The sequence below is a fragment of the Streptomyces sp. NPDC060194 genome (assembly GCF_042728285.1).
Lineage (GTDB): Bacteria > Actinomycetota > Actinomycetes > Streptomycetales > Streptomycetaceae > Streptomyces.
Map to the genome: position 1 here is coordinate 1 of NZ_JBHWZH010000035.1, position 49,397 is coordinate 49,397.

The 49,397-nt window shown below is 72.8% G+C and carries 34 protein-coding genes and 1 tRNA gene; 27 read left to right on the forward strand and 8 right to left on the reverse strand.

What is annotated here, in order from left to right; all coding sequences use genetic code 11:
* Positions 1 to 63 precede the first annotated feature (63 nt).
* Positions 64 to 966 (reverse strand): ribokinase, encoded by a 903-nt coding sequence (gene rbsK, locus ACFWEG_RS10485; RefSeq protein ID WP_387211836.1) that lies wholly within the window; start codon positions 964 to 966, stop codon positions 64 to 66.
* A gap of 275 nt (positions 967 to 1,241) precedes the next feature.
* On the opposite strand from rbsK, the gene ACFWEG_RS10490 reads away from it, so the two are divergent.
* The 6 genes from ACFWEG_RS10490 to ACFWEG_RS10515 all read left to right on the forward strand — a co-directional run bounded on the left by ACFWEG_RS10490 (position 1,242) and on the right by ACFWEG_RS10515 (position 11,947).
* Positions 1,242 to 1,970 carry a VIT1/CCC1 transporter family protein gene (locus tag ACFWEG_RS10490; RefSeq protein WP_387211839.1) on the forward strand — a complete coding sequence of 243 codons (729 nt, stop codon included), beginning with the start codon at positions 1,242 to 1,244 and terminating at the stop codon, positions 1,968 to 1,970.
* Between the two features lie 313 nt (positions 1,971 to 2,283).
* Positions 2,284 to 6,849 (forward strand): glutamate synthase large subunit, encoded by a 4,566-nt coding sequence (gene gltB, locus ACFWEG_RS10495; RefSeq protein WP_387211842.1) that lies wholly within the window; start codon positions 2,284 to 2,286, stop codon positions 6,847 to 6,849.
* A complete protein-coding gene (locus tag ACFWEG_RS10500) occupies positions 6,842 to 8,302 on the forward strand; it encodes a glutamate synthase subunit beta (RefSeq protein WP_387211845.1) in 1,461 nt (486 codons plus the stop codon). Before gltB ends, ACFWEG_RS10500 begins: the two co-directional genes overlap by 8 nt.
* Before the next feature lie 396 nt (positions 8,303 to 8,698).
* Positions 8,699 to 10,000 (forward strand): extracellular solute-binding protein, encoded by a 1,302-nt coding sequence (locus tag ACFWEG_RS10505; protein WP_387211848.1) that lies wholly within the window; start codon positions 8,699 to 8,701, stop codon positions 9,998 to 10,000.
* 118 nt (positions 10,001 to 10,118) lie between these two features.
* On the forward strand, positions 10,119 to 11,123 hold the full coding sequence (locus ACFWEG_RS10510) for a carbohydrate ABC transporter permease (protein WP_387211851.1): 1,005 nt from the start codon (positions 10,119 to 10,121) through the stop codon (positions 11,121 to 11,123).
* A complete protein-coding gene (locus ACFWEG_RS10515; protein WP_387211854.1) occupies positions 11,120 to 11,947 on the forward strand; it encodes a carbohydrate ABC transporter permease in 828 nt (275 codons plus the stop codon). The genes ACFWEG_RS10510 and ACFWEG_RS10515 overlap by 4 nt, the downstream gene beginning before the upstream one ends.
* Positions 11,948 to 11,982: 35 nt before the next feature.
* Here ACFWEG_RS10515 and ACFWEG_RS10520 read toward each other — a convergent pair whose 3' ends face one another.
* Positions 11,983 to 12,816 (reverse strand): chitosanase, encoded by an 834-nt coding sequence (locus ACFWEG_RS10520; protein ID WP_387211857.1) that lies wholly within the window; start codon positions 12,814 to 12,816, stop codon positions 11,983 to 11,985.
* A 229-nt stretch (positions 12,817 to 13,045) separates the two neighbouring features.
* Between ACFWEG_RS10520 and ACFWEG_RS10525 the strand changes: the two genes are divergently transcribed.
* From ACFWEG_RS10525 to ACFWEG_RS10540, 4 genes are all read left to right on the forward strand, one after another.
* Positions 13,046 to 14,701 carry a cytochrome bc complex cytochrome b subunit gene (locus tag ACFWEG_RS10525; RefSeq protein ID WP_387211860.1) on the forward strand — a complete coding sequence of 552 codons (1,656 nt, stop codon included), beginning with the start codon at positions 13,046 to 13,048 and terminating at the stop codon, positions 14,699 to 14,701.
* Positions 14,702 to 14,867: 166 nt separating this feature from the next.
* Positions 14,868 to 15,071 carry a cold-shock protein gene (locus tag ACFWEG_RS10530; protein ID WP_210986900.1) on the forward strand — a complete coding sequence of 68 codons (204 nt, stop codon included), beginning with the start codon at positions 14,868 to 14,870 and terminating at the stop codon, positions 15,069 to 15,071.
* A 124-nt stretch (positions 15,072 to 15,195) separates the two neighbouring features.
* Positions 15,196 to 16,896, forward strand: coding sequence for a DEAD/DEAH box helicase (locus ACFWEG_RS10535; RefSeq protein WP_387211863.1), 1,701 nt, complete (start codon positions 15,196 to 15,198; stop codon positions 16,894 to 16,896).
* A 138-nt stretch (positions 16,897 to 17,034) separates the two neighbouring features.
* On the forward strand, positions 17,035 to 18,075 hold the full coding sequence (locus ACFWEG_RS10540; RefSeq protein WP_387211866.1) for an aminoglycoside phosphotransferase family protein: 1,041 nt from the start codon (positions 17,035 to 17,037) through the stop codon (positions 18,073 to 18,075).
* Between the two features lie 12 nt (positions 18,076 to 18,087).
* Here the strand turns inward: ACFWEG_RS10540 and ACFWEG_RS10545 are convergent, their stop codons facing one another.
* Positions 18,088 to 19,911, reverse strand: a complete 1,824-nt coding sequence (locus ACFWEG_RS10545) for an ankyrin repeat domain-containing protein (protein ID WP_387211869.1) — start codon at positions 19,909 to 19,911, stop codon at positions 18,088 to 18,090.
* 38 nt (positions 19,912 to 19,949) lie between these two features.
* Positions 19,950 to 20,819, reverse strand: coding sequence for a hypothetical protein (locus ACFWEG_RS10550; RefSeq protein ID WP_387211872.1), 870 nt, complete (start codon positions 20,817 to 20,819; stop codon positions 19,950 to 19,952).
* Between the two features lie 175 nt (positions 20,820 to 20,994).
* Here ACFWEG_RS10550 and ACFWEG_RS10555 point away from each other — a divergent pair, with 175 nt between their 5' ends.
* From ACFWEG_RS10555 to ACFWEG_RS10570, 4 genes are all read left to right on the forward strand, one after another.
* Positions 20,995 to 21,324 carry a chorismate mutase gene (locus ACFWEG_RS10555; protein ID WP_387211875.1) on the forward strand — a complete coding sequence of 110 codons (330 nt, stop codon included), beginning with the start codon at positions 20,995 to 20,997 and terminating at the stop codon, positions 21,322 to 21,324.
* Between the two features lie 94 nt (positions 21,325 to 21,418).
* Positions 21,419 to 23,917, forward strand: coding sequence for an aminopeptidase N (gene pepN / locus ACFWEG_RS10560; RefSeq protein WP_387211878.1), 2,499 nt, complete (start codon positions 21,419 to 21,421; stop codon positions 23,915 to 23,917).
* A gap of 345 nt (positions 23,918 to 24,262) precedes the next feature.
* The gene (locus ACFWEG_RS10565) at positions 24,263 to 25,663 is read left to right on the forward strand and encodes a pyridoxal phosphate-dependent decarboxylase family protein (RefSeq protein ID WP_387211881.1); all 1,401 of its coding nucleotides are present in this window, start codon (positions 24,263 to 24,265) and stop codon (positions 25,661 to 25,663) included.
* Entirely contained in the window at positions 25,660 to 27,078 is a 1,419-nt protein-coding gene (locus ACFWEG_RS10570; protein ID WP_387211884.1) for a lysine N(6)-hydroxylase/L-ornithine N(5)-oxygenase family protein, read from the forward strand. Before ACFWEG_RS10565 ends, ACFWEG_RS10570 begins: the two co-directional genes overlap by 4 nt.
* Positions 27,079 to 27,820: 742 nt before the next feature.
* Here ACFWEG_RS10570 and ACFWEG_RS10575 read toward each other — a convergent pair.
* Positions 27,821 to 29,620, reverse strand: a complete 1,800-nt coding sequence (locus tag ACFWEG_RS10575; protein WP_387211887.1) for a bifunctional metallophosphatase/5'-nucleotidase — start codon at positions 29,618 to 29,620, stop codon at positions 27,821 to 27,823.
* Positions 29,621 to 29,754: 134 nt separating this feature from the next.
* Between ACFWEG_RS10575 and ACFWEG_RS10580 the strand changes: the two genes are divergently transcribed.
* The 3 genes from ACFWEG_RS10580 to ACFWEG_RS10590 all read left to right on the forward strand — a co-directional run bounded on the left by ACFWEG_RS10580 (position 29,755) and on the right by ACFWEG_RS10590 (position 32,587).
* The gene (locus ACFWEG_RS10580; RefSeq protein WP_387211890.1) at positions 29,755 to 30,486 is read left to right on the forward strand and encodes an SIMPL domain-containing protein; all 732 of its coding nucleotides are present in this window, start codon (positions 29,755 to 29,757) and stop codon (positions 30,484 to 30,486) included.
* A 140-nt stretch (positions 30,487 to 30,626) separates the two neighbouring features.
* Positions 30,627 to 32,057: a pyruvate kinase gene (pyk, locus tag ACFWEG_RS10585; RefSeq protein WP_387211893.1), complete on the forward strand. Its 1,431-nt coding sequence runs from the start codon at positions 30,627 to 30,629 to the stop codon at positions 32,055 to 32,057.
* Positions 32,054 to 32,587 (forward strand): AAA family ATPase, encoded by a 534-nt coding sequence (locus ACFWEG_RS10590; protein ID WP_387211896.1) that lies wholly within the window; start codon positions 32,054 to 32,056, stop codon positions 32,585 to 32,587. Before pyk ends, ACFWEG_RS10590 begins: the two co-directional genes overlap by 4 nt.
* Here ACFWEG_RS10590 and ACFWEG_RS10595 read toward each other — a convergent pair.
* Positions 32,564 to 33,349, reverse strand: coding sequence for a helix-turn-helix domain-containing protein (locus tag ACFWEG_RS10595; RefSeq protein WP_387211899.1), 786 nt, complete (start codon positions 33,347 to 33,349; stop codon positions 32,564 to 32,566). The genes ACFWEG_RS10590 and ACFWEG_RS10595 overlap by 24 nt on opposite strands.
* 78 nt (positions 33,350 to 33,427) lie before the next feature.
* A tRNA-Leu gene (locus ACFWEG_RS10600) sits at positions 33,428 to 33,510 on the reverse strand.
* 102 nt (positions 33,511 to 33,612) lie between these two features.
* Here ACFWEG_RS10600 and ACFWEG_RS10605 point away from each other — a divergent pair.
* From ACFWEG_RS10605 to ACFWEG_RS10650, 10 genes are all read left to right on the forward strand, one after another.
* A complete protein-coding gene (locus ACFWEG_RS10605; RefSeq protein WP_387211901.1) occupies positions 33,613 to 34,269 on the forward strand; it encodes an ANTAR domain-containing response regulator in 657 nt (218 codons plus the stop codon).
* Between the two features lie 608 nt (positions 34,270 to 34,877).
* Positions 34,878 to 36,884: an AMP-binding protein gene (locus ACFWEG_RS10610; RefSeq protein WP_387211904.1), complete on the forward strand. Its 2,007-nt coding sequence runs from the start codon at positions 34,878 to 34,880 to the stop codon at positions 36,882 to 36,884.
* A 144-nt stretch (positions 36,885 to 37,028) separates the two neighbouring features.
* Positions 37,029 to 37,910: a diiron oxygenase gene (locus tag ACFWEG_RS10615; protein ID WP_387211907.1), complete on the forward strand. Its 882-nt coding sequence runs from the start codon at positions 37,029 to 37,031 to the stop codon at positions 37,908 to 37,910.
* Positions 37,910 to 38,170, forward strand: a complete 261-nt coding sequence (locus tag ACFWEG_RS10620) for an acyl carrier protein (protein ID WP_387211910.1) — start codon at positions 37,910 to 37,912, stop codon at positions 38,168 to 38,170. Before ACFWEG_RS10615 ends, ACFWEG_RS10620 begins: the two co-directional genes overlap by 1 nt.
* Entirely contained in the window at positions 38,163 to 39,002 is an 840-nt protein-coding gene (locus ACFWEG_RS10625) for a hypothetical protein (protein WP_387211913.1), read from the forward strand. The genes ACFWEG_RS10620 and ACFWEG_RS10625 overlap by 8 nt, the downstream gene beginning before the upstream one ends.
* Complete coding sequence (locus tag ACFWEG_RS10630; protein ID WP_387211916.1) at positions 38,999 to 44,470, forward strand: amino acid adenylation domain-containing protein; 5,472 nt, start codon at positions 38,999 to 39,001, stop codon at positions 44,468 to 44,470. Before ACFWEG_RS10625 ends, ACFWEG_RS10630 begins: the two co-directional genes overlap by 4 nt.
* A complete protein-coding gene (locus tag ACFWEG_RS10635; protein WP_387211919.1) occupies positions 44,467 to 45,390 on the forward strand; it encodes a DMT family transporter in 924 nt (307 codons plus the stop codon). Before ACFWEG_RS10630 ends, ACFWEG_RS10635 begins: the two co-directional genes overlap by 4 nt.
* A gap of 17 nt (positions 45,391 to 45,407) precedes the next feature.
* Positions 45,408 to 46,280 carry a 4'-phosphopantetheinyl transferase family protein gene (locus ACFWEG_RS10640; protein WP_387211922.1) on the forward strand — a complete coding sequence of 291 codons (873 nt, stop codon included), beginning with the start codon at positions 45,408 to 45,410 and terminating at the stop codon, positions 46,278 to 46,280.
* Entirely contained in the window at positions 46,277 to 47,341 is a 1,065-nt protein-coding gene (locus tag ACFWEG_RS10645) for a methyltransferase (protein ID WP_387211925.1), read from the forward strand. Before ACFWEG_RS10640 ends, ACFWEG_RS10645 begins: the two co-directional genes overlap by 4 nt.
* The gene (locus ACFWEG_RS10650; protein WP_387211928.1) at positions 47,338 to 48,561 is read left to right on the forward strand and encodes a M20 family metallopeptidase; all 1,224 of its coding nucleotides are present in this window, start codon (positions 47,338 to 47,340) and stop codon (positions 48,559 to 48,561) included. The genes ACFWEG_RS10645 and ACFWEG_RS10650 overlap by 4 nt, the downstream gene beginning before the upstream one ends.
* Before the next feature lie 91 nt (positions 48,562 to 48,652).
* On the opposite strand, the gene ACFWEG_RS10655 is transcribed toward ACFWEG_RS10650, so the two are convergent.
* A complete protein-coding gene (locus ACFWEG_RS10655; protein WP_387211931.1) occupies positions 48,653 to 49,291 on the reverse strand; it encodes a pyridoxamine 5'-phosphate oxidase family protein in 639 nt (212 codons plus the stop codon).
* Positions 49,292 to 49,397: the final 106 nt, after the last annotated feature.

The window sequence follows — 49,397 nt, forward strand, 5'->3', positions numbered from 1 at the left end:
GGGCCGGACATCCGGCCCCGCCCCCCTTCGCCGTGCGGTCGCCCCGCCGCGCCTACCGCGCGGTCAGCCCGCCACGCCCGCCGCCACCGCGTCGATCTCCTGGCGGAACGGCATCGAGGACGACGCGCCCTCCTTCTGCACCGAGAGCGAGGCCGCGCCCGCCGCCCAGGTCAGCGCCTCCGACATCGGCCGCCCCTCGCCGAGGGCCACGGCGAGCGACCCGACGAAGGTGTCCCCGGCCCCGGTCGAGTCCACCGCCCGCACCTGCGGCGCCGGCACCAGGAACGGCTCCGCCTCCCGGTTCGCGTAGAGGCTGCCCTGCCGGCCGAGCGTGATGATCACCTCGGGGACGCGCTCCAGGAGCACACGGGCCGCCGCGTACGGGTCGGAGCGGCCCGTCAGCGCGGTCGCCTCGTGGTGGTTGGGGACGAGGATGTCGACGGCCGCGTACAGCTCGGGCGGCAGCTCCTGGGCGGGGGACGGGGTCAGGATCGTCCGCACCCCGTGGCGGCGGGCGGCCTCCGCACCCGCGACGACCCCGGAGAGCGGGATCTCCAGCTGGAGCAGCAGGGTGTCGTGGGCGGCGATGAAGTTCTCGTCCCCCGCGGCCAGCCCGCCGACCAGGCCGTTCGCGCCGGGGAAGACGACGATCGCGCTGGCTCCCTCCTCGTCGACCACGATGTGCGCGGTCCCGCTGGGGCCCTGGACCGTGCGCAGCAGCGTGGTGTCGACGCCGGACTGCTCGAACGTGGTCCGCATCAGCCTGCCGTGCTCGTCCGAACCGACCGCGCCGATCATCGCCGTGTCGCCGCCCGCGCGGGCCGCGGCGATGGCCTGGTTGGCGCCCTTGCCGCCGGGGACGGTCCGGAACTCCCGCCCGGTGATCGTCTCGCCCTTCTCCGGGGCACGGTCGACGTATGCGACGAGGTCCATGTTGGCGCTGCCGAGGACGGCGATGGTGGTCATATGGCGTGCGTCTCCCAGGGTCGGTCGTGCGGGGCGGGCGGGTCCTGTCGGTGGGGGCGGTGGGCGGTGCGTCGGGAACGGATGATCGATAAGCATGCCCCGCAGATCGGGCCCGATGCCGTCGGGTGGTTCCGGGATCTCTTCCACGGGCCGCGGAGGGCAATCGCGAGCCGCCCGCACGTCATGCGAGCGGCCGCCCGGAGGGCTCGGCGGCGCCGGGGTAAGTAAGGCCTAACTGTCTGGAACGGCACTTACATCGAACGTAGGATCGAGCCATGTCCGTCATCGAGAACGAAGCGCCCCTGCACGTGGCGCACCGCGACAACCACACGCACCGCGACGTGAACGGCGGCTGGCTGCGGCCCGCCGTGTTCGGCGCGATGGACGGCCTGGTGTCCAACCTGGCGCTGATGACCGGAGTCGCCGGCGGCGCGGTCGGCCCCCGCGGCATCGTGGTCACCGGCCTCGCCGGGCTGGCCGCCGGAGCCTTCTCCATGGCGGCCGGCGAGTACACCTCCGTCGCCTCGCAGCGCGAGCTGGTCCAGGCGGAGCTGGACGTCGAGCGCGGGGAGCTGCGCCGGCACCCGGTCGACGAGATGGAGGAGCTCGCCGCGCTCTACGTCGCCCGCGGGGTGGAGCCGGCGCTCGCCCGCGAGGTGGCCGTGCAGCTGTCGAAGGACCCGGAGCAGGCGCTGGAGATCCACGCCCGCGAGGAGCTGGGCGTCGACCCCGACGACCTGCCCTCGCCCACCGTCGCGGCCGTCTCCTCCTTCGGCGCCTTCGCGCTCGGCGCGCTGCTCCCCGTGCTGCCCTACCTGCTCGGCGCCACGGCGCTCTGGCCGGCCGTGCTGCTCGCACTCGTCGGCCTCTTCGCCGCCGGAGCGGTGGTCTCCGCGGTGACGGCGCGCTCCTGGTGGTACAGCGGGCTGCGCCAACTGGGTCTTGGCGGCGCGGCGGCCGGTGTGACGTACGCCCTGGGCAGCCTGTTCGGTGCCGCCCTATAGTGCATTCCTATACAGGAGCCCGCACAACCACTCGTTACCCGGCGGTTTCGATCCGTCGACCGATGGGCATGAGCTGTGAGCACCGCGGGCAACGACGCCTGCTCCGGCCCGACACCCCGTCGGGATGGAGTGCCGGCGGCCATCGCGCCACCCGTGCAGGCTCCTCCCGGCACCGCCCCGAGCGGTGTCCGCATGATGGAATGCGTCATCCACTTTTCGGGAAGCTTGCCATCATGTAACCTGCACGAAATTTCGCCAGGGCCAACGTCGTCCCTCGGTATCTGCATATGCCACGACGACGACGGGAGAGCCGATGCGTACCCACGCCTGGTCGCCCATGGACGGTCGCCCTGCCCCGCAGGGACTGTACGACCCCCGTAACGAACACGACGCCTGCGGTGTCGGGTTCGTGGCCACCCTGACCGGTGAGGCCAGCCATGAACTGGTCGAGCAGGCGCTGACCGTACTGCGCAATCTCGAGCACCGCGGTGCCACCGGCGCCGAGGCCGACTCGGGTGACGGTGCCGGCATCCTGCTCCAGGTCCCGCACGCCTTCCTCGACGACGCCACCGACTTCGCGCTGCCGGCCGCCGGCGAGTACGCCGTGGGCATGGCCTTCCTGCCGGTCGGGGACGCCGAGACCGAGGCCGCCACCGCCGCCGTCGAGTCGATCGCCGCCGCCGAGGGCCTGACCGTCCTCGGCTGGCGCGAGGTGCCGGTCGCCCCCGCGCTGCTCGGCAACGGCGCCCGCGCCACCATGCCGGTCTTCCGCCAGCTGTTCGTCGCCGACGGCACCAGCAGCGGCCTCGCGCTCGACCGCAAGGCGTTCGTGCTGCGCAAGCGCGCCGAGCGCGAGGCCGGGGTCTACTTCCCCTCGCTCTCCGCCCGCACCCTGGTCTACAAGGGCATGCTCACCACCGGCCAGCTGGAGCCGTTCTTCCCGGACCTCTCCGACCGCCGCTTCGCCACCGCGCTCGCGCTGGTGCACTCCCGCTTCTCGACCAACACCTTCCCGTCGTGGCCGCTGGCGCACCCCTACCGGTTCGTCGCGCACAACGGCGAGATCAACACGGTCAAGGGCAACCGCAACTGGATGCGGGCCCGCGAGTCGCAGCTGGCATCGTCCCTCTTCGGGGAGGACCAGCTCGACCGGATCTTCCCCGTCTGCACCCCCGACGCCTCCGACTCCGCGTCCTTCGACGAGGTCCTGGAGCTGCTCCACCTCGGCGGCCGCAGCCTCCCGCACAGCGTCCTGATGATGATCCCGGAGGCCTGGGAGAACCACGCCTCCATGGACGCCGACCGGCGCGCCTTCTACCAGTACCACTCCACGATGATGGAGCCCTGGGACGGCCCCGCCTGCGTCACCTTCACCGACGGCTCCCAGGTCGGCGCGGTCCTCGACCGCAACGGGCTGCGCCCCGGCCGCTACTGGGTCACCGACGACGGCCTCGTCGTGCTCTCCTCCGAGGTCGGCGTCCTCGACATCGACCCCTCCAAGGTCGTCCGCAAGGGCCGCCTCCAGCCGGGCCGGATGTTCCTCGTCGACACCGTCCAGCACCGGATCATCGAGGACGACGAGATCAAGGCCCAGCTCGCCGCCGAGCACCCCTACGCGGAGTGGCTCGAAGCCGGCGAGATCGGTCTCGGAGACCTGCCCGAGCGCGAGCACATCGTGCACACCCACGCCTCGGTCACCCGCCGCCAGCAGACCTTCGGGTACACCGAGGAGGAGCTGCGCGTCATCCTCACCCCGATGGCGAGGACCGGCGGCGAGCCGCTCGGCTCGATGGGCACCGACTCGCCGATCGCCGCGCTCTCCGAGCGCCCCCGGCTGATCTTCGACTACTTCACCCAACTGTTCGCGCAGGTCACCAACCCGCCGCTGGACGCCATCCGCGAGGAGCTCGTCACCTCGCTGCGCTCCAGCCTCGGCCCGCAGGGCAACATCCTGGAGCCGACGGCCGCGTCCTGCCGCAGCGTCACCCTGCCCTTCCCGGTGATCGACAACGACGAGCTGGCCAAGCTCATCCACGTCAACGCCGACGGCGACATGCCCGGCCTGACCGCCGCCACCCTCTCCGGCCTCTACCGGGTCTCCGGCGGCGGCGACGCGCTGGCCGCGCGGCTTGAGGAGATCACCGCCGAGGTCGACGCCGCCATAGCGGACGGCGCCCGGATCATCGTGCTCTCCGACCGGCACTCCGACGCCGAGCACGCCCCGATCCCCTCGCTGCTGCTCACCTCGGCCGTCCACCACCACCTCATCCGCACCAAGCAGCGCACCCAGGTCGGCCTGCTCATCGAGGCCGGCGACGTCCGCGAGGTGCACCACGTCGCGCTGCTGATCGGCTACGGCGCGGCCGCCGTCAACCCGTACCTGGCGATGGAGTCCGTCGAGGACCTCGTCCGTGCCGGAACGTTCCTGCCGGGTGTCGAGGCCGAGCAGGCCATCCGCAACCTCATCCACGCCCTCGGCAAGGGCGTCCTGAAGGTCATGTCGAAGATGGGCATCTCGACCGTCGCCTCCTACCGCGGCGCGCAGGTCTTCGAGGCCGTCGGCCTGGACGAGGCCTTCGTCGAGAAGTACTTCAACGGCACCGCCACCAAGATCGGCGGCGCGGGCCTGGACGTCATCGCCAAGGAGGTCGCGGCCCGCCACGCCAAGGCCTACCCGGCCTCCGGCGTCCCCTCCGCGCACCGCGCCCTTGAGATCGGCGGCGAGTACCAGTGGCGCCGCGAGGGCGAGCCGCACCTGTTCGACCCGGAGACGGTCTTCCGCCTCCAGCACGCCACCCGCAGCGGCCGCTACGACGTCTTCAAGAAGTACACCGAGCGGGTCAACGAGCAGTCCGAGCGGCTGATGACGCTGCGCGGCCTCTTCGGCTTCGCGTCCGGCCGCACCCCCGTCCCGCTGGACGAGGTCGAGCCCGCCTCCGAGATCGTCAAGCGGTTCTCCACCGGCGCGATGTCCTACGGCTCCATCTCCCAGGAGTCGCACGAGACGCTCGCGATCGCCATGAACCAGCTCGGTGCGAAGTCCAACACCGGTGAGGGCGGCGAGGACCCCGAGCGGCTCTACGACCCGGCCCGCCGCTCGTCGATCAAGCAGGTCGCCTCCGGCCGCTTCGGCGTGACCAGCGAGTACCTGGTCAACGCGGACGACATCCAGATCAAGATGGCGCAGGGCGCGAAGCCCGGCGAGGGCGGCCAGCTGCCCGGCCACAAGGTCTACCCGTGGGTCGCGAGGACCCGGCACTCGACGCCGGGCGTGGGGCTCATCTCCCCGCCGCCGCACCACGACATCTACTCCATCGAGGACCTCGCCCAGCTGATCCACGACCTCAAGAACGCCAACCCGGCGGCCCGCATCCACGTGAAGCTGGTCTCCGAGGTCGGCGTCGGCACGGTCGCGGCGGGTGTCTCCAAGGCGCACGCGGACGTCGTCCTGATCTCCGGCCACGACGGCGGGACGGGCGCCTCCCCGCTCACCTCGCTCAAGCACGCGGGCGGCCCCTGGGAGCTCGGTCTCGCCGAGACCCAGCAGACGCTGCTGCTCAACGGTCTGCGCGACAGGATCGTGGTGCAGACCGACGGCCAGCTCAAGACCGGCCGGGACGTCGTCATCGCCGCCCTGCTCGGCGCCGAGGAGTTCGGTTTCGCGACCGCGCCGCTCGTCGTCTCCGGCTGCGTCATGATGCGCGTCTGCCACCTCGACACCTGCCCGGTCGGCATCGCCACCCAGAACCCGGTGCTGCGCGAGCGGTTCTCCGGCAAGGCCGAGTACATCGTCAACTTCTTTAACTACATCGCCGAGGAGGTCCGCGAGCTCCTCGCCGAGCTGGGCTTCCGCTCGATCGAGGAGGCCGTCGGCCACGCCGAGCTCCTCGACACCCAGCGCGCGGTCAGCCACTGGAAGGCGCAGGGCCTGGACCTCGCCCCGCTCTTCCACGTGCCCGAGCTGCCCGAGAACGCCGTCCGCCACCAGATCGCCGCCCAGGACCACGGCCTGGAGAAGGCGCTCGACAACGAGCTGATCAAGCTCGCCGCCGACGCGCTCGGCGCGGACTCCGCCGAGGCCGCGCTGCCGGTCCGCGCGCAGGTCGCCGTCCGCAACATCAACCGGACGGTCGGCACCATGCTCGGCCACGAGGTGACGCGGAAGTTCGGCGGCGCCGGCCTGCCCGAGAACACCATCGACCTCACCTTCACCGGCTCGGCCGGCCAGTCCTTCGGCGCGTTCGTGCCGCGCGGCGTCACCCTGCGCCTGGAGGGCGACGCCAACGACTACGTCGGCAAGGGCCTGTCCGGCGGCCGCGTGATCGTCCGCCCGGACCGCGGCGCCGACCACCTCGCGGAGTACTCCACCATCGCGGGCAACACCATCGCCTACGGCGCCACCGGCGGCGAGATCTTCCTGCGCGGCCGGACCGGCGAGCGGTTCTGCGTCCGCAACTCCGGTGCCCTGGTGGTCTCCGAGGGCGTGGGCGACCACGGCTGCGAGTACATGACCGGCGGCCACGCGGTGGTCCTCGGCGAGACCGGGCGCAACTTCGCGGCCGGCATGTCCGGCGGCACCGCCTACGTGATCGACCTCGACCCGGCGAACGTCAACGCCGGCAACCAGGAGGCGGTCAGCCCGCTCGAGGACTCCGACAAGGAGTGGCTGCACGAGGTCGTGCGCCGCCACGCCGAGGAGACCGGCTCCACCGTCGCCGAGAAGCTGCTCGCCGACTGGGACGCGGCGCTCGCGCGCTTCAGCAGGATCATCCCCACCACGTACAAGGCAGTGCTCGACGCCAAGGACGCCGCTGAGCTCGCCGGTCTCTCCGAGCGGGAGACCACCGAGAAGATGATGGAGGCGGCGACCCATGGCTGACCCCAAGGGCTTTCTGACCACCGGCCGCGAGGTCGCGCAGACCCGCCCCGTCGGCGAGCGCGTCAAGGACTGGAACGAGGTGTACGTCCCCGGCTCGCTGCTGCCGATCATCAGCAAGCAGGCCGGCCGCTGCATGGACTGCGGCATCCCGTTCTGCCACAACGGCTGCCCGCTCGGGAACCTGATCCCCGAGTGGAACGACTACGCCTACCGGGAGGACTGGACGGCCGCCTCCGAGCGGCTGCACGCCACCAACAACTTCCCGGAGTTCACCGGGCGGCTGTGCCCGGCCCCCTGCGAGTCGGCGTGCGTGCTCGGCATCAACCAGCCGGCGGTCACCATCAAGAACGTCGAGGTCTCGATCATCGACAACGCGTGGGACCGCAACGACGTCAGGCCGCAGCCGCCGGAGCGGCTGTCCGGCAAGACGGTCGCCGTCGTCGGCTCGGGCCCGGCGGGTCTCGCCGCCGCCCAGCAGCTGACCCGGGCCGGCCACACGGTCGCCGTCTACGAGCGGGCCGACCGGATCGGCGGGCTGCTCCGCTACGGCATCCCCGAGTTCAAGATGGAGAAGCGGCACATCAACCGCCGCATCGAGCAGATGCGCGCGGAGGGCACCAAGTTCCGCACCGGCGTGGAGATCGGCCGCGACATCGACGCGATGAAGCTGCGCCGGCGCTACGACGCGGTCGTCATCGCCGCGGGCGCCACCGTCTCGCGCGACCTGCCCGTTCCGGGGCGCGAGCTGAACGGCATCCACTACGCGATGGAGTACCTGCCGCTCGCGAACAAGGTGCAGGAGGGCGACTTCGTCGCCCCGCCGATCACCGCCGAGGGCAAGCACGTCGTCGTGATCGGCGGCGGCGACACCGGCGCGGACTGCGTCGGCACGGCGCACCGGCAGGGCGCGGCCTCGGTCACCCAGCTGGAGATCATGCCGAGGCCGTCCGAGGAACGCCCGGGGAACATGCCCTGGCCGACCTTCCCGATGCTCTACAAGGTCACCAGCGCGCACGAGGAGGGCGGCGAGCGGGTCTACTCCGTCTCCACCACCCACTTCGAGGGTGACGAGGACGGCAACGTGGCCGCGCTGCACCTCGTCGAGGTGGAGTTCGTGGACGGCAGGCTGACCCAGAAGGCCGGCACCGAGCGCCGCATCCCGGCCCAGCTCGTGACCCTGGCCATGGGCTTCACCGGTACGGACCAGTCGAACGGTCTCGTGAAGCAGTTCGACCTCGGGCTCGACGAGCGCGGCAACATCGCCCGCGACGCCGAGTACCAGACGAACGTGCCCGGCGTGTTCGTCGCCGGCGACGCCGGCCGCGGCCAGTCGCTCATCGTCTGGGCGATCGCCGAGGGCCGCTCGGCCGCCCGCGGCGTGGACCGCTTCCTGACCGGCGCGAGCGAGCTGCCCGCGCCCGTCAGGCCGACCGACCGCTCGCTCATGGTCTGACCCCCGCCCGTCCCCGCCCCGGGGACGACCACAGACGTCCCGTACAACGGCGTACGGAACTGAACGCGGCGCCCGCCTACCGTCCCCGACCGGACACCAGGCGGGCGCCGCGGTATGTCCGGGGGCGGTTCCGGCGCGTCCGAGGGCCGGGGGAGCGGGCGCCGGGCGGACAATGGGCGGGGTGTCCGGCAGGGGTCGAGAGGTCTATACCTGTGACGCCAACCAGGCCTTCCATCAGGCGTGTTGCGTCCCGCGTAGCGATCATTGCGCAGGGCGCAACGCGCATTACGGTTCGGTCCCGCTCCTTTCAAAGGGTCTGGACCACACCCTCGTTCCTGCAACAGACTCACCCCCGCGACACCACAGGTATTCGGCACGGCACATGGGGAGCACCACATGAAGCGACGAGTCCTCGCGGCGGGGATCGCCCTGACCCTCGGGATGACGGCCACCGCGTGCGGCGGCGACAGCGGGGACAAGGCGGAGGGCGGCTCGACCGACGGCAAGGGCAAGACCCTCACCGTCTGGATCATGGAGGGCACCAACCCCGACGCCAAGCCGTTCTTCGCGGAGGCCGCCGCCGCCTTCAAGAAGAAGACCGGCGCGACCGTCAAGGTCGAGTACCAGCAGTGGGCCACCGCCCAGAAGAAGTTCACCACCGCCATCGAGGGCGGCCCCAAGCAGGTCCCCGACGTCGCAGAGGTCGGTACCACCTGGGTCCCGCAGTTCGCCGCCACCGGCGGTCTCGTCGACGTCAGCGCCGAGGTGGAGAAGTCCGGCCTCAGCGACGACCTCGTCGAGGGCCTGAAGGACGCCGGCACCCTGGACGGCAAGCAGTACGGCATGCCCTGGTACGCGGGCGTCCGCTCCGTCCTCTACCGCAAGGACGTCTTCGAGAAGCACAACCTCAAGGCCCCGACCTCCTGGACGGAGCTGCAGGCCGCGGCGAAGACCCTGAAGGAGAAGGAGCCCAAGATGGTCTCCTTCCCCGTCGCCGGCGGCGCGGAGATGTACGCCACCACCTTCATCTGGGGCGCGGGCGGCGAGCTCGCCACCGAGCAGGACGGCAAGTGGAAGTCGGCGATCAACTCGCCCGAGGCCGTGAAAGGCATCCAGTTCTACACGGACCTCGCGAAGAAGGACAAGGTCTCCCCGGCCAAGGTCAACACCTGGACCGAGAAGGAGGTCGGCGACGCCTGGAAGGCGGGCGAGGTCGCCATGTCCATCTCCGGCAACTGGACCCCGAAGGCGTTCACCGACGCCAACCCCGACCTCAAGGACAAGCTCGGCGCCGTCCCCATGCCCGGCCCCGACGGCGGCATGTCCCGCTCCTTCCTGGGCGGTTCGTACCTCTCCACCTTCAAGGGCGAGAACCAGAAGCTGGCCTTCGAGTTCGTCAAGCTGCTCACCACCGGTGAGTTCGCGTCGAAGTGGGCGAAGGAGACCAACTACTTCCCCGGCCAGAACTCCGAGCTGGAGAAGATCGCCGCCGCGAAGGACCCGCTGGTCGAGCCGTTCGCCACGCAGATGCTGGAGGCCGGCGCCACCGTCCCGAAGACCAAGGCGTACGGCGAGATCCAGGCCTCGCAGGTCGTCACCGGCATGATCCAGTCGATCCTCAACGGCAAGATGGGCGTCCAGGCCGCGGCCGACAAGGCGGCGAAGGACATGGACGCGATCTTCGCGAAGAGCGAGTAGGAACGCGCCCGCCCGGGGCCGGAGGGGTGGTCGCCCGCCCCTCCGGCCCTCGGCCACGTTCCCCGTTCGTCCCGGCCGCACCCGACCCGTGCGACCGGCCCCCACCCGAGGTACACCCATGAAGACAACGCTCCCCGGCGGCCAGGCCCCCGAGGCCGGCCCCCCGGTGCGGACCGCGGCCGTACGCCCGCCCGACCCGCGCTCCGAGGCCGCCCGGCGGCGCCGCAGGGCCACCGCGCTGACCCGCCCCTGGCTGCTGCTCGCCCCCGCCCTGATCGTGCTGGCCGGACTGCTGCTCTGGCCGCTGATCCAGGTCGGCAAGCTCTCCCTGCAGGACTACGAGGTCAAGTTCGGCGGCGGCGTCGGCACCTGGACCGGCCTCGACCACTACACGACGCTGCTCAGCAGCGAACTGCTGTGGAAGACGGTCCTGCCCAACACCGTCTTCTTCGCCGTCGCCTGCGTCGGCCTGACCGTCGCCCTCGGGACCGTCGTCGCCCTGCTGCTCAACCGGCTCGGCACCACCTGGCGGGTCATCTGCTCCACCGCGATCATGGCGGCCTGGGCGATGCCCGCCGTCACCGGCACCTACGTCTGGATCTGGCTCTTCCAGCCCGACGACGGCCTCGCCAGCCAGATCGCAGGATCCCTCGGCCTGATCGACCCCGAGACCACCAACTGGTTCACCGAACGGCTGCCGTTCTACGCCATCGCCACCCTCAACGTGGTCCACCACGGCTTCCCGTTCGTCGCCATCACCGTCTTCGCCGGGCTCCTCACCATCCCCAAGGAGCTCTACGAGGCCGGCATGCTCGACGGCGCCAACGCCTGGCAGCGGTTCTGGCAGATCACCGTCCCGACCATCAAGCCCGTCTTCCTGGTCGTGACGATCCTGTCCACCATCTGGGACTTCAAGGTCTTCACCCAGATCTTCGTCATGCCCGGCGGCAGCGGCTCCAACGAGGACGTCTACAACCTCGGCGTCTACTCCTACATCCAGGCGTTCGCCAAGAACGACTACGGCATGGGCGCGGCCGCCGCCGTCCTGCTCACCCTGCTGCTCCTGGCCATCACCGTCGTGTACATCCGCACGCTCTTCAAGCAAGGGGACGAGGACCTGTGAGCCGCCCCTCCACGACCGCACGGATCGGCCTCGGCGCCGGCGTCACCGCCCTGCTGGTCTTCACCCTGTTCCCCGTCTACTGGATGGTGTCCACCGCGCTCGACCCGAGCGCCGGCAACCGCGGCGCCGACCTGCTGCCCGGCGGCCTGTCCTTCGAGCACTTCACGTTCGTGTTCGAGAAGGGCAACTTCGGCACCTACCTGCTGAACTCGGCGGTCGTCGGCCTCGGCACCGTGCTGGCCGCCGCCGTGCTCGCGCTGTTCGCGGCCGTCGCCGTCGCCCGGTTCAAGTTCCGCTTCCGCACCTCGGTCCTCGTCATGGTGCTGATCGTGCAGATGGTGCCGCTGGAGGCCCTGGTCATCCCGCTCTTCATCCAGATGCGGGACTACGAGATGCTCGACAGCCTGCTCGGGCTGACCATCGTCTACATCGCCCTCTCGCTGCCCTTCGCGATCTGGACCCTGCGCGGCTTCGTGCAGACCGTGCCGAAGGAGGTCGAGGAGGCGGCGTACATCGACGGCTGCTCCTGGTGGCGGATGTTCCGCTCGGTGCTGCTGCCGCTGGTCGCCCCCGGGCTCGTCGCCACCAGCGTCTTCGCGTTCATCACCGCGTGGAACGAGTTCGTCTTCGCGTACACGTTCATGAAGGGCAACGACAAGTACACCGCCGCGGTGGGGATCTTCCAGTTCTTCGGTGAGAACTCGACCTCCTGGGGACCGGTCATGGCCAGCTCCACGCTGGTCACCCTGCCGGTGCTGATCTTCTTCGTGGTCGTGCAGCGCCGGCTCGCCTCCGGCCTCGCGGCGGGCGCGGTCAAGGGCTGACCCCTCCCGCAGCCGCCCCGGCCGGCCCCGGGCGGCTACGGGATCCGGTACTCGTCCCCGTACATCGACCAGGTCAGCGGGGTGTCCAGGGAGAGGTTGCCGGCCTTCAGGAAGGCCCGCTGGGCGGTGTCGATGCGACTCGTGTCCCGGTGGGCCTTCTCGCCGCGCATCACCTTGCGCCGCTCGTCGAGGAAGGCGTTCAGGTACGCGGTCTCGTCACCGCCCTCGGCCTTCGTCGCCGCCTTCCTCATCGCCGCCCTGCGGATGCCGTGGAACGCCTCGGGCTGCTCGCCCGGGCCGTGCACCACGATCGCGTCGTAGTAGACGAACTGACCGAGCGTCCCGAGTCCGTCCCGCTTCGCGAGCGCGACCGCCGGGTCGAAGTAGCCGCGGTCGCGGGCCGCGATCTGCGCGTCCTGGAACGCCGGCTCCTTCGCCTCCGCCTTCCAGGCCGCGGTGAACGCCCCGCCCAGACCCTCGTGCGAGGGCGTGCCGTCGACGGCACGCAGCGCGGGCAGGAAGCGGGCGAGACCGTTGTCCGGGTGGTCCTGCGTGTACCGCTCCACCAGGGCGAGCAGGTCGTGGGTGCCCGTGGTGAAGCCGATGATCCCGGCCGTGTAGCCGCGCCCGTCGCCGATGTCCTCGACGTACCCGAACTGCGCGCGCCAGTCCAGCGAGGAGTTCTCCGCGCTGGAGACGAGCCGCTGGGCGAGGTCCTTCTTGTCCGGGGCGGAGAGCCCGGCGGACGCGGCGGACGTCCGCGCGGAGCCCGCCTTCGCGTCATCGCCCCGGTCGTCCGAGGGCTGCGTGCAGCCGACCAGGAGCAGGGCCGGGACCAGGGTCAGGGACCACCACGAGACGCGCTTCACCCGGCCCAGCGTACGGGGGCGTCGAACACCCGCCCGCCCCCGTGTCCCGTGAGTCCCCGTCAGTCCGCCCGCGAGGCCGTCCGCGTGACGCGGGGGACGCCCGTGAAATTCGTCAACTTCCCTTTTCTGCATACCTGTTGGCACACCCCCGCCTTCTGTCTACGCTGGACGGGTGCTCCGCCCGGCGGGTCGGGACCCGCCCGCGCCGGGGCGGCGAGGGGGGAGACGCATGAGCGACCGCACCCGCAGGGCGCGCGACGGCGCGGCGAAGGCGGACGGCAGGCCCGCCGAGCCGCCCGCCGGCGAACGGATCGCCGACTGGGCCGACAGCAGGCTCGGGATCTACGGCCTCGCCAAGGCCAACATGCGCAAGATCTTCCCCGACCACTGGTCGTTCATGCTCGGCGAGATCTGCCTCTACAGCTTCCTGATCCTCATCCTCACCGGCGTCTACCTCACCCTGTTCTTCGAGCCCAGCGCCGCCGAGGTCGTCTACCACGGGTCGTACGAGCCGCTGAAGGGCGTGCTCATGACCCGCGCCTTCGAGTCCACCGTGGAGATCAGCACCGAGGTGCGCGGCGGACTGCTCATCCGGCAGATCCACCACTGGGCCGCGCTCGTGTTCGTCGCCGCCATGCTCGTCCACATGATGCGGGTCTTCTTCACCGGCGCCTACCGCAAACCCCGCGAGATCAACTGGTTGTTCGGCTGGACCCTGCTGATGCTCGGCCTGATCACCGGGCTCACCGGCTACTCGCTCCCCGACGACCTGCTCTCCGGCACCGGCATCCGCTTCGCCCAGGGCGCGATCCTCTCCGTCCCGGTGGTGGGCTCCTACCTGTCGTTCTTCCTGTTCGGCGGCGAGTTCCCCGGCACCGACATCATCCCCAGGCTCTACTCCGTGCACATCCTGCTGCTGCCCGGGATCATGCTCGGCCTGGTCGTCGCCCACCTGATCCTGGTCTTCGTCCACAAGCACACCCAGTTCGCCGGACCCGGCCGCACCGAACGCAACGTCGTCGGCGCACCGTTCCTGCCCGTCTACATCGCCAAGGCCGGCGGGTTCTTCTTCCTCGTCTTCGGCGTCCTCGCGATCATGGGCGCGGTCGCGACGATCAACCCGGTGTGGGTGATCGGCCCCTACCGGCCCGACCTCGTCGGCACCGGTGCGCAACCCGACTGGTACCTCGGCTTCTCCGAGGGGCTGATCCGGGTGATGCCCGCCTGGGAGATCGACGCCTTCGGCCACACGCTCCAGCTCGGCGTCTTCATCCCCTTCTCGCTCTTCCCGCTGGTCATGGCGGCCATCGCCGTCTACCCGTTCGTCGAGGCCTGGATCACCGGCGACAAGCGCGAGCACCACATCGCCGAGCGCCCGCGCAACAACCCCACCCGCACCGGCCTCGGCGTCGCCTGGCTCAGCCTCTACGGCGTCTGCCTGATCGGCGGCGGCAACGACATCGTCGCCACCCACTTCCACCTCTCCATCAACGCGATCACCTGGTTCGTCCGGATCGGGATCCTCGTCGTCCCGGTCCTCGCGTTCGTCGTCACCCGCCGGATCTGCCTGGGCCTCCAGCGCCGCGACCGCGACGTCGTGCTGCACGGCCGGGAGTCCGGCACGATCAAGCGCCTCCCGCACGGCGAGTACGTCGAGGTCCACACCCCGCTCACCCCCGGCGAGCTCTACACCCGCACCGCCCACGAGCAGCCCCCCGCGATCGAGCTCGGGCCAACCGTCGACGCGAACGGCGTCCGGCGCCGCGTCCGCCCCGCCGACCGGCTGCGCGCCCGGCTCTCCCGCGGCCTCTACGGGCCCGACGCGCACATCCCGAAGCCGACCGCCGAGGAGCACCGCGCACTGCAGGGCGGCGATCACCACTGAGTGTCGCGAAGTGCGCCGGAGGGGGTGCGTGCTAGTGTGGGGCCCGTTGCAGTTTTGGTACCCATGAACTTTATGTGCGCCTGACGGGAATGTAGACGTTCAGGCGCACATGTGTTTTACCGGCATTATCCGGATGGGACCGCAGACCTATCTCAGGAGAAATGTCATGGCTACTGGCACCGTGAAGTGGTTCAACTCGGAAAAGGGCTTCGGCTTCATCGAGCAGGACGGTGGCGGCGCCGACGTCTTCGCCCACTACTCGAACATCAACGCCCAGGGCTTCCGTGAGCTCCAGGAGGGCCAGAAGGTCTCCTTCGACGTCACGCAGGGCCAGAAGGGCCCGCAGGCCGAGAACATCGTTCCCGCCTGATCGCAGGAACATCGCGTTCGACGCGTCGTAGCCGGGGCCCGCACCTCTTGGGTGCGGGCCCCGGTTTCTGCTGTGCCGCCGCATCCCGGTGCCGCCCCCGCATTTCCCGAAAGGCATTCGCTGTATGACTCAGTCCTCTCGTCCGCCCCGCGGCGGCACCCGTCGGCCCCAGGCCGCCAGGACCTCGGTCAAGGCCCAGGGCTCCACGGGCGGCCGAACCCGGCGCAAGGCCGTCCCCCCGCAGGGTGATTTCGCAACTCCGGAGAGCGTGATACCTCCGCTCCCCGCGGTCTCGGCCTTCGACGAGCTGGACATGCCGGCGGCGCTCCTGAAGACCCTCACCGCGCAGGGCGTCACCGAGCCCTTCCCGATCCAGGGCGCCACCCTGCCCAACTCCATCGCGGGCCGCGACCTGCTCGGCCGCGGCCGCACCGGCTCCGGCAAGACGCTCGCCTTCGGCCTCGCCCTGCTCACCCGCACCGCGGGCCTGCGCGCCGAGCCGAAGGCCCCGCTCGCGCTCGTCCTGGTGCCGACCCGCGAGCTCGCCCAGCAGGTCACCGACGCGCTCACCCCGTACGCCACCGCCGTCAACCTGCGGCTCGCCACCGTCGTCGGCGGGCTCTCGCTGACCCGGCAGGCCGCCACGCTGCGGCGCGGCGCCGAGGTGCTCGTCGCGACGCCCGGCCGGCTCAAGGACCTCATCGAGCGCGGCGACGTCGCACTCGGCGAGGTGCGGATCAGCGTCCTCGACGAGGCCGACCAGATGGCCGACATGGGGTTCCTGCCGCAGGTCACCGCCCTGCTCAAGCAGGTCGCGCCCGGCGGGCAGACGATGCTGTTCTCCGCGACGCTCGACCGCAACGTCGACCGGCTGGTGCGGCAGTTCCTCACCGACCCCGTCGTGCACTCCGTCGACCCCTCCCAGGGCGCGGTCACCACGATGGTCCACCACGTGCTGCACGTCATCGACGAGACGGACAAGAAGGCCGTCGCCACCCGGATCGCCGCGCGCGAGAACCGCGTGATCATGTTCGTCGACACCAAGCGCGGCGCGGACCGGTTCGCCAAGCGGCTCCTCGCCAGCGGGGTGCGGGCGGCGGCGCTGCACGGCGGTCGCTCGCAGCCGCAGCGCAACCGGACCCTCGACCAGTTCAAGAACGGTCAGGTCACCGCGCTCATCGCGACCAACGTCGCCGCGCGCGGCATCCACATCGACGACCTCGACCTCGTCGTCAACGTGGACCCGCCCATGGACCACAAGGACTACCTCCACCGCGGCGGCCGCACCGCGCGGGCGGGGGAGTCCGGCAGCGTCGTCACCCTCGTCCTGCCCGACGAGAAGCGCGAGATGACCAAGCTGATGAGCGACGCGGGCATCACCCCGCACACCGCGCGGGTGAAGTCCGGCGACGAGGAGCTCGTCCGGATCACCGGGGCGCGGGAGCCGTCGGGGGTGCCGGTCGTCCTTGAGGTGCCGCAGCAGGCGGTCGCGGAGCCGAAGGCCTCCGGCGGCAGGCGGCGGCGGTCCTCCTCGGCGGGGGCGTCCGCTTCGGGCGCCTCGGCCGCGGCCGGGCGTCCGCGGCGCGGCGAGGCGGCCGGGTCCGCCGGCGGCACGGGGCGTACGGGTTCTACCCGGGCCGGCGGCCGCGGGCAGGGACAGGGTTCGGCGGCCGCGGCCGCCGGGGCGGGCCGGCGGCCCCAGGGCGAGGGCCGCGGACGCGGTCCGGCGTCGGGCGGGACGGGCGCGAACGCCGGCACCGGTGCCGGTTCGCCCGGCCGCCGTCGCGGGCGCGGCTCGCGCGGCGGCGGCCGCGCGGCCGCCTGACGCGCGGGGTTCTCGCGCGCGGGGTTCTCGGGGCGGGGTCGGACGGTGTCCGGCCCCGCCCCTTCGCGTGTGCCACCGGTCCGTCGTCGGCCGAAACGCGGTTGCGGGTGGGCCCCGGCGGTGTGCTGGGATGGGCGGATGCGACACGACACCCTGCCCGACCAGGTCGATCACGGTGACTATCCGGGCGTCTCGACGCCGTGGGACGACCCGGCCTGGCGGGTGCGGGTCACGGACTGGGTGCAGGACGCCCTTGACGGGCACGGGCTGCGGGTCGACGGGCGGGCGGCCGTACGGGTGCGGCCGTGGTCCGTGCTGCTGAGGGTTCCGGTGCGGGCCGGGGACGGGGGCGCGCAGACCGTCTGGTTCAAGGCGAACCCCGCCGGGTCCGCCTTCGAGGCGGGGCTCGGGCAGGTCCTCTCCGACATCGCACCCGCCGACGTACTGCTGCCGCTGGCCGTCGACGCCGGCGAGGGGTGGGCGCTGCTGCCCCAGCACGCGGGGGTGCTGCTGGCCGACGCGGTCGCCGCGGCGGGGACCTCCGACGGGGAGGGCGTCCGGCTCTGGGAGGCCCCCCTCCGGCAGTACGCCGCGCTCCAGCAGACCGTGGCCCCGCACGTCGACCGGCTCGCAGCCGCCGGCGTCCCCGACGGACGCCCGCACGCCCTGCCCGGCCTCCTCGCCGGACTCCTCGACTCCACTCCCGCGCTCTCCGACGCCGACCGGACGGCGCTCACCGCGCTGCTGCCCCGCTTCACCGCCTGGTGCGAGGAGCTGGCCGCGATCGGCGTGCCCGCGTCCGTCGACCACGGCGACCTGCACGCCGACCAGGTCTTCGGCCCCGACCCGGCCACCGGCCGGTACACCTTCTTCGACTGGGGCGACGCGATGATCGCCCACCCCTTCGCGAGCTTCCTCGTCACCTCACGCGTCGTCGAGCGCCGCTTCGGCCCCGCGACGGTCGCGCGCCTCCGCGCGGTCCACCTCGACGCCTGGTCCGACGGCACCCGGTCCCGCCCCGACCTCGAGCGCGCGCTCGACCTCGCGGTGCGCCTCGCGCCCGTCGGCCGCGCCTGCTCCTGGGCGCGCCTCTTCCCCCAGCAGGGCGCGGTCGCCGCCGCGACCGCCCCCCAGTCCGCCCGCTGGCTGCGGGTCCTCCTGGGCGAGCCGCTCGACTGACCCGGCCGGGACTCACGTCACCGGGCGGCGGGGTGTCGTGTGTGACAGGCGGGCGCGGACGTGGTCGTCGGTGAGGTGGGGGAGGGCGGAGGCGGCGAGGACGCGGGCGGGGCTGCCAGCGGGCTCGTCGGCGAGGAGCTGCTCGAGGGCCGGTATGCAGCGCACGTCCTGACGGAGCGCCAGCCCCAGCGCGGCCCGCGCGGCGATCTCGCGGCGCGGGTCGCGGCGGAGGTCCGCCAGGGCACTCCGCACCGCGGGGGAGTCCTCGCCCGGCCGCGCCAGCGCCGCGCAGGCGTGCGCGCGCACCTCGTCGTCGGGGTCGCGGCTGAGCACGATCAGCGGGGCGACGACCGGGTCCGCCCCCGTCGTCGCCCCCGGACCTCCCTCCGCGGCCGCGCCCGACCCGCGCCCCCCACCGCCCGGCGCGTTGCGCACCGGGAGAGCGGGCCTGGCAGCCCGGTCCGCGCCCGCACCGGGGCCGCCCGCCGGTCCCGTGCCGCCGACGGCCCACCCGCCGGCCCCGTCCGCCGTCTGCGCGCCCGGTGCGGCGCTCGCGCTGCCGGACCCGGCCGAGCCGGGGGCGTCCCGCCGGACCGGGCGGTCCGCGGTGGGGGCCGCCCACCAGGACGCACCGTCGGCCCTGCCGGCCGGGCGGCGGCCGTCGCTCCCGGCCGCTCCCGTCGCCGCGCCGAACGGGAGGACGCCCAGCCCCGCGGCGACCGCGCGGCGGACGGGGGCCGAGGGGCTCCCGGCGTGGCGCAGGAGCGCGGGCACGGCGGCCGGGTCGTGCTGGGCGGCGAGCGCGGTCAGGGCGTGGGCCAGGAGGAGGTCGTGTTCGGCCCGGTCGGCGAGCTCCAGGAGAGGGCCCAGGGCGCGGGCGGCGAAGGGGGGCCGGCCCGGGCCGTCGAGGCCGAGGCCGGCAAGGACCTCCGCGCCGAGCGTCTGCCGCAGCGGGTCGTCGCTCCCGCACCACACCAGCGCCGCCCGGAGCGTCTCCTCGTCGCCGAGCGCCCGCAGCGCGCGCACCGGCACCGTCCAGCCGTCCAGGCGGGGGTCGCCGCACCGCAGGGCGCGCTCGGCCAGCGCCGCGAACGAGACCCGCACCCCGAGCGCCTCCTCCAGGAGCGTGGCTATCGCCGCGTGCCCGGTCTGCTGCTCCGCGCCCCGCACCGGCCGGCCCGCCACGAACCGCTCCGCGACCAGCGTCACCCCGCCCGCCTCGACGAACCGCCGCACCACCGTCTCGCCCGGCTCCGACGCCCCCTCCTCCACCACCCGGCGCAGCTCACCCTCCGCGTCGAGCCCCGCCCACCGCAGCGCCTCCGCGAGCGCGGCCCGGACCCCGCCCGCCCCCGCGCCGAGCAGCGCCCGCACACACCCGACCGAGCCCCGCCGGGTCGCGAGGACCAGCGGCGGGTCACCGCCCGGCACCCCCAGGTCGGGCGACGCCCCGTGCGCGAGCAGGGCCGCGACCACCTCGGTGTGCCCGAGCTGCGCCGCCCACACCAGCGCCGTGAACCCGAACCCCTCGCGCAGATCCGGCCGCGCCCCGCCCGCGAGCAGCGCCCGCACCGTCCCGGCGTCCCCGCTCACCGCCGCCGCGCACAGCGGCAGTTCGTCCGCGTCGACGCCCGACGGCCGGTCCGGGTGAGCGCCCGCCGCGAGCAGCAGCCGGACACAGCCCGCCTCCTCCCGCACCGCCGCCCGGTACAACGGCGTCTCCCCGTCCTCCCCGACCCCTTCCGGATCCGCCCCGGAGCGCAGCAGCCGCAGGACGAGGTCCTCGTCACCGGTGTCGACGGCGTCGGTCAGGGCGGCGCTCGGGTCGTGCGTCATCCCATGACTGTAAGCAGACGGCCGGGGCGAACGACCGGCTAGGTGTCGCACTCCCACACCGACCGGCACAGCCCGCACCGCGCCCGCACCCGGCCGCGCACCGGAAGCCGTATCCGCTGGTGGCACGCGGGACAGGGGAACGACACCCGAGGCGGGTCCGCGTCGAACGCGTAAGGCGCGTCCGCGCCCGCCCGGCCCGCCCTGCGGTCGCGGGCGTAGCGCCGCCGGCCCGCCCAGCCGGCCGCCGTCAGCGGGGGCTGCCGGACGTCCCGCCCGGCCGCCTCCCGGCCCGCCACGTACGCCGTGTACGCCTGCGGGCTGGAGAACCACACCGACGGGTCCTCGCCGAACAGCCGGGCCCGTTTGGCGAGCACGAACCCGAACTCCTCCGGCGTCAGGTAGCCGAGCTTCTGGCTGGAGTCGGCGTCCTCGCGGAACGCGTCGAGCAGCAGCCAGCCCGCGCCCAGGTACGCCGTCGCCGTGTCGGTGAGGATCTCGTTGTCCCGGGTGCCGGGGAAGGAGAGGCCCAGGCGGTGCAGGTAGACGTGCATCACCTCGTGGGCGAGCGCCGCCCCGATGTCCCTGCGGTGGTGCCTGAACCGGTCGTTGAGCTCGATGAAGTACTCCGGCCCGCCCGCCAGTTCGACGTTCGCCGCGTGCTCCATCTCCCGGAACGTGACGACCACCCGCGCGTCCGGCAGCCGCAGGTGCCGCACCATCGTCCGCGCCACCCGCTGCACCCCCAGGTGCAGGTCGTCCGCGTCGGCGAACGCCACGTCCCCCGCGGCGACGCTGGTGTCGAACGTACGCACCGTGTCGTACGACAGCCGCCGGTACAGCGCCGTCACCGCCGACCGCACCGTCCCCAGATGCGGGAAGCCGTGCTCCACCGGCCCGCCTCCAGCCATCCTCCGCCCCCTTCGCCCCACGCCTCCCCGACGCACCCGCCCCCTTCGTTCTGCCCCGGTTCCGAGCGCTTCGACCACCGTGGAGCGGGCCACCGACCACCGCCCGCGCCCGCCCGCCGCCGTCGCCCCCGCGCGGTGCGGCGGGCGAAGATCGCGGCACGTAGGCTTGCCCACCATGACCACCAGCGAAATCGACGGGTCCGTGCAGGCCGAGCTCGACCGGCTGCGCGAGAGCATCGACAACATCGACGCCGCCGTCGTCCACATGCTCGCCGAGCGCTTCAAGTGCACCCAGCAGGTCGGCCACCTCAAGGCCCGCCACCAGCTCCCCCCGGCCGACCCGGCCCGCGAGGCCCGCCAGATCGAGCGGCTGCGCCAGCTCGCCCTCTCCGCGAACCTCGACCCCGCGTTCGCCGAGAAGCTGCTCAACTTCATCATCGCCGAGGTCATCCGCCACCACGAGACCATCGCCGGCGGCCGCCCGGACACCGAGCGGTCCGCCTGACCCAGGGGCCCCCGCGCGTGTGTCCGCCCGCGCGCGCCCCACGCCATTCCGTACCCCCGTGCGCCGGACACCGCCCATCAGGCAGCATGTCCCCATGTCCGTACTGACGCGCGACGAAGCGCAGACCCGAGCCGCACTCCTCGACGTCCACGGGTACACGGTCGACCTCGACCTGACCCGCGGCGAGGAGACCTTCGCCTCCCGCACCGCCATCAGCTTCACCGCCCGCGCGGCCGGAGACACCTTCGTCGAGCTCAAGCCCGCCGCGCTGCACTCCGCCACCCTCGACGGAGAGCCCCTCGACGTGGCCCGCCTCACCGACGGCCGGCTCCCGCTGACCGGCCTCACCGCCGGCGAGCACCGGCTCACCGTCGAGGCCGACATGCGCTACTCCCGCACCGGCGAGGGCATGCACCGCTTCACCGACCCCAGCGACGGCGAGACCTACGTCTACACCCAGCTGTTCCTCGACGACGTCCAACGCGTCTTCGCCGCCTTCGACCAGCCCGACCTCAAGTCCGTCTTCGACCTGAGCGTCACCGCCCCGCAGGAGTGGACCGTCCTCGGCAACGGCGTCGCCACCCCGCACGGCGACGGCCGCTGGACGATCGCCCGCACCCCGCGCATCTCCACCTACCTCGTCGCCGTCGCAGCCGGCCCCTGGCACTCGGTCACCACCGAGCACGCCGGCCTCCCCTTCGGCCTGCACTGTCGGCGCTCCCTGGCCCCCCACCTGGAGGCCGACGCCGACGAACTCCTCGACATCACCCGCGCCTGCTACGACCGCTACCACGAGAAGTTCGACGAGCCCTACCCGTTCGACTCCTACGACCAGGCGTTCGTCCCCGAGTTCAACGCCGGCGCCATGGAGAACCCCGGCCTCGTCACCTTCCGCGACGAGTACGTCTTCCGCTCCGCCGTCACCGACACCCAGCGCCAGACCCGCGCCGTCACCATCGCCCACGAGATGGCCCACATGTGGTTCGGCGACCTCGTCACCCTCCAGTGGTGGGACGACATCTGGCTCAACGAGTCCTTCGCCGAGTACATGGGCTACCAGACCGTCGCCGAGGCAACCCGCTTCGCCGACCCCTGGACCGACTTCGGCATCGCCCGCAAGGCCTGGGGCTACGACGCCGACCAGCGGCCCTCCACCCACCCTGTCGCCCCCGACCCCGAGGCCGTCCCCGACACCGCCTCCGCGCTCCTCAACTTCGACGGCATCTCCTACGCCAAGGGCGCCTCCGCCCTGCGCCAACTCGTCACCTGGCTCGGCGAGAAGGACTTCCTCGCCGGCATCAACGCCCACTTCACCCGGCACCGCTTCGGCAACGCCACCCTCGCCGACTTCATCGACAACCTCGCCTCCGCCACCGACCGCGACGTCCACGCCTGGGCCGACGCCTGGCTGCGCACCACCGGCATCGACACCCTCACCCCCGAACCCGTCACCGAAGGATCCGGCTGGCGCCTCACCGTCCACCGCGACGGCAGCCGCCCGCACCGCATCACCGTCGGCGCCTACGACCACGACCTCGTCGAGCCCACCCGGCTCGTCCCGCGCGAGGACTTCGAGATCGACGTGCCCGGCCCGTCCTCCGACGACGCCCCGACGCACCCCGGCCGCCGCCCCGATCTCGTCCTCCTCAACGACCACGACCTCAGCTACGCCAAGGTCCGCCTCGACGCCGCGTCCTGGACCGCCGCGCTCGCCGGCCTCTCCTCGCTGCCCCGCCCGCTGAGCCGCACCGTCGTCTGGAACGCCGCCCGCGACATGGTCCGCGACGGCGTCCTCGCCCCCGCCGCCTACCTCGACGCCGCCCGCGCCCACCTGCCGCACGAGAGCGACCTCGCCGTCGTCCAGGGCGTCCTCGCCTTCGCCACCACCCAGATCACCGACCGCTACCTCGCCGACGACGACCGGCCCGCCGCGCTCGCCCTCGTCACCGACCTCTGCCGCGACATCCTGCGCCGCACCGAGGACGGCAACGCGCCGGGCCTGCGGCTCACCGCCGTCCGCCACTTCATCGCCGCGGCGACCCAACCGGACGGCATCCGCGACTGGTTCGACGGCGGCAGCGTGCCCGGCGGCCCCGACCTCGACCCCGAACTCCGCTGGAGCATCCTCGGCCGACTCGCCGCCCTCGGCGAGACCGACGAGGCCGCGATCGCCGCGGAACTGGCCCGCGACACCAGCGCCACGGGGCAGGAGGGCGCGGCGCGCTGCCGGGCCGCCCTGCCCACCCCCGACGCCAAGGCCGCGGCCTGGTCGGCGCTCTTCGACACCGACGACCTCTCCAACTACCTCTTCACCGCCACCGCGCAGGGCTTCTGGCAGCCCGGCCAGACCGACCTCACCGCCCCCTACGCCACCCGCTTCTTCACCGACGCCCCCGCGCTCGCCACCCGCCGCGGCCCCGCACTCGCCGTCGCCGCGGGCCGCCACGCCTTCCCTCGCTTCGCCGCCACCCCCGAAACCCTCCGCCTCGGCGAGAAGACCCTCGCCGAGGACGCCCTCACCCCGGCGCTCCGCCGCCAACTCACCGACCAACTCGACGACTTGCGGCGCGCGCTGGTGATCCGAGGGGCGTAGCCCGGCCGGGGCGGGCGCAAAGGTCGTTGGCGCTCGGCGCTGTGGGCACAGCCAGGTGCCAACTTCGACGCCGAGCCGCACAAATTTCAGCCCGGCCGGCGATTGAGGCCACCGGGCGTAGCCCGGTACGCGCCGCCAGGCGCAATGCCGCCCGGCGAGGGACTTGGGGAAGGGGCGGGTGGGGGAGGAAACCGGGGCGAAGCCCCGGAAGCCATAGCACCCGGCACCCCCCTCCCGCAGCCCCCGTCCCCCTTTCGGGTTCAAGTCCCCCGAGAGGGCGGGCCGGGCCGCCCGGTCCGTACAGGCTGGTCACCGACCACGCCCGCACGGCCGAAGGACCACCGCATGCGCACGCCGCCCGCCCTCGCCGGAGGCACCCACGGCGCCGACGCCCTGCGACCCCTGCTCGAGACCGTGCTGACCGCACTCGCGGCCGGGGCCGCCGCCCGCCCCGGCCCCCTCCCCGCCGGCGGCCCGGCGCACACCGCCGCCACCGTCCGCGCGGCCGTCGGGGACCTCCTGCCCGACAAGGGCGACCCCCAGGCGCTCGCCACGATCACCCGCGCGCTCGCCGAAGGCTCCGCCGACCCCGCCCACCCCCACTGCGCCGCACACCTCCACTGCCCGCCCCTCGCCGTCGCCACCGCCGCCGACCTCGCCGCGAGCGCGCTGAACCCCTCGATGGACTCCTGGGACCAGGCCCCCGCCGCCTCCGTCGTCGAGCACCTCCTCACCCGCACCCTCGCCGCCGAGGTCTACCCCGCCACCCACCCCGACGCGCCCGCCGACGCCCTCGTCACCACCGGCGGCACCGAGTCCAACCAACTCGCCGCCCTCCTCGCCCGCGAACGCCGCCACCCCCGCATCGTCCACGGCGCGAACACCCACCACTCCGTGCCCCGCGCCGCCTGGCTCCTCGGCCTGCCCGCCCCCGTCGCGGTCCCCACCCCCACCGGCACCCTCGACCCCGCCGCCCTCCACGACGCGCTCACCGCCCTGCACGGCGAGCCCGCCCTCGTCGTCGCCACCGCCGGCACCACCGACGCCGGACTCATCGACCCCCTCCCCGCGATCGCCGACATCTGCGCCGCCCACCACGCCCGCCTCCACGTCGACGCCGCGTACGGCGGCGGACTCCTGCTGTCGAACACCCCCGCCCGGCGCGCCCTCCTCGACGGACTCGACCGCGCCCACACCGTCACCCTCGACCTGCACAAACTCGGCTGGCAACCCGTCGCCGCCGGACTCCTCGCCGTCCGCGACCCCGCCGACCTCACCGCCCTGCACCAGCAGGCCGACTACCTCAACGCCGACGACGACACCGAAGCCGGCCTCCCCGACCTCCTCGGCCGCTCCCTGCGCACCAGCCGCCGCCCCGACGCCCTCAAGGCCGCCGTCACCCTGAAGACCCTCGGCCGGCACCAACTCGGCGAACTCGTCGACACCGTGTGCGCGTCGGCGTCCGTCCTCGCCGACCTCGTCGAGGCACACCCCCGCTTCGCGCTCCACCGGCGGCCCACCCTCTCCACCGTCCTCTTCCGCCCCCTCGACCCCGACGGCGCCCCCCTCACCGACGACGACCTCGCCGCCGTCCGCCGCACCCTCCTCCACCAAGGCCGCGCCGTCCTCGGCCGCGCCCGGGCCGACGGCCGCCGCTGGCTCAAGGCGACCCTCCTCAACCCCCGCACCACCCCCGGCGACCTCGCCGCACTCCTCGCACTCGTGGAAGGAACCACCCCGCGATGACCGACCGCCCCGCCCCCGCCCCCGCCGAGCAGCCGCGCGACCTGGTGGGCATCGGCATCGGCCCCTTCAACCTCTCCCTCGCCGCCCTCGCCCACCCCCTCACCGACCTCGACACCGCCTTCTACGACCAGCGCCCCGCCTTCCACTGGCACCCCGGCCTCCTCATCGACGGCACCACCCTCCAGGTCCCCTTCCTCGCCGACCTGGTCACCCTCGCCGACCCCGCCAGCCCCTGGTCCTTCCTCAACCACCTCCGCGCCCAGGACCGGCTCTTCCCCTTCTACTTCGCCGAGCGCTTCCACATCACCCGCACCGACTACGACGCCTACTGCCGCTGGGTGGCCGAGAACCTCCCCGGACTGCACTTCGGCCACCAGGCCGACGCCGTCCGCTGGAACCCCGAACGCCGCCTCTTCGAGGTCGACTTCACCCAGATCGACCGCGACGGCGAGGCCGAGGCGCTCGGCCGCACCTACGCCCGCAACCTCGTCCTCGGCGTCGGCACCGCGCCCTACGTGCCCGAACCGCTCAAACCGCTCGTCGAGACCCCGACCGTCCCCGTCATCCACTCCGCCGACTACCTCGACCACCGGGCCCGCATCCTCGACGCCGAGCACATCACCGTCATCGGCTCCGGGCAGTCCGGCGCGGAGGTCTTCCTCGACCTGCTGCGCGCCCGCCCCGCCGGCGCCGAGAGGATCCACTGGCTGGCCCGCACCGAGGCCTTCGCACCCATGGAGTACTCCAAGCTCGGCCTGGAGCACTTCACCCCCGACTACACCCGCTACTTCCACGCCCTGCCCGAGTCCGCCCGCAACGAACTCCTGCCCGGACAGTGGCAGCTGCACAAGGGCATCGACGCCGACACCATGGCCGCCATCCACGACGAGCTCTACCGCCGCACCCACGGCGGCGCCTGGCCCGACGTCGTCCTCACCCCCGGCGTCAGCGTCCGCACCGCAGGACGCGTCGCCGCCACCAAGGTCGAACTCCACCTCGAACACACCCGGCAGCAGACCCGCACCCGGCTCACCACCGACGCCGTCGTCCTCGCCACCGGCTACCGCGAACGCCCCCTCGACCGGCTCCTCGCCGGCCTCGACCCCTACATCCGCCGCGACTCCCGCACCCGCCCCCGCATCGACGCCCACCACCGGCTCGTCCTCGACGAGTCCGTCGCCGGCAGCGTCTACGTCCAGAACGCCGAACGCCACACCCACGGCGTCGGCGCACCCGACCTCGGACTCGCCGCCTGGCGCAGCGCGACCATCCTCAACCACCTCACCGGCCGCAACCCCTACCCCCTGCCGAGCCGCACCGCCTTCACCACCTTCGGCCTCGACACGACGAAGGCCCGGACCCGCGCCGGCACCCCCCCGGTCACGAGCCTGGTCCCCCTCATCGAACAGCGCTGAGCGCCAGGCGCCGGCGGCCGACTGGATCGCCGCGCGCGCCAGCACTTCCCCTGCCTCGGCCAGCTCCGCGTCGACGGCGTCGACCCGGGCGGAGTCGAAGACCACCGTGCCCGGCTGCTCCGCCTGCCGTGACAACCGGGCGATCCGATCCGCGAGGGACGGGAGGCCGGGCGCGCCGGCGCCGTCCCATCCGACCGGGGCGTCCCCGACCGGACCGTCCCCGACCGGTTCGGCGGCGACCAGCGTGGAGGTGTACGCGGCGAGATCCGTCCACAGGTCCACGTCGCCGGTCCGTACCGCCCCCGCCCGGCCGAACGTACGCCGCGCCACGACCAGCCGGTGCATCTCGACGGCGACCGGCCGCGCCCAGCGCCGGCAGCGCAGCGCCGACACGGCCGCCGTCGTCGACGCGACCCGCGCGGCCACCGCGTCCGCCCGCACCCCCGCGCGGCGCGCGGCCGGCCGCGTCAGCCGCACCAGCAGCCGCAGGGCACCCCGCCACACCAGCCCGGGGAGCCAGAGCGCCCAGTCGCCCCGACGACTGCGCCTGCGCACCGCCGACCGCCAAGGCCGCCGTCACCAGATGGACCAGGCAGGCCAGCCCGTACGCCGCGGCCGTCGCGAGCGCCGCGCCACGGGCGAACCCGCCACCGCAGCCTCGGAGTTGATCTCCACCCTCACGCATCCTCCCCCTGAAGGCCTTCGTGAAGCGGAGATCATGCCCCGGCCGCGGATCCGGCCGCTAGAACACCGGCACCCCGTCCCGCGTCAGCTTCCAGCCCGCGACGGCGAACTCGGTCGGGTCGACCGTGCCCTTGGCCTGGACCCACTGGATGATCGTGTTGCGGATCTCGTCGGAGTTCGCCCACAGCTGCTGGGCCGTCGCGACGTGGGGGAACGCGCCGCCGCCGTTGGCGCGGTAGTTGTTCACCGCGAGGACGAACCTCGCCGCCGGGTCGATCGGGGCGCCGGCGAAGGACAGGCCCACGATGCGGGAGCCGACGGGCTTCGCGATGTCGATGTCGTAGGTGACACCGGAGACCGCGTCGTAGTTGTAGTCGGGCGTCCCCCCGGCGTTGGTCAGCTTCGCGGTGTCCACCGGAACGCCGGCAGGGGTCTGGACGTAGTAGCGGGCGGAGAACTCCAGGTAGTCCTTCAGCTGCGCCCCGGTGATCAGGCGCGCCTCCAGGGTGTTCTCGAACGGGTACAGGCCCGCCGCGTCCTTGATGGTGACCTGGCCGGCCGGGATCGCCGCCGTGCGGGAGAAGCACGAGGCCTGGGAGAGGACCGGCAGGTCGCCGTACTGGCCGCCGGCGAGCGCGGCGCCCACGGTCTCCGCCTGGACGTGGTTGATCAGGTCGATGATCGGCTCGTCCCGCCACGGGGCGTCGGCGGTCGTCATCGCCGTCCTCGACGTGCCGATCACCTGGTTCACGTACGCGACGACCTTCGCGTGCTCGTCGGAGAGCAGGCGGGTGATCCCGGCGTCCTCGTCGACCGTGTTCGAGTTCAGGACCCGCGCGGAGGTGCTCTCCACCGTCCAGCGGCCCTTCGACCACACCAGCTCGAAGTCGAACAGCGTCAGCCGTTGGCCCCACTTCAGCGGCTCGGACAGGACGACCTGCTTGCCGGTCGCCTTGTTCGCCACGAAGTACTGCGGGATCTCGGCGTGCGCGTGGCCCACCAGGATCGCGTCGATGCCCGGCACCTGCTCCGCCACCAGCGCCGCCGCGTTCTCCACGTACGGCAGCTGGTCACCCCACGAGGAGGTGCCCGACGAGCCGGAGTGCGCGGAGACGATGACCACGTCCGCGCCCATGGAGCGCAGCTTCGGCACCCACTTCGCCGCCTGCTCCTCCAGCCCGGGGAAGACCATCTTCCCCTGCACGTTCGCCTTGTCCCAGATCGCGATCCCCGGGTTCGTCAGCCCCAGCACCGCCACCTTCACGTCCCGCCCGTGCGGGGTCCGCAGCCGGTGCATGCTGTACGGGGCGAACGCCGGCCGCAGCGTCCTCGCGTCCAGCGCGTTCGCGCCGAGCAGCGGGAAGTCGCACTGGTCCTCGAACTTCCGCAGCACCTCGATGCCGTAGTTGAACTCGTGGTTGCCGAGCGCGGCGGCGTCGTAGCCGATCGCGTTCATCGCCTGCGCCATCGGGTGCACCGGCCCGCGCTTCGCGGTGATCGGGTCGACCTTGGCGTAGTAGTACGACAGCTGGGTGCCCTGGATCGTGTCGCCCGCGTCGATCAGCAGCGTGTTGCGCCGGCCCTTCTCCGCGCGGACCTGGTCGACCAGGGTGGAGATCTTCGCCAGGCCGACGTCGTTCCTGGCCTTGTCGTCGAACTCCCTGTCCGTGAAGTAGTCCCAGTTGAAGACGTTGCCGTGCAGGTCCGTGGTGCCCATGACGGTGAACGCGTACCGCTTCGGCTGCGGCTTCCGGCCGTGGGCCTCGGCGGTCGCGGGGGCCACGACGGCGCCCGTGAGCGCGACACCGGCCCCCGTCGCGGCGGACTGACCCAGGAACTTCCGGCGGTTCAACGGCATCTGCGGCAACTCTCGTTCGGCGGGACCGGGGTAACGCGCGTAGATTCTGACCCGGAAGTAGCCCCGGGCAACAGGTCTCGCAGGTTGCGATCAGATGACTGCGCGGATCTCGTGCGAACTGCCAAAGTGGCCGCATGGATCACACCGCACCCGCCTCCGCCGAGACCGCCCCCGCGGAGTCCCCCTCCACCGGCCCCCGCCTCACCGTCCGCGGCGAGGCCCGGCTCGACGTCGCCCCCGAACTCGCCCGCCTCACCGTCGCCGTCACCGCCCGCGGCACCGACCGCCGCACCACCCTCGACGACCTCACCCGCCGCAACGACCAGGTCCTCGCACTCGTCCGCGGCTACGGCGACGCCGTCCAGCGGACGGAGAGCGGCCCCCTGACCGTCCGCGCCGAACTCAACCCCCACCGGCGCGGCGAAAAGGTCCGCGCCCACCACGGCCGGGCCTCCCTCACCGTCGAGACCGGCGACTTCACCGTCCTCGGCGAACTCGTCACCCGGCTCGCCGACCTCGACCTCACCCGCGTCGACGGCCCCTGGTGGTCGCTCGCACCCGACTCGCCCGTCCACCGCACCGCCCGGCAGAACGCCGTACGCGACGCCGTCCGACGCGCCCACGAGTACGCCGAGGCGCTCGGCGGCCGACTGACCGCACTGCTCGACCTCGCCGACGAAGGCACCGAGCAGTACGCGGTCGAGCACCACGACCACGCCGTGTTCGCCCGCGCCGCGGCCCGCCCCGAAGCCGCCGACGAACCCACCCCCGTCGACCTCGAACCCCGGCGCCAGACCGTCCACGCGAGGGTGACGGCGCGCTTCACCATGACCCCGGCCGACCTGTCGCCGAATGACACCGAATGACCGCATCAGGTCATCGCCGCGTGCTCATCGGAGCGGGTGGCCGCACAGTTAAACACTTGTCAACAACCCTTCATGCAAAGGCCGTTGGACCGTCGTGCAGAGCCAATTCCCTACCCGCCGGTAGCCCATAGTCTCGAACCATGCGCCGAGCCAAAATCGTCTGCACCCTGGGCCCCGCCACCGACTCGTACGAGCAGATCAAGACCCTCGTCGAAGCCGGAATGGACATCGCCCGCCTCAACCTCAGCCACGGCACCTACGCCGAACACGACGAGCGCTACCGACGCGTACGCAAGGCCTCCGAGGAGACCGGCCGCAGCGTCGGAATCCTCGCCGACCTTCAAGGCCCGAAGATCCGCCTCGGCCGCTTCCGCGAAGGCCCCGTACTCCTTGAACGAGGCGACGACTTCACCATCACCGTCGAACCCGTCGAAGGCGACCGCAACACCTGCGGCACCACCTACACCGGACTCGCCACCGACGTCACCACCGGCGAACGCATCCTCGTCGACGACGGCCGCGTCACCCTCGAAGTCACCGCCGTCGACGGACCCCGCGTCCGCACCACCGTCATCGAAGGCGGCATGATCAGCGACCACAAGGGACTCAACCTCCCCGGCGTCGCCGTCTCCGTCCCCGCCCTCTCCGAGAAGGACATCGACGACCTCCGCTGGGCCCTGCGCACCGGCGCCGACGTCATCGCCCTCTCCTTCGTCCGCAACGGCCGCGACATCGAGGACGTCCACCGCGTCATGGACGAAGAAGGCCGCCGCGTCCCCGTCATCGCCAAGATCGAGAAACCGCAGGCCGTCGAGAACATCGAGGACATCGTCGCCGCCTTCGACGGCATCATGGTCGCCCGCGGCGACCTCGGCGTCGAAATGCCCCTCGAACAGGTCCCGATCGTCCAGAAGCGCGCCGTCAAACTCGCCAAACGCAACGCCAAACCCGTCATCGTCGCCACCCAGATGCTCGACTCGATGATCGACAACTCCCGACCCACCCGCGCCGAGGCCTCCGACGTCGCCAACGCGATCATCGACGGCACCGACGCCGTCATGCTCTCCGGCGAGACCAGCGTCGGGTCCTACCCCATCGAAACCGTCCGCACCATGAGCCGCATCGTCGAAGCCGCCGAGGAGGACATCCTCGCCAAGGGCCTCCCGCCGCTCACCGAACGCAACAAACCCCGCACCCAGGGAGGAGCCGTCGCCCGCGCCGCCGCCGAGATGGGCGACTTCCTCGGCGCGAAGTTCCTCGTCGCGTTCACCCAGAGCGGAGACACGGTGAAGCGGCTGTCCCGCTACCGGTCGCCCATCCCGCTGCTCGCCTTCACGCCCGATCCGGCGACGCGCTCGCAGCTCAACCTCACGTGGGGCGTCGAGACGTTCCTCGGACCGCACGTCGACTCCACCGACGCGATGGTCGCGCAGGTCGACGAGGAACTCCTGCGGATCGGACGCTGCCGGCCCGGCGACGTCATCGTCATCACCGCCGGATCGCCCCCCGGCGTCGCCGGCACCACCAACCTCGTGCGTATCCACCGCGTCGGCGACGACGCCTCGGCGTGACCCGTGTGCTCATCGCCATGGCGGGGCTGCCGGGGGCCGGCAAGAGCACGGTCGCGGAGGGGCTGGCCCGGTCCCTCGGGACCCCGGTCGTCTCCGTCGACCCCGTCGAAGCGGCGATGCGGCGGGCGGGGATCTCCGCCGGGCAGCCCACCGGCCTCGCGGCGTACCTCGCCGCGGAAGCGGTCGCGGACGGGATCCTCGCGCTCGGGCAGAGCGTGATCGTCGACGCGGTCAACGCGGTCGAGCCGGCGCGGGAACAGTGGCGCGCCCTCGCCGCGCGCCACGCCGTCCCGCTCGCCTTCGTCGAGGTCGTCTGCGGCGACCCCGCCGTCCACCGCGGCCGCCTGGAGTCCCGCGACCGCGGCCTCGTCGGCCTCCCCGAGCCCACCTGGTCCGAGGTCTCGACCCGCGCCTGGGACCCCTGGACCGACCCGCGCCTCACCCTCGACTCGCTGTCCGCCCCGGCGGCGAACCTGGCCACCGCGCGGGAGTACGTCGGGCGGGTGTCAGTACTTCGGCCCGACGTGTAGATCCATCAACGCGACGGAGGCGCGGCAGGCGACGGAGATGTTGAAGGGATCGCTGCCGCGGGCCAGGGTCGTCCACTCGACGCCGACCTTGGTGAGGGTGTCGCCGCACAGCTTGCGGATGTCGTCGGACTTGTTGGTGAAGAAGTAACGGGGGTACTCATAGCGCTTGCGCGCCCCGCCGACCATCTTCTCGGTCCAGTTGACGATGCGGCAGCCGTCGGAGTGGATGAGGCCGCGGATAAACGCCCAGGGGTGCGTATCGACGATGGCTTGCTGCCAGGGCTCGAACGCGATCTTCCGAGTGTGCTTCTTTCCGGGACCGTGCTGCGGGAAGAGGCACCACAGGTGCTTGGAGTACATCTTCACGTCGTGGCAGCCCTTGCGCCTGACACGACAAGGGGAATTGGCTGGGAATACGGCACGCATCGCCTGTTCGCACTCGTCCATGAGTCCTGGCCAGGTGTCGCAGCAGGTGATCGAGAGGCTGGGTGAGCGATGGCCGCTGTACTGGATGATGTGCCCGTCGCCCAGGTAGAGGCCCAAGAGATAGGCGTACGCCGCCTCGTCGAGGTCTCCGTCGCACCTCGGGCAGGCTGCGTGGATTCTTCCGGGGCATTCGCCGCGCTTCGCGCGATCCATGTGCTTCCAGTAGCTGATCGTGCCCACCGGTATGTCGAACCGTCGGGCGACATCGGCGTTCTTCGCCCCGCCTCGCAGAAGCGAGAGGGCTTGCTGGCGTACTTGCGTGCCGTGGAAGTTCACGTATTCACATTGCGGGCCGAATACGGCGCAGGAAATCGAAAAAGCGGAGGTTCACGAGAACGTGAACCTCCGCTTTTGTGCCCGGTGTGGGATTCGAACCCACATGTTCTTTCGAACAGATGTGTTTGAGACATCAGCGTATGCCGTTCCGCCAACCGGGCTGGATGGCTGATCGCTGCGGCGAAGTCTACCGGGTCCCCGGTCGCAGCCGCAGCTAGGTAGGCTCTGCATGAGCTGAATCGCCCCGCCCCGAGGAGCCCCCCGTGACGACCCCCGAGTCGCCCCAGCCCGATGCCGTCGACGACGACAAGTCGCACGTCCCCCCGCTCACGACGCGTGTCGTGATCGCGGAGGACGAGGCGCTGATCCGGCTGGATCTCAAGGAGATGCTGGAGGAGGAGGGGTACTCCGTCGTGGGGGAGGCGGGGAACGGCCAGGAGGCCGTGGACCTGGCGCGGGAGCACACGCCGGATCTGGTGATCCTGGACGTGAAGATGCCGGTGCTGGACGGGATCTCCGCCGCGGAGATCATCGCGGCGGAGTCGATCGCGCCGGTGCTGATGCTGACCGCGTTCTCGCAGCGCGACTTGGTGGAGCGTGCCCGGGACGCGGGTGCGATGGCGTATCTGGTGAAGCCGTTCAGCAAGAGCGACGTGGTGCCGGCGATCGAGATGGCGGTGTCCCGTTTCCAGCAGCTGCGCACCCTTGAGGACGAGGTCGCGGACCTGACCCAGCGCTTGGAGACGCGGAAGCTGGTGGACCGTGCGAAGTCGGTGCTGCAGACGCAGTACGGGTTGACGGAGCCGGCTGCGTTCCGGTGGATCCAGAAGACGTCGATGGATCGCCGGCTGTCGATGCAGCAGGTGGCGGAGGCGGTCATTCAGGACGCGGAGGAGAAGAAGGCCGCGCAGGGTCGGTAGTGCGTGCTGGTCCCGGGGGGCTGTGAGTGCGCGGGTCCGGGGTCGCCGGTCGTGTGGGGCGGGGTGGGGTGTGGTCTCCGCTCCGCACGGCTCTGCGGGTCGTTACGGCGGCGTGGCGGTGGGGTCGTTTTCGGGGCCGTGGTCGTGTGTGGGGCTTCCCGCTTCCGCGTCTGTCATGTTTCGGACAACTCTGCGGCTTGGTCCGGTCCTTTCCGCCGCTGCGGCGGCCCTCCCGGATCCGCGCTTCCGCCCTTCCTGGGGTCGGGGCGTCGACGGGTGCGCCGGGGCGGGCCGGCCGACCGGATGCCCGCGCCGGTCCGTCGGCGGACGTGCGGCCTGCGGGAACGGCGGGGGTGTGCGGTCGGCGTCGATTGCGCGGCCGGCGGGGCGGAATCGTCGGGGACCCCGCGGCCGTGTACGGCGGAACGTGGCGGCAACGATCCGGAAACCTTCGGGGGAATGGGAGCGGTGGCAGGATCGGGACGGTCGCCGGCCGATGGGTTGATCGCGCCGTTGACGCCGGGTCAGGGGTGTTTTAGCGTTGCGCCTCGTGCGACCAGCCGGGGGCTGAAATTCGGGCCTTATCGCGTCCTTGAGGAGCGGTGAGCATGTCTGGTGCAGAAGCATTGTCAACGGTTTCGGATCGGGAATTCCCCACGCTCGTCCACGCGCTGCGGTATCGGGCGGAAAAGCAGCCGGACGACACCGCGTACGTGTTTCTCGGTGACGGCGGCGACGAGCTGCGCATGGGGTACGGGGAGCTGCTGCGGGCCGCGGCGGGTGTGGCCGACGTCCTCGGCGCGCGGCACCGGCCGGGTGAGCGGGCGATGCTCCTCTTCCCGCCGGGGCGGGACTACGTCGTCGCGTTCTACGGGTGCCTGCTCGCCGGTGTCGTCGCTGTGCCCGCCTATCCGCCCCAGGACGCCCGCGGCCTCGGCCGGCTGGACGCCGTCGTCGCCGATGCGGACGCGAGCATCGCCCTGACGACGAAGGACCTGCTGCCGCTGGGCAGGTCGGCGCTGCGTGCGCCGTTGGCGTGGATCGCGACGGACGCGCCGTCGGGGGAGGTCTCCGGCGGGTCGGCCCCGTACGTTCCGCCGGACTCGGCCGGGCCGGAGCCGGGTCAGGTCGCCTTCCTCCAGTACACGTCGGGTTCCACCCGGCTGCCGCGCGGAGTGGTGCTCACCCATGCGAATCTCGTGCACAACGCGGAGAGTATTTACCGGGCTTTTGCCGGGGCGCCTCGGGATGTCATGGTGAGTTGGCTCCCGCCGTACCACGACATGGGTTTGATCGGTGCTGTTCTTGCTCCTCTTCACGGGGGTTTCCCGGCGGTTCTGATGGCTCCGCTGGATTTCCTGAGGAATCCCCACAGGTGGCTGCAGGCGATTTCCGATCATCGGGGGACCATCAGTCCTGCGCCGAATTTCGGATACGAGTTATGTGTGCGCAGGGTCGACGACGGGCAGTTGGCCTCGCTGGATCTGTCGTCCTGGCGGGCGGCGGTGAACGGTGCCGAGCCGGTGCGGGTGCGGACGGTCGAGCGGTTCGCGGAGCGGTTCGCCGCGGCGGGGTTCGATCCTGCGGCGTGCCGTCCGAGCTACGGGCTGGCGGAGGCCACTTTGCTGGTGACGGCCGATCCGGTGGGGGAGGTGGTGCGGCGGTTCCCGGTGGAGGGCGTGGAGCGGATTGCGTGCGGGACGGCGCGGGGTGGCCAGTCCGTCGTCGTCGTGGACACCGCGACGCTTGCGCCTGCTGCCGCTGGCCGGGTCGGGGAGATCTGGGTGTCGGGTCCCAGCGTCGCGGGCGGTTACTGGGGCCGGCCGACGGAGAACGCGGCCCTGTTCGGTGCCGTGCTGCCGGACGGCCGCGGGCCTTATCTGCGGACCGGTGATCTGGGTGCGTTGGACGAGAGTGGTGCGCTCGCGGTCACCGGGCGTCTGAAGGATCTGTTGGTCCTGCGTGGCCGCAATGTGTATCCGCATGATGTGGAGACCGCCGCGGAGTTGGGGCATTCGGCGGTGCGTCCCGGGTGCGGGGCGGCGTTCACGGTGCCGGTGGACGGTGAGGAGCGGCTCGTCCTGGTGGTGGAGACCGCGGAGGGCGCGGACCTGGAGGCTGTCGCCCTGCGGTGCCGGCGTGCGGTGTGGGAGGAGTGCGAGGCGGAGTTGCACGAGTTGGTGCTGCTGCCGCCGCGTACGGTCCCGAAGACGTCGAGCGGGAAGATCCAGCGGCGTGCCACGCGGGAGGCGTATCTGGCGGGGGAGTTGCCTCGGATCGGTGGTCTGCGGCCCGGTGCCGGGGCGGCGCCGGGCGGGTTGGACCGCACGCCTCCGCGGACCGCTCTGGAGTCCTTGATCGCCGGGTTGTGGGCCGATTTGCTCGGCCGGCCGGAGGTCGGGGTCCATGAGGACTTCTTCGCCTCGGGGGCGCAGTCGCTGCTGCTGGCCAGGCTTGCGGGGCGGATCTCGGCGGAGCTGCCGGTGCGGGTGACGGTGGGCGACCTGTTCCAGGCGTCGAGCGTGGCTTCGTTGGCGGCGCTGCTGGAGAGCAGACCGCTCGCCGTCGACGAGGGGCGGACCGCCGATCTCCTGGCCCGGGGTGACGAGGGCTGATCGCGCGCGGTTCTCCGTGCCGGACCGGCGGGCGGGTCGGGTCCGTCCGCGGGGGGCCGGGCCGCCCGCCGATTCCCCCGCCCGTCTTTCGACCGCTTGTCCCGCACCTCTCGTACGCATCGATGCCGAACCGCAGGGGAGACCATGGACACGTCCGATGTGGTGGAGACGCTCGATCATCTGGTCGCCGACGCGACTGATCACCACTACAGCCCGTACACGCGCTTCGACTGGGTCGACGAACTCGCCGAGCAGCAGTGGTGGATGACGCCCGACCTGCTCACGGTGGCCGGTACCCGGTTCGAGCGGGAGCTGGACGAGAAGCAGTTGATGCGGCTGAGCAGGTGGGAGAGCGTCAACTTCTTCAGCCTCAACATCCACGGTATCCGTGAGCTGCTCGTGGAGGTGACGCGGAGGATCCACACTCCTGGGTTCGAGTTGCCGTCGGAGTTCTTCCACCGGTTCCTCGGTGAGGAGAACGGGCACATGTGGTTCTTCGCCCAGTTCTGTCTGCGGTACGGCGGCAAGATCTATCCGGACAGGTCGCTTCCTGTCCCGGCGGCGGAGGAGGACACCGCCGTCGCCCACTTCCTGGTCTTCGCCCGGATCCTGATCTTCGAGGAGCTGGTGGACCACTTCAATTTGCGGATGGGCCGGGACGCGACCCTGCATCCTCTGATCCGGGAGGTCAACCAGGTCCACCACGACGACGAGTGGCGCCATATCGTCATGGGCCGCAAGCTCGTCGGTCTGCTGTACGAGCCGCTGCGGGAGCGGGGGGACCGGGAGTTGCTGGACCGCCTCGATGTGTACCTGCGGCGCTACATCACGGCGAGTGTGCAGTCGTTGTACAACCCGTCGGTCTACCGCGACGCGGGGTTGCCGGAGCCGTTGGCCTTCCGGGAGGAGTTGTTGGGGGATCCGGTGCGGGCCGGGTACCACGAGGTGTTCTTCAAGCGCATCACCCGTTTCCTGACCGGTCAGCGGATCATCAGCGGTTCTCCGTTCGAGGGGGGCGGGGTCTGATGGCGGACGATGCGGTGGAGCGGGTGCGGGCCTGGTTGCTGGCGCGCAATCCGGAGGTGGCGGGGATCGGTTGGGACGAGGATCTCATCGACGGCCGGCTCGTCGACTCCCTCGACTTCCCTCAGTTGATCTTCCTGCTCGAGGACGTGGCGGGCCGGGAGCTGGAACTGACGGCGGAGAACGTGGTCGGTTTCCGCACCCTGCGGGGCATCCGGGACACGGTGCTGGGCGGCGTGACGGGTGGGGTGGGCCATGAGTGAGCTCTACACCGCGCGCGGCGGGCTGGTGACCCTGGGGCCGGAGCTGGTCCGTCTGACGGAGTTGCTGGACGGGCGGTTCCTGCGGTGGGCGGGTGAGTCGGGCGCCGCCCCGATGCAGTTCCCGGCGGTGATCGGAGCCGCGGACCTGGCGTCCATCGACTACTTCGACAACTTTCCGCAACTGGCTCTGATGACGGCGCCGTTGCGTCTGCCGGACGGGGCGGGTGCGGGGGCCGTCGGGCTGGTGGACGGTGCGGGTGTCGCGGCGGAGCGTCTGGGGCCGAGCGAGTACGGGCTGGCCTCCGCGGCCTGCTACAACGTCTACCTTCACCACCGGTCGAGCAGCCTGGCCGGTCCCCGGTTCGTGACGACGGTCGCCAGGTGCTTCCGCAACGAGGACCACTACGACGGGCTGCGGCGGCTGCGTGGCTTCACCATGCGGGAGATCGTCTGCCTGGGCCCCCGTGACGCGGTGCTGGAGCATCTTGCCGCGTTCCGTACGAGGGTGGTGGGGTTCGCGGCCCGGCTCGGTCTGGAGCTGGCGGTCGAGGCGGCCTCGGACCCGTTCTTCGAGAAGGACGGCGGGCGCGCGCTGCTGGCGCAGCTCTTCCCGGTGAAGGAGGAGTTCGTGCACGGCTCCGATCTCGCGGTGGGCTCCCTGAACTTCCACCGCAACTTCTTCGGGGAGCGCTGCGGTATCTCGCTGGCGGGGGGCGGGCCGGCGTTCACGGGCTGTGTCGCCTTCGGTCTGGAGCGGTGGATCGCGGCGCTGCTGGAGACGCACAAGGACGTCGACGACATCCTGGCGCTGGTCGCGGAGGCCGCGTCGTGAGTGATCTGCTCGGCCGGCTGGCCGCGCTGCCCGAGTCGGAGCGGGCCCGGCTCCTTGCGCGGCTGCGACGGGGTCCGGGGGCGGAGCCGTCGCGGGACGGGGGCGGGGCGGCGGGTGCGGGGGCCGCGTCGGAGGCGCAGCGGCGGCTGTGGCTGCTGCAGCGGCTCGACCCGGCGAGTCCGGCCCATCACCTGTCGGCCGCGTTCCGGCTGACCGGGCGGCTGGACCAGGGGGCGCTATGGGAGGCGTTGTCGGAGGTCGCCGCGCGGCATCCGTCGCTGCGGACGGGTTTTCGCGAGCGGGAGGGGGTGCCGGTGCCGCACGTCGTGGGGCCGGCGGCCGTGGAGCCGTCGTTCGTGGATCTCGGTGGACTGCCGTTGCAGGAGCGGGAGTCGGCGGCTCGTCGGCTGCACCGGGAGAACGGCGTCCGGCCCTTCGACCTGGAGCGGCCGCCGCTGGTCCGGTTCACCCTGTACCGCGTGGGCGACGACCGTCATGTGCTGACGGTCGTGGCCCACCACCTTGTCTGCGACGGCTGGTCGATGACCGTCTTCGCCGAGGAGCTGGCCGCGCTGTACGAGGCGCGCACCGGGGGCCGGGCCGCCTCGCTGCCGCCTCTGCCGTCGCCACCCGCACAGCGGCCGGCGGACGCGGCGGAGCACGCCCGCGCGGTGGCGTACTGGCGCGGCGCGCTCGCCGACGGTCCGCCGGCCCTCGATCTGCCGGTGGACGGGGCGCGGCCCGCCCGGGAGACGGTTCGGGGTGCCCGGCACGGTTTCCGTGTCCCCGCCGCGCTCCACGAGGAGGTGCGTACGGCGGCCGCCCGGGACCGCGCGACGGTCTACGCCTTCCTGCTCGCCGCGTACGCGGTGACCCTGCACCGGGTGACCGGCGGGCGGGACGTGGTGGTCGGGGCGCCGGTGGACGAGCGCCGGGGAGCGGGTGAGGAGCGGATCATCGGCTTCCACGTCAACACCCTGCCGCTGAGGGTGAGGCTGGGGCCGGACGTGACCTTCGCCGCGGCGGCCCGGCAGGCGGGCGAGGTCCTGAGCGGGGCGCTTGCCCACGACATCCCCTTCGGGGACATCGTCCGGGGGGTCAATCCGCCCCGGGCCCCGGGCAGGCCGGTGCTGCGGCAGACGGCGTTCTCCCTCCAGCCGCCCGTCTCCGGCGGTCTGCGGGCGGGCGGGGTCGTCTTCGCCCCGGTCCCCCCTGACGCCTTCCACCTGGGGGTCTCGCCCCTCGAACTCAGCTTGCATCTGCGCGAGGAGGACGGGGCCCTGCTCGGGTGCCTGGAGTACCGCACCGATCTCTTCGACGCGGCGCGGGCCGCGGCGTGGGCCGAGGAGTTCCAGCGGGTGGTCCGCCGGGCGGTCCGGTCACCGCAGGCGCTCGCCGCGCCGGCTGCGGCCGTCCCGGCCGCCGTCCCGGCGCAGCCCTCCGCGGCGAAGCGGGCCGTCCAACCGGTGGTGTCCGCGCCCGCGGCGGTCGTCACGGCCCCGGACACCAACCTCACCGACAGCCAGCTCGCCCTGTACTTCGGGACGAGGACCGCCGGTGACGTGCGGCTCTACTACGAGAACGTCACCGCGCTCCTCACCCTGGACGGTCCGTTGGACCACGCGCGCTTCCAGCGCGCCTTCCAGAAGCTGGTGGACCGCAGCGACGCGCTGCGCTCCACCTTCCACGAGGTCGACGGCGTCCCGGTGCGGCGGGTGGGCGAGAGCGTCGACGCCCCGGTGGAGCTGGTGGACCTGTCCTCGGCGGACGACCCCCGGGCCTCCGCCCTGGCCTGGGCGCGACGGCGTTCCGCGGCCGGGCTCGACCCCGCGCGGGTGGTCTTCGACTCCGCCCTGCTGCGCCTGGGCCCGGACGTCTGGGCCTGGTACCTCAACGTCGACCACCTGGTCTGCGACGCCTGGTCGGTCGCCCTGATGCTGCGCACGCTGTCCGCCTTCTACGACCTCGACCGGGCGGGGCGGCTCGACGAGGCCGAGCCCCTGCCGCCGTTCCAGGCCTATGTCGAGAAGGAGCGGGCGGGCCGCGGCAGTGCCCGCCGCGGGCGGGCCGAGCGCCACTGGGAGGAGGTGGCGTCCCGGCCCGTCGAGCGGCTCGCCTTCCACGGGCGGGAGGAGGACGTGGCCGGGCGCACCCGCACCGCCCGGGTCAGCGTCGCCCTCGACGGCGAACGCGGCGCCCGTATCGCCGCGTTCGCCCGGGCGGAGGGCCTCGCCTCGCCCGCGAGCGCGTTCGGGGCGGCACTCTTCGCCTACCTGCACCGCGTCGGCGGCGGTGAGCACCTGCGGATCGGGACGCCGTTCGCCGGCCGGGCCCCGGAGTTCCGCGACACCGTCGGGCTCTTCATGAAGGTGCTGCCGCTGCAGGTGCGGGTCGACGGGGGGACGACGTTCCGGCAGCTCGCCCGGGAGGTGCAGCGCTCCTTCCTCGACGCGGCGCGCCACCAGGACCACGTTCCCCGGCACCGCGGCGGGAGCCGCCTGTACGACGTCTACCTCAACTACCAGAACGCGGTCTTCGAGGGGTTCGGGACCCGGGCCCGGTTCGACCTCGTCGACACCGGCCACTCCCCGGACCGGCTCGCCCTCCAGGTCCGCGAGCTGTCCGCGGGGGACGGCGCCGCGCCCCGCTTCGTGCTCGACCTGGACTTCGGCACGGCCTGCTTCGGCGAGGCCGAACGCCGCCGCGCCACCGGGCACTACCTCGCCCTGCTCGACGCCCTGACCGCTGACCCCGAGGCGCCGGTGTCCGCCCCGGTGATGCTGTCGGACGAGGAACTGGCCCTGCTGGACGCGGACAACGACACCGCACGCCCCTACGACCTCGGCACCCCCCTGCACGTGTGGGTGGAGCGGCAGGTGCACCGCACCCCCGACGCCCCGGCGGTGGTCTTCGAGGGCACCACCCTCACCTACGCCGAGCTGGACGCGCGGGCCGGCCGGCTGGCGCGGGCGGTCCGCGCCGCTGTGGAGGCGTCGGGCCGGGGGCCGTTCGAGCCGGGCACCGCGGTGGCCGTGCGTCTGGAGCGGTCCGCGCACCTGGTCGTCGCGCTGCTCGCGGTCCTCAAGGCGGGTGGCGCCTACCTGCCCGTGGACCCGGCCACGCCCGCGGAGCGGACGGCGTTCATGCTGTCCGACGCGGGAGCGGCCCTCGTGATCACCGAGGCGCCGCTGCCGCCGGGCGGGCTGCCCGACGCGATCCCCGTCCTGCGGCCGGACGATCCCGCTGCGGCGGAGCGGGCCCACCCGGACCCGGCCGGGCCGCCGCCTCCGGTCGCCGCCGACCCCGACCGGCCGGCGTACCTGATCTACACCTCGGGTTCCACCGGCGTCCCCAAGTGCGTCGAGGTCACCCACTGGGGCATCTGCAACCGGCTGCTGTGGATGCAGGAGGCCTACGGTCTGACCGCCGCCGACACGGTGCTGCAGAAGACCCCGTTCACCTTCGACGTCTCGGTGTGGGAGTTCTTCTGGCCGCTGATGACCGGCGCCCGGCTCGTCGTGGCCCGACCCGACGGGCACCGCGACCCGGCGTACCTGGCCGAGGTGATCCGGCGGGAGGCGGTGACGACCGTGCACTTCGTGCCGTCCATGCTGCGCGTGTACCTCGACGACCCGGCGAGCGCCGGGGAGACGACGCTGCGCCGGGTCTTCGCCAGCGGTGAGGCGCTGCCCCCGGACCTGGTGCGCGCGTTCTTCGGGCGCCACCGGCATCCGGAGGTCGAACTGCACAACCTGTACGGGCCCACGGAGGCGTCGGTCGACGTGGCGGCGTGGCGGTGCGCGCCCGGTGACGCCGACGGGCCGGTGCCCATCGGCCGCCCCGTCGCCAACACGACCCTCGACGTGCTGGACGACCGGCTCGCGCCGTTGCCGCCGGGCATGGTGGGCGAACTGCACATCGGGGGGGTGCAGCTCGCGGCCGGCTACCGCAACCGGGAAGCCCTCACCGCCGAGCGGTTCGTCCCCGACCCGCGTCGTCCGGGCGGACGGCTCTACCGCACCGGTGACCTCGTGCGCAGAAGGGCCGACGGGGCGCTGGAGTTCGTCGGTCGGGCCGACGGGCAGGTCAAGCTGCGCGGGTTCCGGATCGAGCTGGGCGAGGTGGAGGCGCGGTTGGCCTCCCACCCGGCCGTGCGCGCCGCCGCCGTCCGCGTCCTCGACGACCGCCTCGTGGCCTACGTGGTGCCGTCCACCGGGTCCGACGCGGTGCCCGGGAGGGAGGTGCTGCAGGACTTCCTGTCCCGCTCGCTGCCGGCGCACATGGTGCCGGCGACCTACCTGCCGCTGGACGCGCTGCCCGTCACCGCCAACGGCAAGCTCGACCGTGCGGCCCTGCCCGAGCCCGACCGGTCCGCCGCCCCGGCCGGGGCCGCCGCGACGGCGCGCACCCCGCTCCAGCGCACCGTCGCGGCGCTGTGGGGCGAGCTGCTCGGCCGACCGCCCGAGGCGATCGGCCTCGACGAGGACTTCTTCGCACTGGGCGGCCACTCGCTGCTCGCGGCCCGCCTGGTGGCGGCGGTGCGCCGCCGTTTCGGGGTGCGGCTGCCGCTGACGTCCCTCTTCGAGGCGCCCACGGTCGCCCGGTTCGCCGCGCTGCTCTCGGCGGGTTCCGCCCGCGCCCAGGTCGTCGCCCTGCGCGCCCCGGTCGCGCCCGCGCCGCTGTTCCTCCTCCATCCGGCGGGCGGTGACGTCATGGCCTACCGGGAACTCGTCGGGCTGCTCCCCGAGGGGCGGGAGGTGCTCGGCGTGCGGTCCCGGGCCCTGTCCGGCGAGCCGGAGGCGGAGAGCTTCGCGGCGATGGCCGCCCAGTACGCCGAGCTGATCCGTGACCGCCGCCCCAACGGGCCCTACCACCTGGCCGGTTGGTCGATGGGCGGGGCGCTGGCCGTCGAGGTGGCGGCCGTGCTGGAGGCGGCGGGCGAGGAGGTCGCCCTGGTCGTGCTGCTCGACTCGGCCGTCCCCGCCGCGGGCGACCCCGACCCGCTGCTCGCCCCGGCCGTGGCACTCGCCGACGTCGTCCCGGACCTCGCGACGACCGGGGAGGAGGCCGCCGGTCTCCGGGGGCGGCTGCGCGGACTGCCCCTGCAGGAGCGGCTGAAGTTGCTGGTCGCCCTGGCCGAGGAGGGCGGCCGCCCGGTGCCCTCCACCGACGAGCTGCTGCACCAGGCCGAACTGGCCGAGACCCACGAGCGCCTGGTCCTGGACCACCGGCCGTCGGTGGTCGACGCACCGCTGACCGTGTGGTGGGCCCGCGACCGGCTGGGCGGCCGGCGCGCCTCCTGGGCGGGGTCGACCCGCGGCGGCATCCGGGAGGAGGTGGTGCTCCCCGGCAACCACTTCACCCTGCTGCGCCCGCCGCACGTCGCCGAGGTGGCGAGGCGGCTGACCGCGGCGCTGGACCCGCAGGCGGTCCCCGCATCCGAACGAGAAGGAAGTGAACGACTGTGACCTCCGCGCGCCCCGATCAGGGGACCACCCCGCCGCCGCAGACCCCCGCGCCCGCCGCGGGCACACCCCCGCTGGCGGTGGCGGCGGGACTGGTCACGGTCGTCCTGTGGGCCTCCGCGTTCATCGGCATCCGGGCGGCCGGCGACGACATCGACCCGGGCGCCCTCACCCTCGCCCGACTCTTCATCGGGTCCGTGCTCCTGGGCGCGGTGGTCCTGATCCGCCGGGTGCCGATGCCGCCCCGCTCCGACGCGCCGCGCCTGATCCTCTGCGGACTGCTGTGGTTCGGCGTCTACAACGTCGCCCTCAACGCCGCCGAGCAGCGTATCGACGCCGGCACCACATCCATGATCATCAGTCTGGGTCCGGTGCTCATCGCAGTGCTGGCCGGGCTGCTCCTGAAGGAGGGCTTCCCCCGCTCGCTGGTCATCGGCGGCGCGGTGGCGCTGGCCGGTGTGCTGCTGATCGGCCTGGCCACCTCCAGCGACGGTCTGGACGCCGGGACCGGAAGCCTGCTCGCCCTCCTCGCGGCCGTGGCCTACGCGGGCGGCGTCGTCACGGAGAAGCCGCTGCTCGCCAACAGTTCGGCGCTCGTCGTCACCTGGCTCGCCTGCGTGGTGGGCGCCGTGCTGTGCCTGCCGTTCCTTCCGCAGCTCATCGGCAACCTCGCGGACGCGAGCGGCGAGTCGATCGCCTGGGCGATCTACCTCGGCGTCTTCCCGACCTCGGTGGCCTTCACCACCTGGGGGTACGCGCTGGCCCGCTCCACCGCGGGCAAGATGGGCGCGCTGACCTACCTCTCGCCGCCCATCGCCGTCACGCTCTCCTGGCTGATCCTCTCCGAGACCCCGCCGTGGCTGGCTGTCGTCGGTGGCGCGCTCTCGCTGGGCGGCGTCGTCTTCAGCCAGCGCAAGAAGTGAGAGCGGGGCGCCGCACGGTGGCGCGGGAGGGAGAGGACGCCGACCGGGACGGGGCGCGCGACGGGCTCCGCGCGTCCGGGCGCCCCGCGGCGGTGGGCCCGGTGGCGGTGGGGTCCGCGGTGACCGTCGCGGTCGCGGACACCCGGGACGTGCTGGCCCTGCCCGGCGCCGACCCGTCGATCCTCACCCCCGCGGAGTCGCTCCGCCTCGCGGCCGCCCGCACCCGTACCGCCCGGGCGGACTTCGTCGCCGCCCGCTTCCTGGTGCGGCTCTGCGCCGCCCACCGGACCGGGGGCACGCCCCGCGACGTCGTACTGGAGCAGCGTTGCCCGCACTGCGGCGGTCCGCACGGCCGCCCCCGCGTCGCCGGGATGCCGGCCGTGCGGATCAGCCTCTCCTACGCGGACGGGGTGGTGGCGGCCGCGGCCGCGGACCGCCCGGTGGGCATCGACGTCGAACGGCTGCGGGACGGGGGAGTGCCGGGGCCGGGGATCCGGACCCTGCGGCGCTTCGTGACGCCAGGCGAGGTGGCGCGGATCCGCGGTTCCCCCGTCCCCGCGCACGCCGTCCTCGGCACCTGGGTCCGGAAGGAGGCGCTGGTCAAGGCGTCCGGCGACGGTCTGCCCGCCATGGCCGGCCTGGACCTCTCGGCTCTGCCGGTCGCCCCCTGCGCCGGCGGCGGCCCGTACCGGATCCGGGTCCCGGGCCGCCGCGAACCGTACGACCTGACCGACCTGGCCGGCCTCCCGCCCGCGGTGGCCGGAGCGGTCGCCGTCGTCGCCCCTGCCGTCCCGGACCGCACGCCGGCGCTCCCCGCCACACGCTGCGCGCTCTCGCCCGACCTCGACGAACCGTTCGACACCCCCTCACACCAGGGAGACACCCCATGACCGAGGCACAGAAGCCGGCCACCCCGCCCACGAGCGTCATCCCCGACGCCCTGACCACGGTGCTGCTCGGGCACAACGCCTTCCAGTTCATGCGCGCCGGGGTCGAGCTCGGCCTCTTCGACCTGCTGGAACGCAGCCCCGGAGCGAGCCGGCGGCAGCTCCTCGACGAGCTCGGCCTCCAGGAGCGCGCCCTGGACATCCTGGTGCTCGGTGCCAGCTCGCTGAAGCTCGTCGAGCACACCCCGGAGGGCTTCGTCAACGCACGGTCCGTCTCCGACCTGTTCGCCGGCGGCCACTGGGAGCTGGTCAAGGCGGTCGTCGGATTCGAGGCGTACGTGACCTACCCCGGTCTCGTCGACTTCACCGAGTCGCTGCGGGACAACACCAACGTCGGCCTGCGCCGCTACCCGGGAGACGGAGCCACGGTCTACCACCGGCTCAGCCAGGACCCCGAACTCCTGCGGATCTTCTACCACTTCATGGGGACCTGGTCGGCCGTCGCCTCCCGGCACCTGATCGACTACGGCGACTTCAGCGCCTCCCGGCGCATCCTCGACGTCGGCGGCGGCGACGCCACGATGGCCATCGCGGTCGCCGCGGCGCACCCCGAGGTCGAGGTCACCGTCCTGGAGATACCCAAGGTCGTCGACCTGGCCCGCAAGCGGGTCGAGGAGGCGGGACTCAGTGACCGCGTCAAGGTCGTCGAGGGCGACATCTTCGAGGACGCCTATCCCGAGGGGCACGACACCGTCATGTTCGTGCACCAGCTCCAGATCTGGCCGCAGGACCGCATCCGCGTCCTGCTGGGCCGCGCGCACGCGGTGCTGCCGGTCGGCGGCCGGGTGATGATCCTCAACTCCATGTCCGAGGACGGCTACGGCGGCCCCCTGATGGCCGCCCTCGCCAGCCCCTTCTTCGCGGCGGTGGCCGGCGAGGGCGGCATGCTCTACTCCTGGGAGAAGTACGAGGAGTCCCTGAAGGAGGTCGGGTTCGACTCGGTGCTGCGCACCCGCTGCACCGACGCCGTCACCCCGCACGGCATCGTCACGGCGACCAAGTGACGGGCCCGCAGACCCCGTCGTCGGGTCCGGTGGACCTCGTCCGCCTGCGTGAGGACCTCCACCGGGAGCCGGAAGTCGGCCTCCACCTGCCGCGGACCCGGGACAGAATCCTCGCGGCCCTGGACGGGCTGCCGCTGGAGATCACGACGGGCACCGCCCTGTCGTCCGTCACGGCCGTGCTGCGCGGCCGCGGGGCCGCGCCGGACCGCACCCCGCCGGTCGTGCTGCTGCGCGCCGACATGGACGCGCTGCCGCTGACGGAGACCAGCGGTGTGCCCTACGCCTCCGTGCACGAGGGCCGGATGCACGCCTGCGGGCACGACCTGCACACGGCGATGCTGGTGGGGGCGGCGGGGCAGCTCGCCGAGCGGCGGGACGAGCTGGCCGGCGACGTCGTCCTGATGTTCCAGCCGGGGGAGGAGGGGCACCACGGGGCCCGGCTGATGATCGAGGAAGGGGTCCTCGAAGCGGCCGGCCCCGGTCGCCGCCCGGTCGCCGCGTACGCCCTGCACGTGGCGTCCGCGCTGCTGCCGGGCGGGGTGGCGCTCACCCGCAAGGGGCCGCTGCTGGCCGGCGGCGACGCGCTGCGGGTGACCGTACGGGGCCGGGGCGGCCACGACGCCCAGCCGCAGCTGCTGAGGGATCCGATCGCGGCCGCGTGCGAGATGGTCCTGGCCCTGCAGACCTACGCGAGCCGGGGGTTCGACCCGTTCGACCCGGTGCTGCTGTCCGTCGGCAGCATCCACGCCGGCACGTCGGCCAACATCGTCCCGGACGAGGCGGAGCTGAGCATCGGCGTCAGGACCTTCGGGCCGGGCGCCAAGGCGCAGGTCGTGCCAGGTGTGACCCGGGTCCTGGAGGGGGTGGCGGCGGCCCACGGCGTGACGGTGGAGGTGGACCACGCCATGGACTACCCCGTCACCGTCGTCGACCCGGCCGAGGCGGACTTCGCCGCGCGGGCGGTCGAACGGACGCTGGGGCCGGGGCGGCTCGTCTGGTCGCCGACCCCGCTCAGTCCGTCCGAGGACTTCTCCTTCGTCCTCGACCAGGTGCCGGGGGCCATGCTCTTCCTCGGTGCGTGCCCACCGGACCGCGACCCCGCGAAGGCGAGCTTCAACCACGCCTCCGACGCGGTCTTCGGCAACGAGGTCCTCGGCGACGGCGCCCGCCTGCTCACCACCCTGGCGGTGGAACGCCTCGCCGCGGCGACGGCGGACTAGGCGGCCTCGCCAGGCGTCCCGCGGCGAGCCCCGCGGGTCCGTCCGGGCCCGCGGGGGCGTCGGTCCCGTGACCGGTCCGCCCCGCGGGCCCTCACCCGCGTGCCCGGAGTGCGGCTCGCAAGCGCCGGTTCTCCGACTCCAGTTCGGCGATCCGGTCGGCGGCCTGCCCCCACACGTCGGTGAGTTCCGCCTGGGTGAACCGCGGAGTGATGTGCTTGGCGCAGTTCCAGGCCAGCCCCACCACCCGGACGATCACCAGCTGTTCCCGGTGGCCGTCGGTGGCGAGCCCCGTGATCTTCTCGGCGGCCCCGTCCGGCAGCCCCGTGAAGTCGTCGGCGTCCCTGGTCTCCGCGTGGCCGAGCACCTTCAGCCGCGCCTGCTGCGCGTAGTCCATGAAGAAGAGCGCCACCCGGTCGTTCCCCCGGATGTTGCCGGAGGTGATGTACTGCCGGTTGCCGCGCACGTCCGCGAAGGCCAGCGTCCCCGCGTCCACGACGTGCACGAACCCGGGGGGCCCGCCCCGGTGCTGGATGTACGGCCACCCGGCGTCGCCCACCGTGCCCAGGTAGAACCCGTCCCGCGCCCGGACGAACTCCGCCTCGTCCTCCCCGATCCGGTCCGGCCGCCGCCCGTCCCCGCCGAGCAGCCGCTCCATCGCCGCCGCGCTCCCCCTCTCCCGCTGTACGCGTCGGACGTTCTCGGTGAAGGCGACCTGGGCGTAGCGGCTCATGGGGGTCCTTTTCCTTCCCGGACGGGCGTGCAGGAGCGGAAACGTGCCGCGGGAAAGCCTAGTCGAACGACAAGGGCCGTGGCCGCCGTCCGGGACGGACGGCGGC

Bases quoted from the DNA above. Each gene is read 5' to 3' on its own strand.
- ACFWEG_RS10645 (WP_387211925.1), top strand. From the start codon at position 46,277: ATGACCGAGGCACAGAAGCCGGCCACCCCGCCCACGAGCGTCATCCCC.
- ACFWEG_RS10625 (WP_387211913.1), top strand. From the start codon at position 38,163: ATGAGTGAGCTCTACACCGCGCGCGGCGGGCTGGTGACCCTGGGGCCG.
- ACFWEG_RS10530 (WP_210986900.1), top strand. From the start codon at position 14,868: ATGGCTACTGGCACCGTGAAGTGGTTCAACTCGGAAAAGGGCTTCGGC.
- ACFWEG_RS10620 (WP_387211910.1), top strand. From the start codon at position 37,910: ATGGCGGACGATGCGGTGGAGCGGGTGCGGGCCTGGTTGCTGGCGCGC.
- ACFWEG_RS10500 (WP_387211845.1), top strand. From the start codon at position 6,842: ATGGCTGACCCCAAGGGCTTTCTGACCACCGGCCGCGAGGTCGCGCAG.
- ACFWEG_RS10550 (WP_387211872.1), bottom strand. From the start codon at position 20,819: ATGGCTGGAGGCGGGCCGGTGGAGCACGGCTTCCCGCATCTGGGGACG.
- ACFWEG_RS10580 (WP_387211890.1), top strand. From the start codon at position 29,755: ATGGATCACACCGCACCCGCCTCCGCCGAGACCGCCCCCGCGGAGTCC.
- ACFWEG_RS10535 (WP_387211863.1), top strand. From the start codon at position 15,196: ATGACTCAGTCCTCTCGTCCGCCCCGCGGCGGCACCCGTCGGCCCCAG.
- ACFWEG_RS10545 (WP_387211869.1), bottom strand. From the start codon at position 19,911: ATGACGCACGACCCGAGCGCCGCCCTGACCGACGCCGTCGACACCGGT.
- pyk (WP_387211893.1), top strand. From the start codon at position 30,627: ATGCGCCGAGCCAAAATCGTCTGCACCCTGGGCCCCGCCACCGACTCG.
- ACFWEG_RS10575 (WP_387211887.1), bottom strand. From the start codon at position 29,620: ATGCCGTTGAACCGCCGGAAGTTCCTGGGTCAGTCCGCCGCGACGGGG.
- ACFWEG_RS10570 (WP_387211884.1), top strand. From the start codon at position 25,660: ATGACCGACCGCCCCGCCCCCGCCCCCGCCGAGCAGCCGCGCGACCTG.
- gltB (WP_387211842.1), top strand. From the start codon at position 2,284: ATGCGTACCCACGCCTGGTCGCCCATGGACGGTCGCCCTGCCCCGCAG.
- rbsK (WP_387211836.1), bottom strand. From the start codon at position 966: ATGACCACCATCGCCGTCCTCGGCAGCGCCAACATGGACCTCGTCGCA.
- ACFWEG_RS10615 (WP_387211907.1), top strand. From the start codon at position 37,029: ATGGACACGTCCGATGTGGTGGAGACGCTCGATCATCTGGTCGCCGAC.
- ACFWEG_RS10525 (WP_387211860.1), top strand. From the start codon at position 13,046: ATGAGCGACCGCACCCGCAGGGCGCGCGACGGCGCGGCGAAGGCGGAC.
- ACFWEG_RS10555 (WP_387211875.1), top strand. From the start codon at position 20,995: ATGACCACCAGCGAAATCGACGGGTCCGTGCAGGCCGAGCTCGACCGG.
- ACFWEG_RS10565 (WP_387211881.1), top strand. From the start codon at position 24,263: ATGCGCACGCCGCCCGCCCTCGCCGGAGGCACCCACGGCGCCGACGCC.
- ACFWEG_RS10655 (WP_387211931.1), bottom strand. From the start codon at position 49,291: ATGAGCCGCTACGCCCAGGTCGCCTTCACCGAGAACGTCCGACGCGTA.
- ACFWEG_RS10505 (WP_387211848.1), top strand. From the start codon at position 8,699: ATGAAGCGACGAGTCCTCGCGGCGGGGATCGCCCTGACCCTCGGGATG.
- ACFWEG_RS10490 (WP_387211839.1), top strand. From the start codon at position 1,242: ATGTCCGTCATCGAGAACGAAGCGCCCCTGCACGTGGCGCACCGCGAC.
- ACFWEG_RS10610 (WP_387211904.1), top strand. From the start codon at position 34,878: ATGTCTGGTGCAGAAGCATTGTCAACGGTTTCGGATCGGGAATTCCCC.
- ACFWEG_RS10510 (WP_387211851.1), top strand. From the start codon at position 10,119: ATGAAGACAACGCTCCCCGGCGGCCAGGCCCCCGAGGCCGGCCCCCCG.
- ACFWEG_RS10540 (WP_387211866.1), top strand. From the start codon at position 17,035: ATGCGACACGACACCCTGCCCGACCAGGTCGATCACGGTGACTATCCG.
- pepN (WP_387211878.1), top strand. From the start codon at position 21,419: ATGTCCGTACTGACGCGCGACGAAGCGCAGACCCGAGCCGCACTCCTC.